The following is a 57,671-nucleotide window of genomic DNA, read 5'->3' as shown; positions in this document are numbered from 1 at the left end:
GGTAAACACGACCAGGAGCAATGAAACGGAATGGCGGTTGACCATTTTCCATTGTACGGATCTGAACACCTGATGTGTGCGTACGTAGCATTAGATCTGGGTTAAAGAAGAACGTATCGTGGTCGGTACGTGCTGGATGATCTTCAGCAATATTTAGCGCATCGAAGTTGTGGAAAGCATCTTCGATTTCAGGGCCAGCTTCAGTTGTAAAACCAAGCTCACCAAAGAAACTTTCAATACGCTCAATGGTACGTGTTACTGGGTGTAAGCCACCATTTTCAATACGACGACCAGGCAGAGAAACATCGATAGTCTCAGCCGCAAGCTTAGCTTCAAGCTCTGCACGTTGTAGGCCATCTTTACGCTCTACAAGGAGTGTTTGCACTGCTTGTTTCGCTTTGTTGATCTCTTGACCAGCTGTACGACGTTCTTCTGGTGGTAATTTACCTAGGGCTTGAAGTTGAAGAGTTAAGTGACCCTTCTTACCTAGGAATTGAACTCGGACTTCGTCCAGAGCGACTAATGAATCAGCCTGCTCAATAGCTGCCGTTGCGTTGGCAATAATCTCGTCTAGATGTTGCATCGTATCCTCATCCACCCACAGGTGGCGTCCTTAAGGGAGATATAAAATCGCGTATTGATACATACTAAAGAAAGCAGCGTCTAAATCCAAATTGAATCGTACTAAAAGCGCAAGTTTGGACGAAAAAAAAACGTCTTTATCAGTTGAACGGCAAAAATTGAGGATTTCAATCAATTAGCGCCTAACAATAAGAAAATCATTACATTGTATGAGCATTCCTATTTATCATTTTTTACGTATCAAACTTTCTCTACTGAGTGTAATTTTATTACGTCTTTTTTGAGGGAATAACAGTGGACATTAAAGATTTCACAGCACTATTAAAAATCTTAAGAGTCACATTACTGCTTTGTATTGCCCTCATAATCATGGCCAATATGGGTATGTTCTCTAGCATGCCTATTATGGTTAAAGAACCGTTAATAACTCAGTTTTATATCGACTATATACATGTGCTGTATTACTTTGCTTTTAATGGTTTATTTGTGGGATTTCTCATCTCTTTATTAATGAGTTTTAAACACACTAAAACACAGACCAAAAACTATATTCAGCAACATTGAGACCCTTTTATTTGTTAAATAAAAACCAAAATTGATAACAAAATATCAATATAGATACGCAATCATTATCGTCGCTTTTTTTATACTTCTGACGATAAATAGTGAAATTAATTATCAAACCTGTTTTAAAATTACATTTTTCAGTGTAAATTATGATCAAAATCAAAGTTAGGAAGTCTCTGATGAACAATAAAGATCTAGCTGCACTATTAAAAATCTCAACAATTGCAATGATCCTTTGCACCGCATTACTTGCTCTTGGTAACTACGGCCTAGCGCATTCAATGCCTATTAACTCAGCTGCAGGATTTAACATTGTTAACCTTGTATTCTTCATTGGTCTTAACGCTCTTTTAGTTCCATTCCTTGCGTTTCTATTTAAAACTCGTGCTCGCGCAAACAAGCAGCGTCGTATGATTAAAGCATAAGTTTTATTTTCTTTAATTTTTAAACCAGCACCTCTTTCTAAAGTGCTGGTTTTTTTATATCTGATAAAAATAAAATACACTGTTGAATTATTTAGCAATATCACATATCATAATCGAACACTGTTTTATTTAATTAGGATATAACATGAAAAAACAAGATAACTATTGGTTAACGTATGCTAAGGCTACTTTTGTCATTGCGACCATCGCAATGATCATTAGTATCGTCAAATTACCGGGCGATTTAATCGTGAAAGGCTATTACAGTATTTGTAGCTTATTTCTTGTCAGTGCAACGATCACTTTAAGTAAAGCTATTCGTGATGAATCTGAATCAAATCGTTTAATCAATCGAATAGAAGAAGCGAAAACAGCTAAATTACTTAATGAGCTCGATGAATAACATAGCTATCAGCCATGACGAATATTTCCTTCAAATACCTCTACTTTCAATATTCGCAATTAAAACAAGTCATAACAACATTGGAAGTAAAGAAGAGTCAGTTGCTTGAGGATGAAAAATGCCTCAAGCAGCAACTTACCGATGCTGATCAACATTTCTTAATGCTTATTAACAATCCACTACCAGAGCCTCACCCTTCTAGACCAAGAATATTAAAAGATAACCCTCAATTAAAACCTAAATGCACAAAGCCTATTCACCATGCTTTATTTGCATTAAGTAAACAGCAACAACAATTAAACAAAGATCTCATCAAACGACAAAAATATAAGGAGAAGACTAAACGTCTTTTAATTCTTTTTAAAAAAGCAATATCTAATGAAGCTTACTTAGATATGGAGCATAGAATGCAAATAGAACAATTGAGTTTACAGTTAGAGCTATTACTTGCAAGCCATCTATAAATCAATAGAGAAGTGAATATTTAGAAGAAATAAGTATGATATACAACGAAAAAAGGAGAGCCAAGGCTCTCCTTTTAACTTAAAAACTAAACTGAGAAATTACAGTGCAGCTTTTGCCTTTTCCACAAGAACAGTGAAAGTAGCTTTGTCGAATACAGCGATATCTGCAAGGATCTTACGATCGATTTCGATAGATGCTTTCTTCAGACCGTTGATTAGACGGCTGTAAGACATACCATTTTGACGTGCAGCAGCGTTGATACGTGCAATCCAAAGTTGACGGAAAGTACGTTTCTTCTGACGACGGTCACGGTAAGCGTATTGACCAGCTTTAGTAACAGCTTGGAAAGCTACGCGGTAAACACGTGAACGTGCACCGTAATAGCCTTTAGCTTGTTTAAGAACTTTCTTGTGACGTGCACGCGCTTGTACACCACGTTTTACGCGAGGCATAGGAGACTCCTAACTAAAATAATAAAATATAAAACTAAAAACGATTAAGCGAACGGAAGCATACGAGCAACTGCAGCCACTTCACACTTAGGAAGGATTGCATTTGGACGAAGCTGACGTTTGTTCTTAGTAGTACGTTTAGTCAGGATGTGACGCTTAGTAGCGTGCTTAAACTTAAAGCCACCAGCTGTTTTTTTGAAGCGCTTAGCTGCGCCACGATTTGTTTTCATCTTTGGCATGAGATGATAACTCCGCATTGTTGATAGTTAATAATCACAGTAATAGGGCGAACAAAAAGCGCTGCTTAAGCAGCGCTTTTAGCTACTTGAATGCCTTTATTACTTCTTCTTTGGGGCAAGCATCATGGTCATTTGACGACCTTCTACTCGATTAGGGAAGCTTTCACAAACCGCGATTTCTTCAAGCTCACTCTTAATACGATTTAGAAGTTCAATACCAATGCCTTGGTGGGCCATTTCACGACCACGGAAACGTAGCGTTACTTTACCCTTGTTGCCCTCTTCTAAAAAGCGAGTCAGGTTGCGTAGTTTTACCTGATAGTCGCCTTCGTCTGTACCAGGTCGGAATTTAACTTCCTTGATCTGGATTTGTTTCTGGTTTTTCTTTTGCTCTTTAGCAGCCTTGCTCTTCTCGAACAGGTACTTGCCATAGTCCATCACACGACAAACTGGTGGCTCGGCATTAGGGCTAATTTCAACTAGATCCACACCAGCGTCTAGAGCAACTTCCATTGCTTCATCAAGTGAAACAACACCAACTGATTCGCCATCAAGGCCAGTCAGGCGAACTTCACGTACGCCACGAATTTCTTCATTTAGACGATGCGCGTTTTGCTTAACTGGTGCTTGGGTTCTTTTTCCGCCTTTAATACCTTATTCCTCCACAATATTGAGCTTACGACTGCTAATTTCTTCTTGCATAAATGCAACAAGTTCATCAATCTTGAATTTACCCAAATCTTTACCCTTGCGAGTACGAACTGCTACAACGCCTGCTTCGACTTCTTTGTCGCCACAAACCAGCATGAAAGGCACTCGCTTCAAAGTATGTTCGCGGATTTTAAAGCCAATCTTCTCATTTCTCAAGTCCGCATTGACTCTAATTCCACATTTTTTCAATTTTTCTACAATTTCTTGCACATATTCTGACTGAGCATCAGTAATATTCATCACTACAGCTTGTTGAGGCGCTAACCATGTTGGGAAGAAGCCTGCATAATCTTCGATAAGAATACCGATGAAACGCTCTAGTGAGCCAAGAATTGCACGGTGAATCATAACCGGTGTGTGACGTTCATTATCTTCACCTACATAAGTAGCGCCTAAACGCTCTGGTAATGCAAAATCTAGCTGAACGGTGCCACACTGCCATGCGCGATCAAGGCAATCGTGAAGAGTGAACTCGATCTTAGGACCGTAGAACGCACCCTCACCTTCTTGAATTTCAAATGGAATTTCCATTGATTCAAGCGCGGTAATTAAGTCTGATTCAGCTTTATCCCACATTGCATCAGAACCTACACGTTTTTCAGGACGTGTTGATAATTTAACAACAATGTTGTCGAAGCCGAATGTCTTGTACGTATCATACACCATTTCGATGCAAGATGTAACTTCTTGTTGTACTTGAGCTTCTGTACAGAAAATATGCGCATCATCTTGGGTGAAACCACGTACACGCATAATGCCGTGAAGTGAACCTGATGGTTCGTTACGGTGACATGAGCCAAACTCAGCCATACGCAATGGAAGATCACGGTATGATTTCAGACCTTGATTAAAGATCTGTACGTGACCTGGGCAGTTCATTGGCTTGATAGCGTATTCACGGTTCTCAGAACTTGTTGTGAACATCGCATCTGCGTACTTATCCCAGTGACCAGAACGTTCCCAAAGCACACGATCCATCATTAGAGGACCTTTAACTTCTTGGTAATCGTATTCATTTAGTTTTTCACGAATGAATACTTCTAGCTCACGGAAGATAGTCCAACCGTTGTGATGCCAGAACACCATACCCGGTGCTTCTTGCTGCATATGGAACAGATCAAGTTGCTTGCCGATTTTACGGTGATCACGCTTAGCCGCTTCTTCTAAACGAGTAAGGTGTGCTTTTAATGCTTTTTTATCGTGGAATGCAGTACCGTAGATACGTTGAAGCATCTTATTGTCGCTATTACCACGCCAGTATGCACCCGCAACGCTTAATAGTTTGAAGTTTTGACAGAAGCCCATGTGAGGTACGTGTGGACCACGACACATATCAATGTATTCTTCGTGGTGGTAAAGACCTGGACGGTCATCACGCGCTACGTTCTCATCAAGAATTTCAATTTTGTAAGTTTCGCCGCGAGCATCAAATGCATCACGTGCTTCTTGCCAGCTTACTTTTTTCTTAACAACCTGGTATTTGGTTTTAGCAAGCTCAACCATGCGCTTCTCAATCACTTCAAGATCTTCTTGAGTTAGTGATTGCTCTAAGTCGATATCGTAGTAGAAACCGTTATCGATTGTAGGACCAATAGCCATTTTTGCATCTGGGTAAAGCTGCTTAATTGCATGGCCTAATAGGTGAGCACATGAGTGACGTACAATCTCTAAACCATCGACTTCATCTTTTGCAGTGATGATTTCAAGGCTTGCGTCGTTTTCAATTAGATCACATGCATCTACGCGTACACCATCAACACGCCCTGCGATCGTTGCTTTAGCAAGACCAGGACCGATTGAAAGTGCCACGTCCATAGTTGATACAGGCGCGTCGAATTGACGTTGACTACCGTCAGGAAGAGTAATTACAGGCATGAATAATGTCCTTTAACAGTGGTGCCACACACCAAGTAGCACATGTTGAATTTATAAAGCTTTCAGAAGCTTTTACGAATAAAAAACGCCTTACTTTCGATACCGCAATACTGAGCGGCACACTAAAAGAAAAGCGAGCCTGTACTATAGCAAACGGATTAAAAGGATTGCAAAGAATCCTCTTAAATTAATAACAATAATTTAGTCAACGAGGGTGTAACTAACAACGTACAGTTTTTCTATCCCAGGATAGATATCTTGAATAACGCTTTTAAGCACATCGAGTGTCATATTTTCTTGTTTAGCATGAAAATCATTTAGTTCAGAAAACAAGATAGGCTCTACCCTATCGATTTGTAAGGTACAAAATTCACGGCCATCTTCAAATGTGGAGACTTTTACTTGTGAACCTGGAACATAATGACTTTCAGACTCATCACGAATAGTGATTGTCTTTTTTCCTGAAAGTATATCGGCTTCAAAACGTTCAAAAAATGTCATGTCTGTTGGTATGATTTTCTGGTTCATATTTTATATCCTTTCCTAAAAGTAATGTGCTGTAGATTACCTGCATTCTCAACGTGAATACATTTTGTTTTGTAAGTATCTTTATCAATTAGTGTCTAATTACTTTTTATTGAATCGCCATCTAAGATTTACGCATATTTTTACGATGTGATTATTTTTTATTTAAAAAAGAAGAACATATATTTTATGCGGTGGTTTATTTTAATACTTTGTTTTTGTTGTTCTTTCTATCGTCTGAATTCTAAGTTTTTAAAAACAGTAACTAAAATCACACTGAGTTCACATTTCTTCACTCGATATATAGTCTAAGATGTTGATAGACAAGTTGTATACATAAGTTTCAGTGCGGAGGATGATTATGTGGCAAGCCATTTCTCACCAACTGTCAGATGTACTAGGTCGACCATTTAAGATTATTGAGCGACAAACGCTTGAAGGGGGCGATGTCAATGAATGCTATTGCGTTAGCGATGGTGAACAACGTTTTTTTCTCAAACTCAATGATAAAGAACAGCTCGTTGTCTTTGAAACTGAATCAGAAAGTTTACGTATTCTTAATGAAGCCAATTGTGTTCAAGTACCTCAGTATATCCATGTTGGTACATGCCGCGATAAATCCTTCCTCACACTGAATTATTTACCAACAAAAAAAGTCGATGATAATGCTGGTTATCAATTAGGTCAGCAATTAGCAAAACTGCATTTATGGGGTGAGCAAGCTGAATACGGTTTTGATTTTGATAATTATGTTGGTTTAACGCCACAACCTAACCGTTGGCATCGCCGGTGGTGTCGTTTTTTTGCAGAGCAACGTATCGCATGGCAATTACAACTATGTGAAGAAAGAGGCATTATATTTGGTAATATTGACATTATTACTAGCAATGTCATTAAACACTTAGTTAACCACCAGCCGAAACCTTCTTTATTACATGGCGATTTATGGCATGGCAATACTGCTCTAACTGTATCTGGCCCAATTATTTTTGATCCCGCCACATACTGGGGGGATCGCGAATGTGATATTGCTATGACAGAACTGTTCGGTGGTTTCCCAAACAGCTTTTATAAGGGTTACAATTCAGTCTATCCTCTTCCCCCCGAGTATCAAGAGCGTAAAGAGCTTTATAACCTTTATCATATTCTTAATCACTGCATACTCTTTGGTGGCGAATATATGGGCCAAGCCGAATACATTATAGCCAAGCTTAATCTATTAGATGAGTAATTAAATTCTATGTATGTGTCGACGTAAGGTATGTATAAGCTTTTGCATATCTTTCGTCGTACATTAGTTTTCATTGATAGCTATTATCACCACAGTAAAATAAGTTTACCTGCAAACGCTTTTGCCAGCGTCTAGGCTATCAATAGTATTTTTAGTTATAGCGAATATTATCAACATAACCTAAATTAAATTTGCTGCTGATAACTGACTGCGAGTGAAGGAGTGCAATAATGAAAAACTATTCAGAACAAAGCGTTACCTGTCCCCATTGTGGACAAATCATACGCATTGAATTAGATGCAAGCGCTGGTAGCCAAGAGTTTTATGATGATTGCTCTGCATGCTGTAATCCAATTCATATCAATATGCAGGTTGATGATCTCCACAAAACCATTAATTTATTTATCGATGCTGATGACGAGCAAATTTTTTAATACTAATTCCATGATCAATTAACTAGACCAGTTACGCTAAGCGGTCTAGTTAATCTCTCGTTTATGATTTTGCTGCCATTACACGCTCAACAGTATCAACTATCGCTTGGGTTTGAGGATCTATTTCAATATTAATCACATCACCAATAACACGACTTTTTAAATTTGTACGCTGTAATGTTTCAGGGATTAAATTCACATTGAAACGATTTTCGACCACATCACCTATGGTGAGGCTTATACCATCAATCCCTATATAGCCTTTAGTGAATACATACTTCATCTGTGCTTGCGGTAAAGTAAACCAGATCTGGTGATTATTTTCTGATGTAACAACATTAGATACTTCTGCTGTACACATAATATGTCCAGACATAGAGTGCCCACCGATTTCATCGCCAAACTTTGCTGCACGCTCAACATTGACGACATCACCTTCTTTTACTAAACCAAGATTAGTGATATTTAGTGTCTCTTGCATCAAATCAAATGACCACAAATCATCATTAATCTCCGCCACTGTCAGACAACAGCCGTTGTGAGCAACCGAAGCCCCTAGCTCTACATTACTTAATAAATTAGCAGGCATACGTATTACGTGAGTTTGAAAATCTTGTTTCTTACTAATCGAAATAATTTCTGCTGTTCCCTGTACAATTCCCGTAAACATAACGCTCCTAACTGAGTTAATAATTAACTTAGGCTGTTAATCAATATCTTGATTTTATAGCTCTTTTTTATAGAAAAACTATCAAATAAGCCAATATTTAAAAATGAGTATTCAATGTCTTACTTTTACTTTTCTTATACAGCATTGATTAACCTTTTCTATGTTATTTACCAATGACAATTAATTGTCAAAAAAACAACTTGGCAATGAAATCCATATCCCTTCTGGGAATAAAGTTATAAAGTGTATTCTTACAGCAATAAGATAACGAATACAAAATAATATAGGTATATTATGACTATTGATGTCGCTAATGATGCCATGCCAATAAACACTAAAAAAAACCATTCTTGTACAACATTACGTATTACGCTAATAACGTTAATTACGATCTTATCGTGTTATTATCTTTGGGTTTTATATAAAGCAGTAACCCCGAACGTAAGTATTGCGTATAAGGCGTATTACATTAAAACTCAGACTCTCTTTTGGCAGCCTAAAGAGCCTAACCTTGCTCTAAAGATTCCATCAGCGCTAGAACTTTCAACAAAAGTTCCCTATTTATCACGCGCAGGATGGAATGAAGACGCTGATAATGGTGCTCGATTACTAACAAGTACTGGCGGGTTTTATTTCACGCTTCCGCATAAGGTAAAGCAAAAGGTTAAAGTCAGTATCACATTAGCATCTTCACTATCCTCACCATTGCACTTTTCAGTAAACCAATGGCATGGCGTTTTTGCACCAACAAAACAATCTAATGTGTTTGATGCCATTATCCCAGCATCTGCATTTAAGTCTGGCGATACATTACAAACATTGCAGATAAAGGCATTAACACCGTTGGCATTTAAGTTGGTGGACTTTGCCTTTTTATCTAAAAACGATAGTCATCAAGCAACAAAACCAACAATCGCGTCACCTTTTAATGATCAATAACTAAGGTAAATAATATGAATAATAACCTTAAAAATACAGACTATACCCTGTCACTTATCGTTCCTGTATATAACGAAGAAGTCGCTATTGAGCCATTTATTAACGAAATCAATAATAAGCTTTCCTCCATCCGCTCACATATTGATATTGTTTTCATTAATGATGGTAGTAAAGATAAAACACAGTCTGTAATTGAAGCTCAAATAGCCAAAGATGATTCAATTAGCTTAATTAACTTCGCTCGTAATTTTGGCAAGGAAGCAGCCATGACCGCAGGCCTTAATTACGTAAAAGGTGATGCTGCTGTGATTTTAGATGTTGATTTACAAGACCCACCAGAACTGATCCTTGAATTTGTCCAATTATGGCAAACAGGGGAATACGATACAGTTTATGGTGTTCGTGTTGACCGTTCACAAGATACTTTGTTAAAGCGTGTGACTGCAGGCGGTTTCTATCGTTTCTTCAACTTTTTATCTGCAGAAACAATCTTACCCGAAAATGTCGGTGATTTTCGTCTCATTGACCGATGTGTTATTGAAGCAGTAAAACAATTACCTGAACGTAACCGCTTTATGAAAGGTTTATTGGCTTGGTCTTCATTCCGCTCAATCGGCGTCGATTTTCAGCGTCCTGAGCGAAATGTTGGTGATACTAAATTCAACTATTGGAAGTTATGGAACTTCGCAATGGATGGTATTACAAGTTTTACTGCTTGGCCTCTACGTGTATGGGGGTTTGTTGGTTTTGGTATCTCGTGTTTATCTTTTACCTTTTTAATGTATGTATTAGTCAGTACTGTTTTCTTTGGTATTCATACACCAGGGTACGCATCAACCATTTCCGTTGTTCTGTTCCTTGGGGGGATTCAATTAATTTCATTAGGCGTAATTGGTGGCTATATCAGCCGCATTTATACCGAACTAAAGCAGCGCCCTATTTACCTTGTTGAAGGTGTCTATGGGAAATATAGTGAAAAAAACACACAACCTCTTGTTACAGAGACAGAAAAAGAGTTAGAAACCATCAATGAATGAGTCATTTTTAAAGCACTTTTGGCAATTAAATCGATTTGCAATTATTGGCTTACTTGCAACAGCCGTACACTTGTCTGTTGTTAGACTATATTTTTTCCAAATCCAAGATCCATCAGAATACAGTGCCAACGTGATCGGTTTTAGTATTGCTTTTTTAGTGTCTTACTTTGGACATCGCCACTTTACGTTTGGACAGAAAGGATCATTTTTAAAATTTTTGGCCGTATCATTGATGGGCTTTTTTATTAACAATTTAATCCTTGCTTCATTGTTGAAATCTGCAATGTTCTCAGGTTGGCTGGCGGTCACAATATCAACCCTTTGCGTACCTGTAATTACCTTCATCTTGGCTAAATTTTGGGTGTTTAAATGACTACATTAAGCTTACCTTCAATCAAAATTAGTCAACAAGAATGGCTGACCATTATATTTGCCGTTATTGTGAGTCGCACCGTTATCTACTGTTTAGGTTTATGGGGAGTAGCCGAGTTTGCTTCTGGACATTATGCTGAACAGCCTTTATTGCAAACCATTTGTCGCTTTGACTGTGTCTGGTTTTATCGGATCATCGAAAATGGCTATGATTTAGTGCCACAATGGCTAAGTCAAAAGAATGCGGCTAACTGGGCATTTATGCCTCTACAGCCCTTTATTGGTTGGATCTTTTCAAAATTTTTCTTTTTTGAAAACCCAATTAACAATGCCCGCTTAGGTTTAGTCATAGCCTCAAACTTAGCGTTTTTATTCAGCCTGCCGATTATTTTAATGGCGTTAAAGCAGCTTAATTTCAGCAAAGCAACGCAGTCTGCTGCTATCTGGTTATTGTGCTTTTCACCTTATACTGTGTATTCAACTGCAGGCTATACCGAACCGCTCTTCATTGTTTTCGTGACTGGTGTATTCCTGTTTAGTTATCGCCAACAATGGGGATGGGTCGCAATTTTAGGTCTATTAGCCGCTATTACCCGTAACCTTGGCGTGTTCTTGGTTTTTCCTGTACTCATTATTGCGATTCAACACTACGGTATAAATAGCTTTGTTCGCTTAAAAACCCCGGCACTGAAAGCAATTTCAGCCATATGGGTGATCCCTTTCGGCTTTTTCACCTATATGGCTTATCTCTACTTTCATGTAGGTGATGCGCTGGCTTTTGGGCACATCCAAATTGCATGGGGACGTCAATTAACCAATCCGTTTCACTGGCTCCTCTATGGTTTTGAAACAGGCGGCCCTAAGCTTTACTTAGCCATCATGGCGATACTCGCGTTTATACTAAATATCTATTTGGTCGCGCGTAAATACTACGCTGAAGCCATATTTATGTTCATTTGTTTGATATTACCGCTGTCATCAAATTTAAATGCGATGCCTCGTTATGCGTTTGGGTTGTATCCAACCTTTTTTGGCTTACTTTTACTTATTGAACGTTATCCGAATATTAAAACACCAATGCTATGTGTCTTTAGTGCAGCAAGTACTTTTATCGCGATTGGCTTTTACAGCCATATGATGTTTACGGTTTAACTTTCTCGATAAAACAGCAGCTTAATGAGTAAACACTATCTACTAAGCTGCTGTTATTCCCACCCCAAAGCAATAATTATGTAAATTGCCAATATTCTGTTTTGGTTATACGCCTTTTGTTTATATAATCCTGAAAAATCATTGGCAGTACAAAATAGAATGCCATAGAAGCATTTTAATACTTGACTCCTCCCCTTTATATTCCTCTTTTTGGAGCCAAAAATAGTGCATAACTATAAAAAAGAAACCGCGCAGCTTATAAAGCTTGCCGTGCCTGTGCTCATTGCCTCTGTTGCACAAACATCGATGGGCTTTGTTGACACAGTGATGGCGGGTAGTGTCAGTGCGACTGACATGGCAGCCGTTGCTGTTGCTGCAAGTATTTGGTTACCTTCTATCTTATTTGGTGTTGGTTTACTTATGGCACTTGTGCCCGTGGTGGCACAACTTAGCGGCTCAGGTAAAAAAGAACGTATTCCGTTTGAAGTTCAACATGGCTTCTACCTTGCGATCTTAATATCCATCCCAACCATGTTGATATTGTATAACGCGGGTTCTTTAATACATTACATGAATGTAGAGCCTGTATTAGCAGAAAAAACGGTCGGTTACTTATATGCCGTACTTTTTGCTGTACCTGCTTTTTTGTTCTTCCAGACCCTAAAGAGTTTTTCTGAAGGTTTATCTTTTACCATTCCAGGCATGGTGATCGGCTTTTTAGGCTTACTGGCCAATATCCCACTAAACTGGGTTTTCGTTTACGGAAAGTTTGGAGCGCCTGAATTAGGCGGGATCGGCTGTGGTGTGGCAACAGCTATCGTCTATTGGTTCATGTTTTTTGCGTTACTTGCCTATGTATTAATTAATAAACGGTTAAAGAGTGTTGGGGTATTTAGCACATTTTATCGCCCTCAATTAAAAGCGCTTTCACGTTTATTTAAACTAGGCTTTCCCGTTGCAGCTTCGCTATTCTTTGAAGTTTCACTGTTTGCTGTTATTGCCTTACTGATTTCACCATTAGGCCCAAATAAAGTGGCGTCGCATCAGATAGCGATGAACTTCTCATCACTGGTGTATATGCTGCCAATGAGTATTGGTGCAGCGGTGAGCATTCGTGTTGGCCACAAAATGGGACAACAAGATATTGATGGTGCACGTATTGCAAGCCATTGCGGTTTAATTGTCGGTACGGCTTTAGCTATTTGTACCGCTATGATGACGGTTATTTTCCGCGAAGACATTGCCGAGCTCTATACTCATAATCCACAAGTCATCGTGCTTGCTGGGCAATTATTACTACTTGCAGCGATCTATCAATGCAGTGATGCCGTTCAGGTTGTTGCTGCAGGTGCGTTACGTGGTTATAAAGATATGCGTGCCATTTTCTTTTGTACATTCATCGCTTACTGGCTAATAGGACTACCATCAGGTTACGTCTTAGGCCTAACAAACTGGATTGTACCAGCAATGGGCCCGCAAGGTTTTTGGATTGGTTTTATTCTCGGCTTAACTGCGGCAGCCATTATGCTTGGTTGGCGAATACACCATGTGCATAAACTTGATGCTGAAAAGCAACTTGAAATGTCATACCGATAACACAAAAAGGCGATCATCAGATCGCCTTTTTTGATCTAATATTGATAATAATCAGTATGATGAATATTCACTTAATGCTTTAAGAGACGCCTATGCCTGTATCTATCTCTATTTTCCCACATAGACTGTCTCTGATTCTTTTCATTTCAATAATGCTGATAGGCTGTAAGCAAAATGACAATGAAGACGCCTTTGATACCTATCATCAGCGTCTGGCTAATGTACTCGATATAGACAAAACCACCTTTCCTGAAACGCCCTTACAACTTTTACCCGCGAAACGAGAGCTTATTCAGCCTTTAGCGGATATTAGAATTGGTCTACTTGATGCCTATGAATTACGGCAATGTGGCTTATTCCAATTGATTGCAGAGCGAAATTCGATTTTGGGTAAAGTTCAAGATAAAACCCGCGGTCTCCGCTATGAACTTTTACTATTAGATGGGCTACAGTATTGTTTAGAAACACTGCCTAAAGACTCTGATTTATTAACCGAGCTAGCACCTATTTATCAGCAAAAGAAACAGCAGCTCCCATTGGTTTTTTGGAACACGCTTTTTACTGGAGAAGAATGGCGTAAACAGTTAACGCTAGGCCATCATCTACTTGAAAGTAATCAAACCACTCAATTTAACGCTAGCCTAAGCGCATTTAGCTATATCAATAATTTACTTTCAAATAGCATCAAACGCTCAAATAACATCACTGCACCTTATTCTAACAAGGATAAATATCAGGCTCTTTTTGAGCACCAACAACAAATTTATAATAGCCGATATATTGGTGATCTTTTCTATTCAATGCAGCGCACCACAACATTGCTGAACACAATTACAGAACAACTTACTCAGTCACAAGATGCAATTTTGTGTGGCAAAAATATGAATCAGCAAAAAGCACAATATCTTCGTAATGTTTTCTATAAGTTTTATGTTCCAACTATCCAGCCTTATTTATCAACACTTGATTCACAATATCGACAAATACAGCCCGTTTTACAGCAGATACTTCAACAATTGATTCAACCGAATATTCACCTCTCCTCACCGATGCAAACCTATATAGCATTCTATGTTGATGGCGATCTGTATCAGCAATTTCATGAAGCCACATTAGCGCACGTTAAATTCTGGCAACGTCTGTTTAAACAATGTAAATTCAAAGTTGGACAATAACTTTATTCTAATTTGATAGAATAACTTTGCTTCAAAAATTTGAGCTTTAAACTAAAATTTAAACTCAGCTTCTACAGTCGCGAAGACAATAAATTTGTATATATTTTCGCTAAGGGATATAGGAGATACGCATGAAGAAAACCAAGAATGAAGCAAAACTTCTCAAAAAAGCATTAGAAATAGGCTTTGCATTCGCGAAAAAACAAGGTTTTGGCGATTTAGACCGCAGTGTTGGCTCTACCGACCGTGTTGAGTGTATTTATCGCTTACTGGTTGATTGTAAACAAATCACTCCTCTTGCCGTGGATCAAGAGGACGGCGTTCATATGAAACATAAGCTGGTTTTATGGATCAGCCGCTTACTTCCGCCCGATCACGAACTTTTAAACTAACCTATCTACTTGAGTAGCGCACATTCTGTTGCGCTACACATTACATTTAATTGGCAATGCCCTACTTAAAAATATGACTTCGACTATTTCATCACCATAATTTTATTAAAACTGGCTATTGTGCAAGCAAACGCACTGAATTTACTAAAAAATCCAACTTTAATACTTGCCTCGTTACAAGTGACTCGCTAATATGCTTGTCGTTCAGTAGAACATATTACGAGCGTAGCTCAGCTGGTTAGAGCGCTACCTTGACATGGTAGAGGTCGGTGGTTCGAGTCCACTCGTTCGTACCAATTTATGATTAAAACCAGAAATCATAAATATACAATTTGCGTCTGTAGCTCAGCTGGTTAGAGTACTACCTTGACATGGTAGGGGTCGGTGGTTCGAGTCCACTCAGACGCACCATTTATATGTGCATACTTATTTAAGTAAACGCTATAGAAAATTGGAACCGTAGCTCAGTTGGTTAGAGTACCGCCTTGACATGGCGGGGGTCGGCGATTCGAGTTCGCCCGGTTCCACCAATTTTCATTCATTCGTTGTTTTAAGATGCCATATAGATAACATATTTGGATCCGTAGCTCAGTTGGTTAGAGTATCGCCTTGACATGGCGGGGGTCGGCGATTCGAGTTCGCCCGGATCCACCAAATTTCACAAAAAAGCCAAGCGTTATGCTTGGCTTTTTTGTATCTCTATCAAACAAATCTTAAATTCCTACTTTATCAATAAGAATTAATGTGAATTTATCTTCATTACCCTTTTTCACTATCTTCGATTTAAAAATCAAAAAACAATCAATGTGACCAAAAATCACGAATTACTGAGCACCTTTTATTTTGCAATTAAGTCAGACTCACGTAGCCGTACTATAAATCAATAAATCTCATGACTTTCTCAACATAAACTACTTTGAGTTATTGTCCCAATCTAATTTATTTTTCTCTTTACGGTCGTTATCGACTTTGAAATTCGCTGTATCATAATCTAAGGACGCCACTCGAAATCTATAATCTTTTTCGATTTCAATGAGTTCCTCATTCGTAATTGGGTCTAGCTTTTCATTACAGAACCGACACTTTTTTGCCTCTAACTGAACTCTTTCTGCACATGTCGGACACTTTCGTAATTTATCTATTTGCGCTTGTTGTAACTTAATATTATTCCTTTTTCCAGCATTAGAAAAATAACCTAAAACTAAAAATAAAATGATAAAAAATAAAATCCAAAACATACCTCACTCCTTAATAATTGATTGTTTTTAAAATTAGAAATAACTCTTTACAGCTTCTCTAACTTTCTATCTTTTAGGTAACGCTTAAATGGCGGCCAAACCATAACAACGATTGTGACAAGAGTAATAAAACCCGACAGAATCCAATAAACAGACGTCATCTGATCGTCGCTAAGAGCCATAATTGTTGCAATCGAACTCGCTGGCACTAACAGTGCAGCCACAAGGGAAACCAGTAAAAGAACCGTATTTGTAGATTCTTCTCTCTCCTGTTTCCAAAGCGCATGATTGTGCTCTAATTCAATAAACGTTTTATCTTCAATCGACGACAAATCAGCTTGCTCGCAAAAGTACTGGTAAAGCCTTTCAGCAAAGGGATATGTCGAAATATGAGTTATTTTGTATTGCCTTCTGAAATTAGAAATACGCTCATATAACTCGCCACGCTGCTTATTACTACAAAGCATCATTTCATCTTTAAAGCGATTTAATATCGTTCTTTGATAAATAACAGCGGCAAATAAATCGAGGTAATAGTGATTATTAGATAGATTCCACTTCAAGGACGATTCTTCAGGCGTTTGGTCCACAAAAACTAAACGATTTAGATTAAATTGACAGCGCCAATCTGCCCAATAATCGAATTGTGAATCGACCAATCTCTGCTTCTCTGTTTTAGAAAGTTTATACCTTGGATCATTACAATTAATGCCTGCACTCAACTCACTAACGCAAATAGACTTATCGTCTTCAAATCCATTTATTTGCTTAATCCAAGTACAATTAACCAGTTCATGTCCGAATGTATCTTCTTCATAATGACTGTCTTGCTCTAGGGGAATATCTAGCAACTCACTAATATGCTGTTTTAAGCCTTGGATCTTATCTTCAGCACTAAGCCATTGGCTTACTTTATGTTTTTCAGTTCTTGGCTCCCACTGAAAAACGGTTTTATTTAGATTAGAAATATCAGATTCAGTAAATGTTAATGGTGAGTCAAAATGAATATACAGCAAGCTCACCTCACCTAAAGCAAGTAACTGTAGCTGAGTAATATTAATAACTTTTTCATCATCTTCATTTTTACTGGGTAGTGACAACGAAAATAGTGGCTTAGTATCACTGTCCTGACTTATCACGTACCTTCCAGACTCAATTGGCCTTAATAAATCAGCACAAGAACGCGAATAAAACCTTCTTTTATCCTTAATTTCATCAACCGTCAGATCTTCTGTCCAATGTTGCCACTTTTCATCGCTGACAATTTTTGCGAATGCTTGCTTAGAGATAAAGAGGGGGAAAAAACCCCACCCTTGCCATTTATATTCCGTCATTAATCTACCACTACTTCCTGTTTGGGTAAGGATTTACTAACCCGTGTAATCGAATATCGCTCTGCAAGTTCTCGTAACTGTTCAATTTCCTTACTCGGTAGTGTCTTCTCTACATATTTCGCAATCGTTGGATACTCTCTTTCATCCCTTGGCGTTAACATATATGCGTCACACATCTCCACATATTTACGCAACTTAGCAGCGTCATCTTGCAAATTTTTTTCTCTAAGAAAATAGCGAATTGTCAGCCCAGATAAACTTGAAAACTTGCCCCATGCTTTTAAACCTAATGGTTTAGCGGCTAAATCATCAGTTCCACACATTAGAATACCTTGTTGTCTTGACTCTACGTCTTTAGACAACCACTCAACATTCGCTTTAGTAATGTTGATAATAGGCAAGCCAAATTCATCAAGCGCAATCTCACCTTCACCAAATAATAGTTTTTGTTTTTTCTCTTGTTCCTGATTGAACTCACCCAGTTTTCGTACAATGTTAGGATCTTTTAATGCTGTAATCGTCGCTAAGATTTCCTTTAAATCATATTCGATACACGTCTTACCAAAAGCGACCATCGCTCTCTCTGGCTTATTCCGACCCACTAAAAATAACCTTGTTTGCAGGTATCCTGAGGAATAACCCACGATATCACCAAATGCGAGTGCTTCATCTGTAATACCAAGGTCTCGTTTAGATTCAATTAGCGAGAGATCCATCCCTTTCAAGTTAACTAGCTGTGACTCTTCTAAAATATGGCTTGATATTATTTTTCCTGTGAATTCCTTACTTCGTAAGCTATCCAGCTCTGTATAAGGTAGTTGGTATGCCTCTCGCGGCAACAATTGTTCTGATACCGCACAATAACGAAAAGCACGCTGAACAATTCTGACAGGCACACCATGTTCAAGGGTTTCTTCACCAAGATCCGTCAGCAGTAATTTACCTTCATCCATTTCGACAAATGAACGGCCAGCCATTTCACTGATATGTTTTGTCACCAACTTCTCAGCAAGACCGGTTAAGACCACAATTGAATTAATAGAGCTAATACCTTGTTCTATTAACTTGAAGATCATTAAGTCAATATCACTGAGCTCCTCTCGGCTACGCTCTTTGACTAAAATTTTCACGTTGAGTATTGGTAATAAATTATCACGAACGTAAAACAGCGTTTCATCTGGCTTTATTTGAGAATTCAAAACCTCAGCGTAGCTTTTTGACATATTGAAATAAGGGTTAGTTGTTTTCTTTTTTTTAGCCATTTTCACTCACCAACGTTTTCTTAGCAGATCGAGTATTTGAGTTTTTACGGTTATTTGATGCGGTATTATTTTTTGGTCTTTGAACCGTTTTTGCATCAGGAAGGAAGCGCGAAGCTTGCAGCAATGCGCCTTTCTTATGACACTGACTTTTTAGCAATACCATTGCTTTTTTAAACTCAACATCATGGGCATTCTGTCTGTCAGCACCTTTGGTCAGCGTCTGGGAATCACCAATCATTACCAATTGTTTCTTAGCACGTGTTTGCGCCACATTCAGACGTCTCCAGTCTGATAAAAAGCCCACTTTGCCCTGTCGATTTGAACGCGTAAAAGTGAAAATAATCAGATCGCGCTCTTGCCCTTGGAAGCTATCTACTGATGCAACTAACTCATTTAGAGGCATGGTTAACTCAGACAATTGCCCTCGTTTCTGCTCTCTTCTTATTGCTTTTTGAATCGCCTTTACGTGATTAGCGTAAGGAACAATAATCCCAATCTCGCGATTTTCAGCAAGCTCAGGCATCTCTTTTATTGAAGACTTAAGCAGCGCGATAACAAGCTCAGTTTCACAGACATTGTCTTGTACAACAGCGCGTCCATCTTCAGACGTTGCTTTTTCAGCCTTATCTTGAAGCCAAGTAGTATCAATCCAGATCATTGGCTGAGGACAATAAGAAAGTAATGGTTGCTTCTTATCCATCCCTACACCCGCAAAATACTTACCTTCATAGAATGCTTCAGAAACAAAATCACTGATCATAGATGGACATCGGAATTGCGTGTCTAACATAATTTTGCGGTCTTCAGGGGCGCCATTCCAAAGGTGTTCAAACCAGCTAAGACGATAGAGATCTTTATAATCACCAAAATCTTTAGCTTCGACTTCTTCTAGAACTTCATCACTCACAACAGGTGGAAGTTGTTTGTGATCACCAACAAGAATTGCCTTATTAGCACGTGATAACGGAACGATTAAATTATGAAGTTGGATTTGTCCTGATTCATCGACAATAACAACATCAAAATCGAGTTCCCTAAACAACGCCTTCGTATTGATACCAATACAGGTAGCCCCAACCACATTTACATTTTCCATTAAAATCTTATATAAGGCTTGCTGACGTTCCGTTTTTAATTTATTGAACCATTCGGTAAGGTTGGTATGAATACTGGAAACCTTTACTAGTAGCTCATCAAGACTTTCCATCTCGAATTTAGTCACTTTTTTTCCACTGCTTCCTGGAATATTAATATCATCAACCAGTGAGGTGACTTGTTCGAAATAGCCTTCAATCTGACAATGAATACTGTCCATAAGGCTGTGAGCTTGAGTAATTTTCGATTCAGTTTCCTCAATAGTATTGCCAAGCTGAAAACGCTGACCTTTTAACTCACTCGTCTTGAGATTAACTTTATTGATCCGATAATTAATTAAACTTATTTTTTTGTTATTGAGCCAACGCGACACAGATTTAAATATTGGCCATTCTTTTTGTTGAGTCTCAATGATTTGTTTACTTAGTTGCTCTAAGGTATTATTTTTTAAAACAATATCTCGCTCAACTTCAACCAAGTTATCTTTAAGTTCTAATAACGTGTTGGTATGGTGAGTATGATCACTTTGAGCCAGTTCTGCAGCGTCTAGTTGTTCAATGATCTCATCTTTACTAACGAGTAACCCCTTTATATGCGCCAATTGCTGCTCAAGCACTTTCAGCGTTTCATCTGCTGAACTGAACATCCGCTCCTGTAACTTCGCTGCTTTGTTGTCTAATGTAATATCTTCAAGGCATGAGCTGATCTTATTCTCATTACCGATACGAAGACATTCAAAATCATCCTCTTCAGCAAGGCGCTCTAAAACGTTATCAACGGCTTTATTATTTTGCGACGTAACAAGTACCCGTTTACCTTGTGCAGCAAAGTACTTCACCCATTGAAGAATAACTGTGGTTTTTCCCGTCCCAGGAGGCCCTAGAACAAGGGTATAGTCATCACTACCCGCTCCACTATCAATCGCTTTAACTTGAGAAGGCGTTGGTGGGAACTTGCTTGGAGGAACAGGGACTTTTACTGGCGTTAATGGGGAGTGGTCATACATGCCTGCAGCCAAAGATAGTAGCCAAGGGTTTTTAGATGTTTCTGACTCCAGCGAATCAACCACTGCATTACGCACCTTCTTCAAGGTTGGTAATGCCGCAACATTCAATAACGCTTGCTCTGGTATTTGCGAATCTAATGCTTGTTTTTCAATACTGACATGGATAATAGGTTCATTCTCAACAGGGTTAAGATCTGCTATCTCCATTAAGATATCTGTCGGTTCACGCATCTCATTGAGCATTTCCAACAATGTTGGCTGTGTCTCAACAAGGCGAGAATAGTCAAACTCATCAAATTTCAATTCATAATGAAGTCGGTAAGTCGTCCTTTCACTTCGCGCAGTGATAGACGTCGCTTGAAAAGGCATACATTGCTGGGCGGCTATCCTTTCAAGTTCGTACTCCGAGTCAATAAAACAGCGAAGTACTTCAACCATTTCTTGCTCTTCAAAAGACAACGACTCTTGTGTTATATCATTCTGCTCTCGCTCTTCTCCTTCAACATTCCAAGGTGACTTAATAATATCCAAAAGCTCTGAAGCGTATTCTCCTGAGCTGTACCTATAGTCAGTCTTTTCTAAGCCAACACCGAACTCTCGGCCAGATAAAAGCCGTACACCACCAAACTCTAAAAGTACGCCCTTTTCAAGCATACGTTGGCGATCTTGGTTGTTTGCATAATAAATACGACCTAACCACAAGCGAGGATTATCATCACTTTTGGCAACACTCATGGTTACTTTGTACTTACCTACAAGCAAGGTAACAAATATGGAATCATTCCTTTTAAATGAGGTGACCCATCCTTTTTGAGCCGATCTTATTTGTTTAATAACCGCTTCTTGAGACTCACCATTATCAGGCCAATTTTTATCAAGATAATTTTTCTCCACTTTATAAAGTAAAGGCAAAATTGATGGGTATTTAGCGGTTTTTTCCTCTGGCCAAAAAGGAACGGTTTGATTGTGTGCCAACATAGTCATTACCTTTTGCTATTTAATTGTTTTGATACGTCTTGTAGCGCTTTAACAATGGTAAATACCTGCTTACTGCGCTTTCGTACGTCAAATTCCAAACCCTGCATTAAGGTATCTTTGAATTTCTGAGGAATGAGTGGCGGTAATTCAAGGTTCAATTCATCCCAACCAGAACCATCAAAATTAGGTTGAAGTAGAATCGGTGAACCCGTTAATAAAAAATGAATTAACTGAGAAAATGAGAAAATATCAGAAGCATGTGTAAGCCCTGTCTGCCTTACAAATTCCTGTTCGGGCGAGCGATAATGTGCAGTTCCCTCTTCCATCTGGCGTTTTTGGTTAGATAAACCAAAATCGATAAAACTCACATCTCTGACATTGGCGTTTTTATCACAATGAATGATGATGTTTTCCGGTTTCAAATCCCTGTGGGTGACGTTGTAACGATGAAGTTCAACTAACTTCCATCCCACTTTTTCCGCTATTTTAATTCGCTGAGCGAACTCACGGCGATTTGTTGGTGCTGAACGGATAAATTCATTAAGAGGAATCCCCTCTATCCAGTCCATCAATAAAAAATGCTTATTTCCTTCTTGCCAATACTGATGACATTTTGCAGCAATGCCAAAAGGTAAACGGTTTAACGCAATGATTTCATTTTTAATTTCTTTTATTGCTCTCGCTTCCGCTACCTCAATTTCTTTAAGCCCGTAATACAAGCCAAGTTGAGGAAGCTTGACACGATAAAAAGCCCGTTTAGTTGCATGGCATTGATAAATTACTTTATCTCTAGGGTACTGTTGTGCATAACCACTTGTTGTCATTTCCATGTCTTTAAGACCTCTAACACTTGTTCAATGGTTGGGCGATATTTTGGTGTCACATGAAGAATTCGCTGCCAGAATTCAGCATGTTTTGGTGATACATCCAGCTGTTGACATAACTGCTTCCAAAATACAGGGCGGCGTCCTTTGGTTACCAATTCCTTGGCAGATTGTTCAAAAGGTAATTCGCCAGTTAATGAAAACAATATAATTAAGCCAAAACTGAAAATATCGGCCGCAAAAGTCAGTGATTGACCAGGCTCATTCACTTCTGGCGCTTGATATTTTTGCTCAAACGTTCGGCGTGCATTAAGCGGTAACGTTGCCACCATTTCTTGTTGGCAAAGCTCAAAGTTAATCAAAATAGGGTTACTGTCGTCACCAACACGAATATTCGATAAGTTAATCGCACGGTGAATGATCTCTGGTTCGCCAACAGACTGAATTTGTTTCATTGTCTCAGCGATAGCAATAAGAACATTCAGCCGTACTTCTTTCGCTGGCTGCGTTTGTAACCATTGTGCCAACGTTGTCGTAGGGGCTTTTTCAACAAACACATAAAACTTATCGTCAACCAACTCCTTATCCTGATAACGTTGCACGCCTTCAACTCGGCTCAACCTTTTCAGTACTAACGCTTCTCGACCTAAACTTTGAAGTTCACTTTGGCGATGAACCGCACTCAAATGGTCTAGATCAAAACACTTGGCCCATACCTGTTCATTAAATAAATGGGCGTTATATACGGTGAAATAATCGGTCGATTCAGCTTGTATCGGTGTTAATTCCAGCTCGTAGTCACCTACCGTAATAGCTCCCTGTGCAGGTTGCGTTGGCAACGTAGTCAAATCTTTTACTAACTGATTAATCTCAGAATCTGTCAGTCTTTTCTTCAACTTTTTGCCAAACCTTGCACGGCAGAACTGAAATAGCAGCTCGCTTAATTGCGTTGATTTAGCCACCATCACCTCACCAGCCTGCATGAATGGCGCAGGTGTCGATTGCCCATCAAACACACATTCAACATCAGCATGATGCGAAGTAAAAATCACAAGACCGGCGTTCTTTAACTCAGGCGTTAAGCCTTTTAATTGAGGCAAGTCGCCAAATCGCCTTAACGATTCGCGTAATTTTGTGGCTGGGTTTGATAAATAGCTTGTGCCAAGATCGTTTTCCACCAGCAAGCTATTACGCTTATTCGTTCCCATATCAATGGTAATAGCGCCATGGTGATCTTTTAATTCCAGCGGAATAACCCCGAATGGGTACACCAATAACCCATCAAACAGCCGGGACGAATTTTCATTTAAAATCGGCGGGCACGAGACAATGCGAAACCCTTCAAACATTGGTTGTTTAAATAGTTCTGTCGCTATCTCAGCAAGGCCTCTTCGTTCATGTAAGCGATCTTCTTGTGGCCCAACAAAAGGGTTATAAGGCCAGTGATGATTAACAAATGATTGAGCATTTGCCATTGGGAAAACAAGTGCCGACCAATCTTGATCACACACTGCTGGCAGTAATTTACGATGTAACTGACCACCACTCAGTGTTTCTGAACTCAGCGCTAATGAGCGCATAAGTGAGCTGTCTAACCCGTCACTGGTCACTATAAATTTAGCGTGATGATCGGGGGTGAATACTGTGTGCTGAATATCTGGAGAATATTCACTGCCGACAACAGACAAAGGATGGATCTCATCCCCCACCTCTTTGATCTGCTCAACCTGTTTTTCTACTCTGTACAGCCTTATATTGCCCACTAAATGAAGTTCAAAACAGGCCTGTTGTTGCGTGATAATACCTAGCGTCGATTGAACGTTGTTTGCTTGAAACAAATCATGCAGTTCCGCAATCACTTGCTCAGCATTAAAAGGTTCATTCGTTTGGTTAACTGTCAGCCAACTGCTTAATAAATCGAGACCTTTGTGAACATCAGAACCCGATACCATGTCCGCAATTAACGCTTGACGTCCAGACTGGTGTATCCACGTAAAATCCCCTACGTTGTCTTTACCCGAGACATTTTTAAACTGCAATTCCATTGTCGTTTTCTAGCCATTTTTATATTTATCTTTATCCCAAAAGCTCACAGCTTTCAGGGTATTGTTTTTGGTATTCTTCGATCCGTTTTTTGGTCTCTCTGTATTCTTCCAAACCACATAAGCTGATGCTTAAATGGTCAGACTGAAGCCCCTTTTCTGGCGCAACAGCAAAGCCTTGCCCAGCCTTAATTGCTGCTTTATCAGTCAGTACATATCTATCGTGGATAAACTGATTTGGTACTCGTACATAACTGATTTTTATTGCTGTATCGAGCAAGTGTTTATATTCACGGTCAAACACCCCCGAAAGATTGCTGCACTCCATCGTAGTAACAAGCGTTACTTTCTTTATTTCACCTAACATCGCTTTTTTTAAAATGGCTTTAAATAACGCGTTGTTTGGTAGCTTAAAATAGGGATCGGCAATAATAAGCTCTCGGCCAACATGTATTAATGGCTCGACCACCGACACAATGTCTTCAATACTTTTATCAATCCAACGTGTTGGCGGCATTGCCCATATTTCCGCTCCCTCGATGATTTGCTCATAATTAATGTAAGCCGCCCCGTCTTTTTCAGAAACAACGGCATTAAAACGTCGTAACGATTGTTGTGACCCAATCCATTGCAGCCAATTCTCATAGCCCTTTTGGGTTGTTAAACAAGCGCGATCTGTAGGTAACACAATTAATGGATGCGCCTTTTCCCTCTGTAACTTATTAAGAAAATTCGTCACCGATTTTTGTTTTGTCGGCGAGATGCTAGAAGCCTTAACACTTTTGTAAGCCTCTCTGACCCATTCTTTGGTAGGCGCAATAACATAACGCCCGCTTTCAAACCCAAACGCACTTTTTAACAGACCGTAATAATGAAATTCAGACATACAGTGAGGATCGAGTGCTATCTCTTTATACATCAGAACAACTCCTCATCCCTTTCATCAAAGAAGCCGTTAGGCCAATCTGTTTCAAGATCGCCATCATCAGTTAATAATGTTCTATGCGCGATAACGCCAGACTCAGCAGTTTCGAGATAAATAATCGAGATATCTTCTTTTTTAACCGGCGTTAAATGTTTAGCCAATGTGCCCTCAGTGGTTTCACGCACACGACGGAGTAAACGTAAAATTAAATGTTCGCTGTGGGTTTCAATTAAAAACTGATTTTTCTCATCAACTTGGGTTAATAAATCCCCCAGCCCAACTTGTGCTTTGGGATGGATATGTAACTCGGGTTGCTCAACGCAAATTAACCCTTTATTCGCGTAAGCGGCTGCAACAATTAAAGGAAATACCTGAGAAACACCGGCACCAATATCAGCGGCTGACACTTCAATATCATTATGGAGATCCCAAAGCGTAATATTTTTTTTACGGTAAGCCATGGTGGCAATATAAGGCGCAGGCAACGCTTCATCGCGCCCGCTGTCAATTAACTCCTGCGTTGCCTCGCTGAAACTATCGGGATCATGGATATATTCAATCTGGCCTTGTTCACATTTACGAACCAGCGCATAGCCTAAATCCAACTGATCTTTACCTGCCAACCAATGGTTTATTTTTGATAACAACGTTTGCTCAGCATGAAAAACAAGATCCCAACTGGCTTTTCCGTTATACCAGTCCCTTTGCTTAATATTGGTGTCTGCATCAAAGGTCGAATCAGGAATATGGCGCAGTGGGCCAATGGTTAAGCTGTCTTGCAGCAACTCCTGTAAGTTATCTAAACTGGCAACAAAAATATCACTGAATATTTCTTCTATACGTTTGGTATTTAATGCATCATCCGCTTCAATACTGGTTGTTAGCACTTTGCCAAGCTGAGGAAGTACTCCCCCCATCGATTTGTACTGAAATAACGCATGTTGCTGTATTTGTTGAAGGTGTCGACTGTACATGGTTTCTGCTTCTGAGGTGGCAGACGCCAAAACGAAATCATGAAATTCTCCACAAAGCCCCAACTGACTCGTTTCTTGCTCACTGGGGTTTAATGAAACATCACCTTGATCCTTATTGTGACTTGCAAAGTCTGGATGAAATACACCACCAGCCTCTGTTGACGCGACCCACTCATCTTGCTGATCGGTAATTAACAATGGATGGAGATAATTCACGACATGGACCTGCGCGTTCGGTGAATATTCCGTATTGACCGACTCAGCAATAAACTCGTCGTCTAACCACACAGCCTGACGGCACACAAAGGCGGTATTCGCAGCCTGCGACCAAGCAATTTCGATTTCGACAGCAATATTATTGGCCCACTCTATCGGGCTACTCATCGATAACAGCTTACGTTGTGTGCCTAATGGATCGTTATTTTCTCTTTCTTTACAATCATCAATAAAAAACAAACTATCGTCATAGCTATGACCAGCCATGACTTCAGGTTTTTGATATTCCACCTTGATCGTAATATTTTTAGATAAATCTTTGCCATGAACGAGATGTTGAAAACCACCGACATACTTGTTATTCATCGCTTCAAGGCGCTGTGGGTTGCACTGGCCTTTTTCGACTATCTGTTGCAGGTAGAATAGCGCCATCAGTACCGTACTTTTCCCCACACTATTAGGGCCAAAAAGCAAAGTAACAGGGGCAAACTCAATGGTTTGAGTTTGTTTAAAAGAGCGGAAATTGGTTAGTGATAACTTTGTAATCTTCATCATTCATTATTTTTCGTTATTGATTATTCGATTTTTGCCTATATAAAAACAGTCACTTACATAAAAAGCTAACACCTGCTTAGATATAATCACAGTTTGAACATCACAATTTATAAATAATTTTAATTTTAAAGTTTCGCAATGTTATGCAAAGCAAACATTTGAAATTAATTGCAAAAAATAACTTGCCACTTCCAGCCTTTGTTCTAAAAATTTCACTGCCTAGCAGCAACACTTCCATCGTCACCAGAGTCAACCTATATAAAGCACCTCCCCCTGTTGTTCTTAGATACTTTCAATAAACACGCCAAGTTGTAATCAATTGTTTTTACAAGAAATAGATGAAAATCACCCTGTATAAAAAGTAAAGTAATTTACTAATAGTAAATATTTTTACAGTCATAACAGCGAAGAAAAGTATGGGGATAGAAATCGACTAGAGTACGTATTTACAAAGCAATAATAGAAAAATGTGCGATTAATGAGATAGCGACAGATGCAAATATGCCTTAAGACATATCTCGTTCTTTGGAGGTTATGATTGAATGAAAAGTGGAAAATGAAGGGTTAGCGATTAAGAGATGATGGGCGCAGCATAGTTGAAACTGTAAACATTAAATAAAAGAGACACCCGAAGGTGCCTCTAAAATTTATAGTTGGCCTGAAAAGGCCTTTTGCGTGAGAGCAGATAAGTTGTTTTGAGCCTCTACTAACTGCACTTTATAGTTATCCATTACTTTTTGACTTTGATGAAGAACTTTGACAAAACGCTGTTGTTGATCGGTAGGCGGACAGATTATAGGGAACTCTTCAATATGGTTCTTGTTTAGTTGTCGCTTATCTATTCCACCAACACATACGGCTCTTATATGGTCTCGATACTCTTTCGTAGTAAGTATAAATTCAATAAACTCATGTACGTTATCTGGTTTAAGCCTAACCAAATACACATGCCCATTGATATTCGCCTCGTCATCTTTTCCATAATAAATAGCAGCTCGTCCCAAACTACTGTTTTCAGTATTTATACGACCCGTTTTAGTTATCAATATATCTTTATTCTTCAAACTACTTTTGGACATCTTTGTATGTGTTTCGTCATCAAGGTAAACGATGTCGTCTAAGTCTATACGCTTTTTCCACACGTTTTGGCTTCTTAAAAACGCAATGCCCTTTTCTACATAGACATCACTCCCCCCTTTAGGGGTTGTGCCATTCAGAATTTTCTCTGATAAAGTCGATAAAGAGACTTGTTCCCACCCTTTCGGATTCGTCACCGGATCACCAAACATATCTAAAAACACGCTGCGTAAAAACTCATCGGCAAGTTCTATCGCTTGCTTACGCTTTTGGCGAATCGCATCCGCTTTATCCAAAATAGCTGCAATGCGTTTTTGTTCTTCTAGTGGTGGTAGTGGGAGCGAAATCTGTTTCAAGTGAGTTGAACCAAAGTTGGGTTGAGCGGATCCCGTTACCAACTTTTCCATATCTCTTCTAAATTCAACAGTCTTCAAATAATAAAACAAATACCTAATATCTAATTTATTAGAATCTAATGATTGAAAGCGAATCATACTAGTATTCATACAGAGAGGAAGATGTTTTTCTTCCACCCACGCGAGCTTCCCCCAAGTAGCACCAGAAGAAGCCATAACGAGATCTCCTACTTTAGTTAAGAAGTGAGAGTACTTTTTTTCTACCTCGTCAGGATCCAGATATTTATCAGAATTCTCTGTTACCAAAACCTCATCAACAATATTTTTAACATTGATAAGCTTGATACCTTCGTTCCTGAACTGCCATTTTCTAACGCCGGGTCCTTCTTGGAAGAAGGCCACATCAGATAATTTTACTAACGGCCAACTCATAACATCGACTCCAACTCATTAAGATCAGCCAAAATCTCATTTTCTAACGCTTTCAATTTGCCAAGGATCACTTTTGGGTCTTCGTAGCTTTCTTGCTCGTACACCACTTCTTTATAGCGCTTGATCGACAAGTCGTATTTGTTCGACGTAATGTCGTCTTTTGCTACCAAGAAGGCTTTTTGGGTTTTGTCCGCCCATTGTTCGGTAGACTCACCTGCCATCACTGCCGCTTGGTAAGCTTTGTATTGCTTAACCAGATCAGGCAGGTCGTTATCTTTGATTGGGGTACGCTTATCATCGAGCGATTTACCATCGGCTTGTACATCGTAGAACCACACATTATTGGTGCTACCGCCTTTGGTAAAAATAAGAATCGCGGTAGAAACGCCTGCGTATGGTTTAAACACCCCACTTGGTAATGAAATCACCGCTTCTAACTGGTTGTCTTCTATTAGGTGTTTCCGCAGGGTTTGGTGCGCTTTTGAACTACCGAATAACACACCATCAGGTACGATGGTGGCGGTGCGGCCACCTACTTTCAACATGCGTTGAATAAGTGCCACAAACAGTAATTCAGTCTTTTTGGTTTTCACCACTTTTAGAATTGCGGGATCAACGTCTTCTTCATCTAAGCTGCCTTTAAATGGCGGGTTCGCTAAGATGATATCGAAACCGTTTTTCGCTTCATCAGGAAAGCGCTCAATAAAGCTTTGGCTCAATGTGTCTTGATAGTGAATATCAGGCTGTTTCACCCCGTGCATTACCAAGTTCATTGCTGCTACACGTAACATGGTTGAGTCAAAATCAAAACCGTGGAACATGTCGTAATCGATATGTGTGCGCTTTTCGAGCAAGTCACCTGCGTATAAATAATTGAATACTGGGTTACCATGCACGTCTAATACTGGCTTACCTTCTTTATCAAACGCTTGTTCTTTTTCGGTGCCTTCTGGTGAAGAGTACTTTTCCAGTAAGTATTCATAAGTCGATGATAAGAAACCGCCCGTACCACAAGCAGGATCACAAATACGGTGAGTTTCTTCCACGTCTAACATTTCGATCATCGCACGAATAATATGGCGTGGAGTACGGAACTGACCATTAATGCCTGCGGTAGTCAATTTAGACAATAAGTATTCGTATAAATCGCCTTTTACGTCTTTGTTTTCTAACGGCAGTTCACTGACTAATTCTACCGCTTTGACTAATAATGATGGCTTTTGGATCATCAGTTGCGCATCTTTCATAAAATCCGCAAACAGGGTGTCATCAGATGTGAGATCTTTGAAGTTCGGGAAGACTTCATCTTTTACGAGTGGGTATAACTTTTCTGCACCAAGGTGACGGAAGTTTTCCCAGCGAATGTGTTGTTTGTCGTCTGCAAAGCGGCGGTTAAAAGGCTTACCAGTACGAGCACTGCGTTTTTCATCATTACGCTCATTCATGTCTAACATACGGGCGTACATTAAATAGGTAATTTGCTCAACAACGGTTAATGGGTTGGTAATACCGCCAGTCCAAAACTCTTCCCATAACTTGTCAATTTGGCTTTTTAATGTGCCTGATGTGATCATTTTTATTCTCTTTGATTATTGCGCCAGCCCTTCAAAGTGAGGCCAGTGCGTTTTTATTGTTGTTATGCACGTTAACGCTTTCTCGTGTAAAAAGAGTTTCGCGCTAAAGCGGCTGTTATCAAGCCACTTATAATCATGCGTGGTAGTTTACTCGGTTGTTTCTTGATACCAAATGCTAATTTACGACTTTCTCGACACTTGTTTGTTTATCCCCCAAATGGACACTGAAGCGACGCACAAATTGTTCAACCACGTCGGCTTGTGCTGGGTTTGGGAACACGCCATCTAGCCCTGCATCATCAATTTGATTAAACGGCGCATCGTAGAGCTGTTCAATATCAACGCTACCGTAGCGACAAAGGTGGTTTTTTAGCATACCGATAAAACGCTGCTGCCTTGCGTTTAAATGGGTATGCACGTTTTGCACAAAAGCCGTGAACTCATTTTCTATTTGCTTTGCATCCATACCGACAATCGTGCGCAGGATTTGATCTAGCCCTGAGGTTGATTCAGGGAAGAACTCTTTAAGGGTTCGTAAGTCAACATTCGGGTTTTGGGTCAGTACCAAGGCGCTTAATGTCGCTAAGTCGGCTTCTGTTACCGCTTGCCCACCACGGATTTTTTGCAACACGTCGTTAGTGTCAAACAGTGGCGTTAAGGTCTTTTCTACCTCTTGGCGGTAGATTTCATAATCAACCGTGATGATGTCTGTTTTTATCTCTTCTGTTTGATAACGGCTTTCATCTTCACGCACATCAATCACAGGAATTTGGGTTGATGCAGGTACTACCCCTTTATCACGTAAGTGAATCACACTGCGCAAGTTATGGCGACAGGCCTCAACGGCAAAGTAATCGGCATCACTTAAGTAGTTCTGTTGTTGTATCTGTTTGATGGTGGTTGCTTTGCTTCGCACTTCATTGAGGTGCATAGACAAGCTAGTCACCTTATCTAAAATAGGTTGCGCTTCAATATCAACCTTACTTGGCTGTTGTAATTTCGTCAGTTGCAGTTGAAGAAATTGCAGATCTAAACGAAGGGCTTCGCTTTCGCCTGTGGTTTTCTTCCATTGCATCAACGGCGCCATTTCATCAAACAACAACGTTTTGGTATCTGGCGCCATTTGCATTAAGCGTTTTTCTTCGCTCAATTGGGCTTTCAGCTTCCACTTTTCACGCACAGCAATGGTTTTATCATTAAGCGAATCGATATCCGCTTTGATCTGGTGAACAGCATCAGCAAAAATCTCCATTTCTGCTTTCTTTAGTGCTTCAACAGCCAAGTTGAGTTTGGCTTCAAACACTTTTTGCGGCAGAGATTTGCTTTGCGAACCTTCATCTTCTTCTGGGTTCATTTTGAAGTAATCAAAGTTGTCCCAATGGTCAAAAATTAAGAAGTGCTTTTTATCTAAACCAGGACCGTAGAGATTTGCACACAAGCGCGTACCACGACCCACCATTTGCCAAAATTTCACTTTCGATTTAATCGGTTTCGCAAACACCAGGTTGACACATTCAGGGACATCAATACCGGTATCTAGCATATCGACAGATACCGCGATGGTAATGTCATCGTCGTTCCCTTCTGCGCTTTTGAAGTTGTCGATTAACTCTTCAGCCCGTTCGTATTTAGAGTGGATCACGCGGCAGAAATTACCGCCCAAATCTGGGTACATTTCGCTAAATAGTTCAGCCAATAACTCTGCATGGGCAATGCTGCGGGCAAAGATGATCGATTTACCCGGCAGTTGGTTATCTTTATCTTTTAAGCCTTTTTCCATTAAGTTACGAATAATGGCTCGGTTGGTGTCTTTATTGAATATCGCTTTATCAATTTGCTTAGAATCGAAATCCAAGGTATTGGGATCAATGCCCTGATCTTCTAGCTCTGCAATTTGCTCATCCGTCAGTTCGCTTGCTTTGATCCCTTCACGTAAAAATTGCGTGGTATGGGTAACCACCTTAAACGGGACAAGGTTCTTCTCTTCAATCGCTTGTTCTAATGGGTAGTTTGCTGTGGGCAGTTTATAGTCACAGCCAAACAGTTGACTGGTAGAGCGTGAGATCATCTCAACTGGCGTTGCTGTTAGCCCCACTTGTAGCGCATCAAAGTATTTAAATAACTCGCCATATTTGTTGTAGATAGAGCGATGAGATTCATCGGCAATGATCAGATTAAAGTGACCGACATCGAACTCTTCATAGTTTTGGATCATGCCCGGGTAAGTCGCGATTACGATACGTGCATTGGAAGCCGCATCTTTTTTACTTTTCCCTTTGATGAAAAGTGGCTCTTTGGTGTGTTCATTAAACGCATGACCCGCCTGTTTACGTAACTCTTTTCGGTCGCATAAAAACAGAACACGCTTCGCCCATCCCGCATCAAGCAGACGTTTTGCCAATGCTATAGATACACGGGTTTTACCTGTCCCTGTTGCTTGTACCACTAACGCTTTGCGGTGTTTGTCTGAAAAGCGTTCACAGACACGACTGATGCTTTCCATTTGATACATACGCCCTGCAACCTTGGTGTCGATAGGCGTGGTATTAAGATCTTGTTTAAGAGTACGTTGTTGGATCAGGTATTGAAGGCTGTCTTTAGCGTAGTAACCGAAGATAGCGCGTGGTGCATAGCCTTGAGCGTCATCCCAAATATAAATTTCATAGCCGTTGGTGTAGAAAATCACAGGACGTTGGCTGTAACGTTTTTCTAGCGCATCAGCATACAATTTTGCTTGTTCGCGTCCTGCTTTGGCATCTTTCTGTGTACGCTTGGCTTCAATAACCGCTAACGGTTTACCATTGTCGTCCCAAAGCACGTAGTCACAATAACCTATGCCTGTTTGCGTTGGTTGCCCATCAACCTCAAATTCTTTGGATACTTGCTCTGTACTCTCTTCATCAAGTGCAACATCCCAGCCACAGCTACGAAGGTCTGCATCAATGATTCGCTTGCGAGTCTCTTGTTCATTAAAATCAAAGCTGCTCTTCATGGCTAGCGTATTGCTACGCAGTTTATCCGCTTTGGCTTGATCTACTTGTGCTTTAAGCTGCGCCGCTTCTTTCTGAGCCTGTAATTGAGCCAGCTTGGTTTCTTCCAGCTCTTTCAATGCCTGTTTTAAGATCTCATCATGCTGTTTAAGCTTTTGTTGTAATTGCTTATTCTTGCGCTTAAATTCGCCTTTGGATTCATCTTCTCTTTGGCTATTTTCAGGTGTGGTAAACGATGGGCAATCTTTTAGTTTACCCTCGCCATATGCCATAAATAGCCAGCAGCCAATGAAATAAGATTCTTTTAGCAACCAAATGGCATCGTGTTGGCTAACTTCGCCTTCATGAGCGGCTTTGTTTCCGCCTCGACGAACAGCGTGAAACTTATCAACAATGGTTTTATCAACGATAGATGTGAATGAACCGCTCACCAACTTATCATGCATAGAGGCGTTAGGTGCAACAGGAAGGTGAAGCTCGCGGTATAAGTAGCCTACGATTTTTTCAACGTAGCAGCGCAGTTTAACCAGTGCACTTTGCGGATCACTCACGGCATAGGTTTCAGCAAATGCGCCAAGCTCTGCCAACTCTGGCCACTGATTACGTAAATGTTCGAAATTCATGGACGTTTTCACCTTAGTTGCTCTCCTTTGATACCTATGCCTATCGCAACGTTTATGCCATTCGCTTTTCTTTGTTTCATCAAGCATCTAAATCGTACGTTTTAAGCCAATTATTCAATGTTTGATGATTTTTTAAACCTAATGATTTAGCAGCCTTAGATTTGTTTCCACTGGCAAAATCCATGGCAGAGATAATCGCATCTTTTTTAATATTATCAATATATTGCTGTAAATCGCCCGGAATAAGAAACTTATCTTCAGCGGACGGTGTATTATCTAAGCTTAATGTTGCTTTTTCGATATCCGCACGGCTTAGCTCTTTATTTTCAGACCATAGCGTAGCACGGTTCAATGTATTCCAAAGCTCACGAATATTACCCGGCCAGTGATGTGAAACGGTAAAATTTATTGCAGCATCGGAAATGTTTTTACTTTCAAACAGCGGATGCTTTTCCATCTGTTGATTGATGTCTGCCATGAACGTGGTAATGATGTCGGGAATATCTTCAGCGCGCTGCCTTAATGGCGGTAATGTGATAACGCCAACTGCGAGGCGATAAAATAAATCTTCACGAAACGTTTCATCAGACACCATACGAAATAAATCACGATGCGTGGCTGCGATTATCCGTACATCGATGGTGCGGGTAACGGTATCACCCACACGCGTGATCTCTTGTTGTTGTAACGCTCGTAATAGTTTGACTTGCACCACTAAAGGAAGCTCACCGACTTCATCTAAAAACAGTGTGCCGCCGTTTGCTTGCTCAAACAGTCCTTCATGATCACGCTCAGCTCCCGTGAAGGCTCCCTTTCTGTGACCAAATAAAATTGAATCGACGAGGTTTTCAGGTAGCGCACCGCAGTTGACGGCTTTAAATGGCTTTTGCTGTCGGAGGCTGGCTTGATGAATAGACTTTGCAAGTACCTCTTTCCCCGTTCCGCTTTCACCTAATAATAATGCTGGTAGATCCGAATACGCTAAACGTTGCGCTTTTTTGACGGTTTCCTGCATTACGGCTGATTTGGCGGTTATTGAGCTAAAAGCACCCTCATTTTTAGGGTGTTTGGATACCAGTTGTGAAATCGCAGTAGATGAAGATTTCGCATACTCAGAGGCAAAATCTACCGGGATATCGACATTATTGATTTCCCCTTTTGGCGATGTTTGAACGAACTGACATTTAGCATTACCCTTGCCCAGCAGCACTGATACAACTGTCATGGCAGGGGTACCTGATGTCAGATTGATATACACCTGAGTCGCATCTGAGGAAACGTCACTCAATTGCTTTTGCATGACTTTCGTTATTGATAAATAATCAATCGGTGAAGTTAATCTGACACGTTTTATCTCTACTGATGTTTTAGAACGCCCAGCACATGCTAACTTTCTTTTTAACCAGTCCTTGTAGTCAAACCATTCGTCATCCCATGTACTCGCAAGAATAACGACGCTATCAAGCATCGGCCCTCTAAGAGCGAGGGTTGCAATGGAAGCTGGTTTATCTAGCTTCATTTGATCTAAATCTGTTCTACCAAGCCAGCTAAGCAGAGTTGCCATTTTAACGTCCGTGATTTTAGTTTTGTTTATTTTAATCAATCTGATGCGGTAAAGGTGTGAGGTAATCTACAGTGTCTTAACCGAGCAGTTGCATAATACATAATATGTCAATGAAACTAATATTGTTTTTATTGCTCGGGTTCTTTGTCGGGGAATGATTATTTCACCTTGACCATTACATCTTTGTTTTTTGTCTAACATGAATGCTGATGTAACCCCTTATTTTATAAGTACGTGACAACAAAACGTTTATCTATTAGGATTTGAGAGTTAGTCGGGGGGCATTACGCTGAGATCACAATTTAAGTGGGACCCGTTGAACCTGAACCAGTTAACACTGGCGGAGGGAACTAAATAAACAATATTCGTATTGTTTAGCCAAGTTATCACTGGATCTCATCACTTCACATCAACCGATCCTTTCAGACTTGGCAACGGTTCCTAACGCGTAATTAGGAATCTGTTATGTCATCACACACCAATAATACATCCCATGTTACAACGCCTATCGTTTTAACTATTGCTGGCTCTGACAGTAGTGGTGGCGCGGGTATTCAAGCCGATATCAAAGCTATTTCAGCAACTGGTGGCTATGCTTGTTCGGTGATCACTGCAATTACGGCGCAAAACACCCAAGGTGTTAGTGGTATTCTTCCTATTCCTCTTGTGATGATAGAACAACAGTTAGATGCTGTTTTTACCGATCTCAACATTCAGGCCGTTAAAATAGGCATGCTTGCCGATAGTGACATCATCACGCTGGTTGCGAACAAAATAAAAGAGTACAAGCCACGCTATCTTGTGATTGATCCCGTTATGGTTGCCACCAGTGGTGACTTATTATTACAACAGTCAGCCATTAGTACATTAAAGCAAAAACTACTTCCATTAGCTGATCTCATCACGCCTAATTTACCTGAAGCCGCTGCGCTGACAAACAGCGAGATCCCACACAATCATACAGATATGTTGGGATTAGTCAGCAAACTGCGTGACATACAAACAAAAGCCATACTGCTTAAAGGTGGGCACCTAGAAAGTGATTCAGAAAGTAATGATTTATTGATATTAAGTGACGATATTATCGAGCTAAAAACAAAACGTATTGATACCCACAATACCCATGGTACTGGCTGTACCCTCTCTTCAGCTATTGCTTCTTACCTTGCTCAAGGTTATTCGATCGAACAAGCAACACAACGTGGCAAAGAATATATTACCTCTGCCATTTCAGCGGCTGATCTACTCAATATCGGTAGTGGTCATGGTCCTGTTAATCATTTTTTTACACAGGATCAAAATAGCTAACAAGACATGAAACATCACGCGACATGATATAAAAAAGCGGTGATTTAACTCACCGCTTTGATTTATATAGTAAATATTATGTGATTACAGTTTTGTCCAAGCATCTTGCCAATAAGCACTGCTTGCTGGGGCATAAGAAGCACTTGAGCACCAACCTGAATTAGGCCACGGTTTACATTGGTATAACTGCTCATCGCTAGCACGAACAATATCCCCTTGTTGGTAAACTGTGCCCGCTTGATACGTTGGATATTCTCCCGGCGCAGGTGGCGTCACTTCTGGTTTGACTGAGGTACACCCTTCGGTTGCAATTTGTTTCCAAACACCCCACTCACCCGTTGTTCCCGGCTCTTCACCTTTTGTCCACCAACCTGCTAGCCATACCACACCATTGTGGCTGACTTCATCTCCTGCCACATAAATACTTTGTGCACTCCATGTGTTTTCGCACACTGCGCTACCTTCAACCGTCACAACACGTTGCGCTTCTGTGGTTTGTTGTGCGCTGTCAGTAATACGGTAATTCAAGGTGTAGTTACCAGCTAGGCTCGTATTGACTTCACCTTCGATAATAATATTGGCCGTTATGTCACCATCTTCTGCATCTTTTGCGGTAATACCTGTTTTTGCATCAAAGGTATCACCGAGTTGAATAGTCGTATCGCTAATCCCTTCTAACACAGGTTTTGCACTAAACACTTCAACTTTACGCACAACAACAGATTCACTTAAAGCACTGTCATAAGCTTTGTAAGTTAGCGTGTAATGACCCACTTTATTGGTATCAACACTACCTTCAACCACGATAGAGGCAGTGACATCACCATCGTAATCATCTGTCGCTGTTACTCCTGCAAGTGGCGCAAATAAATCACCATGTGCAACAACAATATCGTCAACACCTGTGATAACGGGTGCTTTTCCTGCCTCCGTTGTCACAATACTTGCTTTTAACGACGCTTTTGCCGGCACTATATCCATTGTATTTAATACTTCACCACCACAGCTAACTTCTGCGCGGTATGGTTTCAGTGCACTTTCAATATTGATGTGAAAACGGTTCATGTGACCATCTTGCAAACGACGGTTATACAGGTTAAACGTTTTGGTGCCACCGTTTTGCGTCAACACATCCAACTGACATGTTGAAGCCGTGAAGTTATCAAGGTAAACATTACCGTATGCACCATGCAGAGCTGGGTAGATGTAGCTTGGTAGTGTTTTCTGTGGATCGTAATACCCTACCAAGGTTGTTACCTGTACGCCTTGCTTGTATGGGATAAGATCAATATTACCGCCCAGTGTTGAGTTTTCTTCTAATACCCACTGTCCATTGGCGTAAGTGAACGCATATTTTTTGTCACGCTCTAATGTAAAACTTTGATCATTATAATGAATATTGGTATTCCATAGCGATGTCACTTGAACAAGTGCTGTTTTACCTTCAAACGCTATATCGCTTGGCAGGTGAACATTACCAATCCATGCGTGGTTTTTCACTAAGACATAAACAAGATCATTTTTTTCAAATAGCTCATAAAACTTGTGACTTTCTGGACCAAATTCATCAGGCCCTAAGCTTTCATTCGGACTAACAACAACAGAGATCGCTAAATCATCAACCACTGAATGCGTCCATGGCTTCATCACTTGTTCTACATGATCCCACTTGCTATAACCTGTTGGGGACTCTGGATCAAAATTCGCTTTATTTTCTACGAAATCTTGAAACACACTCAGCTCATACGGTGCATGTAATGTGTATGCATTGTATTTAGGGTAAAGCGGTTGACCGCCAGACATGGTACCAAAACCAAAACTGTGTCCTTCAAAAGGTGCAACACATTCCCCTTCGTAGCATGACTCTTGATTCGTCACCCCTTTAGTGAAATTAGGAATAAAGATATTTTTATAAACATCCCACCCCCATGTAGAGTTCACTTCAGTAGAACTTTTGTGAATTGCTCCCGTAAAGCCACCAGGATAATGTGCACCGACTCCTAATTCGTGACCTACTTCATGACTAAATTCGTTACCCGTTGAACTCACGACAGAAGCTACACCTGCGTAAGAGCCCAACATACCGTGTGCAATTAAACCATCAGTATAATTACCAATTGAGTTATTCACAGTCACTTGCGTTGCATGGTATGGCGCTTCAATGTTCCACTGACTTGCAGGACGTACTTTTGATGAATTCACACCATAGTTAGCACTGTTAATACCTGAAGAGATCAGTTCACGTGCAATACGGTAATGTGAATCACTGCCGTAACCGTCTGCATCACTAGGATCAACACCTTGAAGTAAGCGACCATCAGGCAAAATGATCTCTTTAAGATGTACTGATTCATAAGGGTTAACAATCAATTTACTGATCTGAAGACTTTGGAAATACTGACGGTGTAATTCTGGATCATCGATAAAGATAAATTGATCTCTTGGCTCTGTTAATAAACCAATATCGATTGCATTTAAGATCATACTGGTATTAGCACCGATCTTAATATCTGAAACCGTCCCTTCTTTCTTATTTCCACTGGTGAAAGTTAAGCTTAAACCCAGTTTAACGGCTTCTGCTGGAAGTACGGCAGAGTAAGCTTTATCGCTATATGAAATTCGGCTGATTGCCATATCCGACTCACCATACCAAACACCATCAATATTCTGATAGGTAAATTGGTTACCACGGCTGATCGTATCTCTGCCTTGTGTATATTCAATTTGAGAGTTGTAGCCAGCATCTGAAATAAAGGTGATCTTCTTATTATTAAAGCTTTTATCATCAGGCAAAATAAAATGCCCCGCCCAATGACCATCTCCAGTTTTAACTAAAACTGTATCGTGCTGATCAAGTAGTGCTTTAAAATGTGTTGTACCCGCTTCGCCAGAGATGTCATGAAGATCGCTATTGCTAGTAATAGTTAGAGAGAACTGCGATGGCTTCGTTATCTCAACATACTTGTCAAGCTTACCCGCCACTTGTGGCAACTGTTGTGGTTGACGCATCACCGTGTGATAAACCACGTCGTTTTGTTTATTTTTAGCAGTCACAGTAACCACTTCGTCTTGCTCTAGCATATCTGCATGAGGCTCAAACAGCACCAGTGTACGACGAAGAGAAACAAGATGTGGTTGGCGATCATTTTCAATCTTATTGCTCGTTTGCATGATCACGCTTTGAGCAACACTAACACTACCTTGCAGTGTGCCTTGAGTGTCTGATGGCAACGCTTTTTTATTAAAATAAAGTGTTTCTGGTACTGTGGATCCGATTGTTTCTGCTTGTCCATATTGCGCCATAAGCAATACTGGCAATAGGCTGACTAAATACTTCTTTTTCATTATTTTCGCACAATGTTAATAATATGTATTTGGCGAAATATAAACAATAACAATACAATTTAGAATTAATTTATCTATTTGATTTGTAATAATTTATTATTAGATCAACCGTCAAAAACACCACGTGATAAACACTGTTTTCTTGACGCTTTCGATTACGGATGAACAACAATTTCACGTTTATCACATACTCCATTAATACAAGCAGTGATACGCACCTTACCCGAGTAATCCACTAATTTAATTTCATTACCAGTAAATGGTTGGTTATTAACATACCAATCAACCTTTACGTTTTCATCTAGCGTTTGTAGCGGTAATACGTCTAATTGATCTTTATAGTAATGCTGTCCTGTCACTATTTGCTTAATATACGGCACAACTCGTGCGTTCCTTTTCTCTAGCTCACCTTGTCCTTTAGGCGTTGCAATACCTCCTCGTTGTTGTTGCCAATTTGCTAGACGTTTCGGCCACGTTGTTTGAGCCGTATCCAAACTTGGAAGTAAAAAACGTCCATCAGTTTCCAACGTGGGTGGCGTAATTCCTCTTACGGTATAGGCTTTTCTTTGCGAAACACATTGTGCACGAGGCGTAATTTGCTTATCACGCCCACTCGGCCAACAAATGGTCTTTGTCACAACGTCTTTAGGTTTTATTCGTTGGTGTTGATCGCGGGGTAACTGATCAAAGGCATCAAACATAATAGGTGCGGCTTGTGTCGCGCCTAAATAACCCACAACAGGGCTAGAGTCTGGACGACCTATCCACACGCCAACTGTAAAATCTGGGCTAACGCCTATCGACCAAAAATCACGATAACCATAGCTGGTTCCTGTTTTCCAAGCAATTTGACGTCTTATCGATGGTACGACTCTATCTGGCGCGCTTATTTCACTCAGTGTTTTAAAAATAATCCAACTTGAAGCCGGTGAAAGGAGCGGTTTACTCACAACGGATTTGGCATTTTGTAGCAGTTGTAAAGGCTGATATTGCCCATTCGTTGCCAGTGTTCGGTACATAGCTGCCAGTGTAATTAAATTGGTTCCTGTCCCGCCTAATCCCACCGCTAAATTTGATTTTTTATGCTGTAATTGAATCCCAGCTTGTTGCAGTTTTTGATCAAAAACCTCTGGTGTTTCTTTATTAAAAACTTGTATTAAAGGAATGTTCAGTGACTGCTTTAATGCTTCACTCATACTCACTGCGCCTTGAAATTTGCCATTTAAGTTTTGTGGCTTATAGCCTGAAAACGATGACGGAATATCACTGAGTAAACTTTGAGAATGAATGATCCCAAGATCAAGAGCCGTACCATAAATGAATGGTTTTAACGTTGAACCTGGTGATCGAACCGCTTGCACCATATCAACATAAGAAAATCGGCTAACATCATTAAAATCCGCCGAGCCTTGATAGGCAATAACACTGGCAGACGCATTATCAACCACAACGATAGCCGCAGAGTTTTTAGCTGGTAAGCGTTGAGAAACCGTCGTGAGCAGTCGCTGAATTCGCTTTTGAATATCCGCTCGAATAGTGGTTTGAATCACCGCTTGGTGCGGATAACCTTGCTGTAGCATACGGCTCAATAATGGCGCTTGCAGTGGTTGAAAATAAGGGGCAACAACGACAGGTTCCTGTTGCAAAAAGTTCGCACTGTATTGATCGAGCTTGTTATAACGCACTAATCGTTCAAGCACTTTATTACGCATCGCTTTTGCACGTTCAGGGAAACGGTCTGGGCGATATAACGATGGTTTTTGCGGTAATACCACCAGTAATGCCGCTTCTGACTTTGTGAGCAATTGCGCAGACTTTCCAAAGTAACGTTGCGCCGCAGCCTCAACCCCTTCGATATTGCCGCCAAACGGGGCAAGATTTAAATATAAGGTTAAGATCTGCTCTTTACTAAAAAACCACTCTAATTGAAGCGCTCGAAATAACTGGGTTAGTTTGCCTGATAACGAACGTGAATGCGGTGAGATTAAACGGGCAACTTGCATGGTTAATGTTGAGCCACCAGAGACCACATGCCCATTAACCCCCCATTGCCATGCAGCCCGAAAGATCGAAAAAGGGTTAAACCCGGGATGGAAATAGAACCATCGATCTTCATAGGTTAATAACGCTTGTCGATAAAAAGGATCAACTTGATCCGGTGATGTTAGTTGCGTTCGACGCACCCCTTGCATATCTGCAAATGCTCGCAGTACCTCTCCCTCTTGGCTTTTAATAACAACCGCAGAGCCATTCGGATAAAGTGGCGGTAATGGAAATACGTAATTCAGCACCACACCACAAGTAGCTAATAATACAATGGTTATACAACAAGCCCGCATCCACGTTTTATAACGTGATGCAGGCTGTTGCGCAAAATAATTACTTTTCAATGGTTACCATGTCTTGCTTAGGCCAGTACACAGCATGTTGTGATGGCTGGTACATCGACTCCATGTAAATTGGCGGAATAGTAAAGGTTCCCGGTACTTCAGCACGAAGTAAATACGCAAATGAATAGGTTTTATCCTTATCAAATGACTGAGAAATTACATAACGGTCATTACGATATTCACTATGCTCTGGTGAACTTAATGTCACACCTTTGGGTGCTAATGCTGCTACATCAAGCCCTTGATTAAGTGCAGGGTTTTCTAACACAAAACCTGCTGGGATCATCTTAGACAGTAACCCTTCATTAACTCGCTGGTTGAGATTAACATTCAATACAACCAATAACCGCTGACCAACTTTTACTGTATTTCCAGTAAATGGCTTGCCGTCTAATTGATAAACAGAGCGTGAAAGCGTATTCACTTTCAATGTATTCAACGGATTATCACTATTTGATACCGCTTTATTGCGTTGCTGGTATCCCTCACCCTGTAACTTAACGTACAGCGGCTTGGTATTATGGTTGGTAATTGTTAATCCTTCCGTTAATGGTACTGAAAATGGACCCGTATGTTGCTGATCATGACCATTAATTGTCACATCAAACGGCTGATCTTTATTCAATGTTTGGGTCAATATCGCAGCTTGTAACAATGCACCGCGCTCTTGGGTGCTCAACCACAATTTATCGCCCGACTCTGCAACAAGTTGTTCTAACAACTGCTTTTGAATTTCCGCCGCTTTATGAGCCAAAATACTATTCGACTTTAGTTGCTGCAAAATCAATACAGACAAGGCGCTATCACGCAGGTTAGATCCATAATCTTGAAAATAGCTGCTGTAACGTTTAACCGTATGGTAATTATTTAACAGTGCTAATGCCTTATCACTATCGCCCACATTGGCATAACTTGCCGCAAGCTGTAATTCACTTAGTCCAGATGGGAAGAGTTTAAGACCTAAATTATCAATATCGCTCCACTGGAGCAGTCCTTGTTGAGACAACACATATGCCGCATAGGTTAATGCACTATCCGCATTTTGTTGGTTATACGCCCATTGCTTCATGCGTGTTGGGTTCTTCACATATTCGAGGATCTCGTCTTGCGCTCGTTTCAGCATGGCTTTCGGTACTATATTTGGAAATTTTTTATCAGCACGTAGCAAAAAGTCCGTCACATAAACAGTTAACCAAGGCTGATCGTTAACACGACTGCTATAGCCATCACTTGGCCATAACGAAAAACCACCTTGTGATGTTTGCATTGGTTTCAAGTTCATTATCGCTTGATAAATCATATCCCTATCAGATGGCATCGCTTCAGCATTCGGTGCTTTTCCTTGCGCTTTCAATCGCTGCTCAAACGCGGCTTTTTTAAAGCGGGTTAATTCTGGTAAATCATATAAATACGGTAATGCTTTACTGGTTATTTGCTCTGCACAGCCATACGGATATTGATAAAGATCTCTTGCTTGCTCTATCACGCTTAGCATCGGTGTTTGGCTGATATAAGCAAAGCCTAATTGATCTGGAATCGTATCAAGCCCTTGCCACAATGATGATGTCACTGTCAGCTTTTGTTGCGGCTCTAACAGATCCGAATGCATCTTATAAACCCACGGCATTACTGACTTGATCGGTGTTGTCCATGAACGATCAATATGGATCTGATTGTTGCTGTTTTGTGACAGCGAGTGTGCTTGCAGTTTGAACTCTGCACGGTTAACAACTATTGGTGAGTCAACCGTAAACGGGACGTTGTAACTTATATGCTCGCCATCTTGTAATGTCACCTTAGCAGGCAGTAGTGAAATCGCTAAGTTCACGCCTTTGTTAGCGCTCAATGCCAGTGATAACGTCTGCGCTGTTCCACTAATATTGTGAATATCTACCGTAACACTCGATTTGTCTCCCGCTACGAGAAAACGAGGAATACTTAATTCAGCGACAACGGGAGCTGCAATTTTATTACTTGATACACTTCGACCCACTTGCGAATCGTTAAATGTCGTAATAATTAACTGCCCTTCACCATTGTAATCAGGGATAGCTAATTTCACGTTCGCCTTGCCGTTGTTAACCTTTATCGATTTGGACATCAAAATAACGGTTTTACTTTCAACGAGATCGTCGTTTTTATTATCAGTACGCGTAACGCTATCGCTGCCGAAACGAGATTGAGCAAAGGGATTGGGACGCAAATCATAAAGACGTGAATACAGATCAACCACATCCGCGCTATAACGACGCTGTGCAAAGAAGTAGTTAAACGGATCTTGTGGTTTAAAACGGCTGAGGTTAATAATGCCTTTATCCACCAGCGAAACCGTTACCCAAGTATTATCATTTTGTTGCTTCTCAATACCAGCAACAGTAATTGGGATATCTAAGGTCGTTAACGGACGAATAATTGGCGGCATTGTCGCTTTGATTGAGAGTTTTCGCGCCTCACGATTAAGCTTAACTGGCTTAATGCCAAAATAACGTTTCGGCGCATTATCAACATTACCTGTTAACGTGGCAGTTAAATAAATATCGTGACGATTTAACCCCTGTGGCAGTGGGATCTCAATATCTTGTTTGCCTTTCGTTATCTTAGTGCGCTGCGACCAAATCACTTTATCTGTTTCTAGCGTCACTAATATGCTACCTGCAATTGGTGCGGTGATCGCTGAACGGATATTTTCACCTACGTGATAACGTGATTGATCAAAAGCAATATCAAGATGTTCAGGCTTAGCTTTTATTTGCTGATAACCATCATACCAACCTGCATAGAATTGATATTCAGTAACGGTTTTACTTGCTTGATCAGTCACTGTAATGCGGTACTGACCCCATTTAGTCGCAAAAGCTAATCGATGACTTTTTCCTGCTTCAACATGAATCGTTTGCGAAGAGATCGCTTTCCAACGCGCTTGTTTCTTACGCTGCCAACCAACACCTTGCTCATATAACCAATAATAAGGCCCCTGATCGTAATCCACTTTTACGGTCAAATTACCAGCAAGACGATGTTGACCATCATGGCTTAATAGTGCGATATCAAATTGAGGATTAGCATCATAACCGACACTTTTTTGCAGCGGCTTTACTCCAGCTATTGGACTATCTTTCCACACCGTGTAACGTAAATCCCGTTGTACAGCGGCCCCACCCGTTTCTAATAAACTGAAATTAACGACCGCATTAACTGGTGATTGAATTTTAGCAGCAGAAGGTGTCGGTAAAACTATCTCTGCTTTCCCTTCTGCTGATAATGTTTGCTTATCTAATTGCTGATAACGGCTAGCCAATGAAAATCGCTTACCGACTCGATAATCACTGTATTTACCGCTAAAGCTCGACGTTGAGTTATACATAACCTCGGCAGTAACTTTATTACCTGCCGCTGGGCTACCAAATAGATAGCGCCCATTTAGTTCAACCTTGGTTTGACTGCCCGCCATAACAAGCTTTGCAGGATCGGAAAAGGTTAAATCCATTCGCTCAGGAACAAACTCTTCCAATTCGAAAAAATATTGGCTGATCGGCTTTTGCGCTTCAGGATCGAGCCTTACTTCAACGGTATAGCGCCCCGTACGCCAACTAGATGTCGTGTTCAGTTGCTTAGAATAAAAACTCGCTGCTTGCGGAGAGAGTTGCTCAGATAACACAACATCATTACGTGGATCTAATACCGTTAATGTGATCGGCTGATCTTTAATCGCCAGACCGTCTTGATCACGCAGCAAAATATTTAACGGTAATGATTCACCCGGCTTAACCAAATCACGGTTGCTGTAAATAAACGCTTCATAAGGTTGATAAGCTCGCCCTCCTACTTTGCTATCCGATAAATCTAAGGGCGCTTCACGCAGAGGTAAAATACCGATCTCTTGTTGTGACTTATGTTGTAATGAAGGAGCGAGTTGGCGTTCTGCTGTTGTTTTATTGGTACGAGCAATAACGATATCGGTGTTTTTCGCCACAATATCAAAGTTAGCTTCACCTTTATGGTCGATGGGTACTGTTCTAAACAGTTTATGATCGCGATAAATATCAACGCTACCTGAAGTAACAGCGTCACCCGTTGATAAACGTGACACAGAAAAACTCGCTTGATGGGTATTTAACCGTGCTTGAATGCCAATATCAGTCAATAACACATGTTTGACTTTTAGCTCATCAAACGCGCCAGGTGCCTTTAACACCACAACATACCAACCTGACGGCAAATGATGTGAAAGAGGGATACGTGCTGCAGTTTGTTGATTTAACTTGCTTGGTGGCAGTGTAAAACGATCAGCATAAACACTTTCATAAGCGTGTTGTAAACGCTCTAAACCATAAGGGCTTAGGTTATCTAACAGGTAACTGTCATTTAAAAAGGTGTCGGGATCAGTTATATGTAAAATTTCAACATCAACTTTATCAAGATTCATAAAGTTAATTGGAATTGATTGGTGGTGAGATTGCGGAACTAAAGGGCCATTACCAATCACTTCCACCATGGGTGGCTGACGAATGGGATCTTTCTCTTGATTAGCGTAAGCGGTGCCAAACAACATAAAACTAAAAAATAACGCTATTAAATATAATCCCGCTACCGATCGTTCTGATCCCATTATTCGCATCACTTTCCCCTTTAAGAACCACTCAACTCTATGCACTGCATACGGTGTAATTCTATACAGAAAAGCAGATATATTCATCCGAACATCGCTATATGTTTTCTAAAACATTCTAAATTTTCTAATAAAATTAATAATATATTTCGCCATTTCTTCATGGCTAGCTGTATACACAGGCAATTGTCCTTTTTATCTTGGTGTCATTATCCGTTATAATCACTGCCACTTATTTAAAGATATTACCTACAGGTGTAGCGACAATATGGCTAATCAACCTAATTTTACTGATGAAGAATATAAAGCATTCGCGGAATTAATGGACTCATACAATCGTACGTTCGCCGTATCTATCACGACATTAGTATTAGCCGTAATTGGTTTTATTATTGCAGAAGTTCAGGTTGGTTATTTAATGACTAACAATATTCGTTGGCTGTTCGGCTTACTGGTTATACTCCCTCTTGCTGTTACCTCTATTGGAACAAAATACGACTTTAACCACCTGACTTTTAGTATGCCTAAAACTATCTTATATAGCGTACTCAATGTCATTGCTCTCATTACAATTATCGCGATCGTGGTTATGCTTAATCGCTGAGTCCATATTGATAAATATCGTACAGACAAAAATCTCCTTGCTGATAATTAGCTTTGAGCAAGCGGTTTTTTACACCTTTAACCGTTAGATCTTATCAATCTTACACGTTGTTAGTACATTCATTAATTGTGATTTTGTCACTGAGGAAAAGTGAGTTTGGGATCAAGTGATTCATAAATTCAACCAAAGTAAAAATGCCACGCGTTACGATTCCTCATTGAACATTTTGGTTACGATGCATCACAACAAACGCTTAAACTGCCCATTTTTAGCTTTGAAACCTAATTTGTTAAACAAAGCTTTAGACCGAAAGTTACCCTCATCAATATCCGCATACAATTTTTCAATGCCCAAAGATTTAGCATGAAAAAATAATAAACTAAGAGCTTCCGACATATACCCTTGTCGCCAGTACGATGAATTTAGTAAGCATCCGACCTCACAAGAATCACCTTTATCACTAAAGCTATGTAAGCCGCAGGTTCCAATAACTTTGTTTGTCGTTTGCTCCATAACCGCCCATTCCAATGATTCACCTGACTTCTCTAGCCGGACGACGCTTTCTAGCATCTGAACTATCAGATCTTTTGATGTGAAAACGGGGTCTGAAGCAAATTCCATTGTTTGAATATCGCCATAAATTTCAAACAAATCATCAGAATCATTCGGTTGAATTGACCTTAAAACAATTCTATTTCCTTGTAAATCAGGCTTCATTTATCTTCTCTCCTTGATCGTATAACGCCCGCTTAGATGTGAGCAACGAAATACCAAAGCCGCGCATAGTGAAAATGCTATGCGTTGTTAATCCCTCTTAAACAATTTTTTCTGTTCTCAACCTACGCAAAAATAGATTACTCCTGTCATTCAAATCAAGCTGAAGCTCCAATATTCCTTTCGACTCACTTAACTTCTGAAAACCAACTAAACTATACATTTCTTTAGCCTTATTATTGCTAAACACACAACACTTGATGTACGGAACGCGAAGTGATGTAGCCTCTTTCACTATGTGTTTAAATGCCCGATAGCCTAATAAACTGCCTTGCTCTGACTTTGTAATTTGTAGCGAATGTATAAATAAACACTTTTCATTAGCTTCAATTGAAAATCCAGCAACAATAATATCGCCACTTTTAATTACCCAATTATCTTTAGCCCTATAATGGCGCTTTATACCCTCGGCATTCCAAGGTAAGCCAAGCTCGGATTGTAGTTGATACATATTTTGATAGATCAAATCGTATAGCGATTCAAAATCAGAATCATCAGCTTTATTAATTGTAAACACGTAACCCCTTCTAATCACTTATGCCAATGTATTAATAGGCATTCTTATCACGCAAAAAAGACCTATGAGTTTATCTTTATCATACGCGATATAATCATTATTATTGACGTTGAATTCTCAAGAAATTCAACGAACGTTGACATTCACACAAGCCAACGCGATTTGATGAATACTTCTCAAATTTATGAAATTAACCAGCAAACTCGCGCAAGCAATATGTCGATTAATTATCATGATGAAGAAATAGGTGGTTATATTCATCGTGAAAACGAAGAAAAAAAACCACAATAATTTTTTAAGTTCAACTTCATATAAAAAGGAGAAAGTATTTAATTACTTTCTCCTTTTTATTTGTCATGTTTAATTAAATCATAATCACGCCATACAGAATAATTACGCATTTTTACTCCCGCAATCCATGCAATATTAGTGTGCATCAAGCTAAAAAAATTATATGACGAATATCACGTTTTATATTTCATTCAACTGCAAGAATATTCGTTCAATGCCTATAACTTAACGATAATTAATGAAAAAGATAACATTACTTTCCGCACTTATTACTTCAGCGATTAGTGTACCAGCATTTGCCTGCACTACGATTTTAGTGGGTAACCAAGCAACAACTGATGGATCTTTTATTGTCGCACGTAATGAAGACTATCAAGCCACTAATGCAAAACAGTTTATCTACCACCCCGCTGAAGCAAAACAAAAAGCTGATTTCAAATCTAACGCCAATGACTTTACTTACCCTGCAGCAAAAAATGCACTGGAATACACGTCATTGTCAGATTTTGACACCCATGGTACCAGTATGGGTGAAGCTGGATTTAACTCTGCTGGGGTTGGTATGTCTGCAACCGAAACCATTTATAACGGTACTCAAGCACTCGCGGCGGATCCGTATGTAACCAAGACTGGTATTGGTGAAGATGCGATTGAAAATGTCATTTTGCCACGTGTAAAAACAGCCAAAGAAGGCGTTGAACTGTTAGGTAAGATCATTGAAAAACAAGGCGCATCTGAAGGCTTTGGCGTTGCCTTCGTTGATAAAACCGGTATTTGGTATTTAGAAACCGGCAGTGGTCACCAATGGATGGCACAAAAAATCCCAGCTGATAAATATTTCGTTTCAGCTAACCAAGGTCGATTAACTACCTATAAACTACATAATCCCGATTATTTAGCTTCTCCTACGCTAGTTAGCTTTGCCGAACAACATGCTTTATATACTCCAGTTACAGGAGAGGCTTTCAATTTCCACAAAGCTTACTCGCAAGATACCAAGAATGATCAAACGTACAATTACCCCCGTGTTTGGACGTTACAACACATGTATACAAAAGGCTTAAATACCAAGATAACGCAAGGTGAGAGTTTCCCTGTCTTTTTAAAACCAAGCCATAAATTATCGGTTGCAGATGTTGAACAAGGGCTACGAAATCACTACCAAGGTACGTCACACGACCCATACGCGAATAGCAATCCGAAAGAACCATACCGACCAATATCTGTATTTAGAACCCAAGAATCACACATATTGCAAGTTCGTCCTAATCTGCCTATCGCTATCGGTGAAACCGAATACATGGCGTATGGGATGACAGCACTTAGCGTTTATATTCCTTATTATCAAGGCATGACAGAAGTGCCTAAAGCATTAACGATTGGTACAGATAAAGCAGACAATCTATCTGCTAACTGGCAATTCCGTAAGTTACAAACCATTGCCATGACCAACTGGAATGAGTTCTCACCCATTGTTCAAAAAGCCTATCAACAATTTGAGCAACAAACAGCCGTTAAACAACAAGAGCTTGAAAAGCAGTACCTTGCGATATACAAAACGCAACCTAAAAAAGCACAAGCATTAATTAATCAATTTGAACAAAAAACAGTTGATAACGCATTGGCATTAACCAATAAATTAACCAATACCTTATTGACCAAAATGACCCACAACACCGATATGCTGTATCACTTTGAAGGCGCTTAAGTTGCTAACACATCAGCATTAGTAATAAACGAGAGATAGCCCAAGGTTATAAAATTAAAGGTTATTTCTCGTTTTATCTTTTAATGTCGCACTTTGAAACAATATTTATTCCTATTCTTTTTCCGTATCTTATATCATTTGCTCATTCTGTTAAGAGCACTCTCGACAATGCGTCCACTACTCACCTTTCTTAGCCTTATTTTTGTTGTCTTAGTTCCTCATTTTGCATTGGCAACAACCAGTGAGCAGCAAGCTCAGATCACCTTAGGTCGCTATTTATTTAATGATGTTCGCTTGTCAAAGCTCGGCAATCGCAGTTGTGCCCTTTGTCATGCCGTCGATCTAGGTTGGACCAATCGATTTAGCAAAGTGCCAGATATCCATGGCAATCCAACAACGCTAAACACGCCAGCATTACTCAATGTTGCCCACTATGATCAATTCATGCAAAGTCGTGAAGGATTACAGACATTAGAACAAGCTATTTTGTTACCTTTATTTGGCACAGCCCCAACAGAAATGGGGATGACAGAGCCGTTATTACTGCAACGCTTACAACAAGCGTCTGATATCTACACCCCACTATTTGAAGCCAGTTATCAATCAGCAGATTTCACAACCCAAAAAGTCATTAACGCATTAGCGAAGTATGTAGAAACAATTCAAAGTGTTGATACCCCCTATCACCGTTATTTATCCGGTGATACTGATGCGCTAAATAAAGAGCAACAGCTAGGATTAGCTCTGTTCAATAGTGATCGCCTAAAATGCTCCCAGTGCCATGGTGGTGAGCTATTAAATACCCCTAAAAACAACGCCGATCCACTTTATGTCAGCACAGGTTTGTACGGCATAAAAAATAAAGATGGCAAATACTTATACCCTGAAAATGAACGTGGCAAAGCCAGTTTTAGCCATAAAGAAACTGACGACGGAAAATACCGTATCCCTTCATTGATCAATGTGAGCGAAACAGCACCTTGGGGACATGATGGCAGCGTACAATCACTCGAGCAGTATATTGAACATTATGCCGCCGGTGGACGAATACTGACGATAGGTAAAAATGCAGGAGATGGTCGTTATCATCTCAATAAAGACAACAAGATCTCAGGTTTTAGTTTATCGAATAAAGAGAAAAAAGCGCTCGTTGCCTTTCTCAATAGCTTAGCCATAACTCGACTACCAACACAGCAACACCAAGATCCTTTTTGCCAGTTAGTCCCATTAAAAAATAAAAAAGACAGCCCGAACTGTCTTCCACCTTTTAAAGTGAAGTCATGAAGACCATAAACAAGACCATGAAAAAGACGATTAAGTTAATGACATTAAGCGCCTTACTAAGCCAATCAATGGCCGTAAGCGCAAACACCGACATTAACCCTGAACATAAAGGGCGGAATGATTATTTTGCCAAAAGTTATCAGCCACTATGTAACTTGCCAACAAAACACATTGCGACAGCTTCAACACTTGAAGAGGCCAGCCAACAAGAATTTATTTTAGATAAAGAATTAGGCTTATCCACCCAACTAAATTCCCAAGGTGAAGCTTATATTCAATTGGCGATCAAAGAATGGAATGAAAAGTTTATCGTCGGTGTCACACCAAAAACCCACGTATCGATGGCGGGAGCTGATATTCAAGGCGCAGATATTGTTAACTTGCAATGTGCCGAGCCATCACAATACCTGACCCACTTAAACACCCACGAATGGGGAAGCTATACCCTGAAACTGACAGGTAAGCCAAACCAGTTGGTGAAAGTACAAATCATCACAACAGATAAGTAGAAACAAGCCTGAGCAATCATTGCTTAGGCTTATTGTTTCAAACTTATAAACCTGTGTTGCGGTGGTATTCTTGCTCAGCAAATTCTTTGCCTTTTTGTGCCGCCGCCGCACAAGACTCTGGCGCAATATCACCACGCTCCGTCACATATTGCTTAAGCTCCGCCGCTTTCTCTGTGCGATTAAAAAACTCATGATAGCCAATGTTTTTACATAGTTCCCATGACGATACACCCGCTGCATTTTTTAATGTGTAGCTATTTGATGGCGTTCCAGCGCAACCCACTAGCCCAAATGCAATCAGTGAAAATAACACCTGCTTTTTCATCAAAAATCCTTTATTTCAACTTTATCTCAATGATTTGACATACAATATCACATCATCTCTTACTTATGTTTTAGTATAAACATGATACTGATTCAAAGCCTCATTATTGATTAGACGTGAATAGGATAATTTCCTAATATACGCATGGTTCAAATACGTTTATGATCGTTGCTAATATAACCTTCATCGCTAGAGCTATTTTTAGGATTCACCATGAGCAATTTTAATCTTTATACCGCCCTTTTACCTTGTTTCGATTGCCGTCAACAAAAAGCAGAAGCAAGCTTAGGTTGGCTAACCCCTGCTATGCATGAAGCGGTTCTTGCGCAAGTAAATACCATTATTACAGCGAGCAATGATTACCCTGATGATCTTGTTACCACTATCACCTGTTCTGTTGATGAAGCTAAGTATTACCTATTGTTAAATGCCTTCGCTTATTCAGAAGAAGAAATGCAAACAACAGGTGTAGATCCAGACGACCTTGTTGAAATTGAAAAAGAAATCAAAGCAAACAAGAATGCTGATGGCATGATTGAGCTTGAGCATGACATTGCGCTACAAGGCTGCACTGCTTGCTGCCCTGACGCATAATTCCATACTATTTACTATGGTGTACGCGATGTATGCCATAGTCATATTCCCCCCTCTCGCCTCAACATACCGCCTAAACCTTGAAATTGTGCTGACTAGCCCCATTTTATTAATACGACAATTAATAATAAGAGCAAAAGTAAGATGAACAGCCCTATTTTAGATGACTTAAATTGGCGTTATACCACCAAGAGTTACGATCCTAATAAAACCATCTCAACAGAAAATATTGCCATCATTTCAGAAGCACTACGCTTATCAGCATCATCAATCAACTCGCAGCCATGGCGCTTTATTATTTTAGAATCAGATGATGCTAAACAACGATTTAGCAATACCTTTGAGACTAAGTTTTTAGCCAATAAACCTCACGCAACTAACGCCAGTCATATCATTTTATTTACTCACAACCCTCATTATTCGATTGAAGATTTTGAAGCCGTGATTGATAAAAATATTCTTGATGGCCGCATTAAACCAGAGAAAAAAGATGATGCTGTGAGCAAATTTAGCTTTGCAGACTTATACACCGAGCCGAGTGGCTACAATGCTAATTGGACAAAAGCACAACTGTATCTGGCTTTCGGTAATATTCTGCACGTTCTTGCACGATTAAAAATAGATTCAACACCTCTTGAAGGTATTGACGTAAAGCGTGTTGAGAAAGAATTCAGCCAAGAGTTAGATGGATTTTCATGCCCTGTCGCACTCGCGATTGGCTACCATGATGAGTCTGATTTTAACGCTCGCTTACCTAAATCTCGTATGCCATTAGAAACCGTTGTTCATAAAATCTAACAGCATGTGGAATGATAAAGTGATAGGTGAAACTTAAATAATAAGCCAACACACTAATGACATTCTTCAACCAGTCGATGGTTGAGAATCTAGTAACTATAAAAAAGCCACTGATTAATTAGTGGTTTTTTCTTTTAAAACTTGGCGGAGAGACAGGCTTTGAACTCTCGATACAATATAAAACCATTGTAACCACCAAACGTTACGCATAGTAAATGTGCCACGCGTGCGAATCACGCTTTAGCTATTTGTTATGTCAATTATTTCAGCGCAATGTAGACGCTAACTTTACTAGCACTTTCGTAGTGCTCAAAATCTGTTGTATAAGCTCTTTCATGCGCACAATTAGAAGAAGCAAAGTACGACCAAACTGACTGCCACGCGGCGATAACAGCAGCAGGAAACTCACCTTCGGATTCAAACTTAAGGTAAGAGCCAGGAAGAACAGATACCGATGACAGCGCAACATTTGAAGAAGATATTTCGTTTGACCCCATCAAAACATCAAAGTAGCCATCAACATCTGACTCGTAATTGCAGTAGACACTATAAGCCCTTGCCCCCGATTGATAGTTGATGACTAAGTTCGAGTCAACGTATGCAACATGTTTTGGGATATTCGCCGTTTCAGGATTCATCTCAATTTCATTGCGAGTTCTTAGAACTAAACCTTCGATTTCAAAACCTTTTACTTCAACAACTTCCATTTTTTACTCCATTTATATAGCGTTAGCATAACGGGCGTCCTCACCGAATAAAACGATACGTATAAAAGCCCAACCCTTTTGCCCCTACTGCCAACATGTCATGCAATTAACGGGAATATTTCGACCCAAATAACCGACGTTCAATAATAAGGATAATAGCTTTCTCGCTTCATAATTAAAGAGGATTTTATTATAAACAAGGGCATTAATATTATTGGTTCACACCAAGGATAATGCTCGAATTCTTTTTGGCATCACCCTTCATGCTATTTCCAATATTTACTTATATAAGGTAGCTTGGGCTTGTCCAACACTTCGGATAGGTGTCGGCTACGCGACACATATCCTTATTTGTTAGGTGCGTAGCCAAAGTTGGTAAAAGTCGGTTTCATCGTGCTTGGGATTCTTGCGCACGAACTCCCAACCATGGCGCTTGTAGAATGTGAGAGCTCTATGGTTAGTTCGGCTTACTAAAAGTACAGCACGCAAACAACCCGCTGTACTCAATACGCTTACAATATAATCCTGCAATTTTGCAGCGAGTCCTGAACCACGAAAATTCGGTTTTAAGTAAATGAGATGCACATAGCCAGTCTCCGGCTCGGGTGAAAAGCTACGAAACTCTAACTGCCCTGCAAACTGACCATCCACAAATATATGGATATAGAACCATCCTGATGTTGCTAGCCGGTCTAATACTCGTTCACGATAACCACTGATGAAGTCGTCGAAACCATCGTAATGCCCAAAACTACAAAAGTATGCATCTTTTCTCGCAGCTACGCACAATTCGAAATCATCAATGTTTATCTGCTGAAAAGCAATTTCCATACTTACCTTTTCCTTCAAGCACCTAACGCCCGCCTTAACAGGCGGAAAATAGCAGGCTAAAATTAGCGACGAAGGAGCGCAAAGCCTGCTGTTTTTGCGTCCTTGTTTAAGCTTTTGTTATATGCACTCTACTTGCAGGCCAAACATTCTGAGTCATCAATTGTTGAATACTCTGCATGCCAATAGTGTGAGTCTTTAATTTCACGATAAACTAAATTACCGCAATCATATTCTTTAGCAAACCGATTGTTAAGAATAATTAGCGACTCACACTTAGGTGGCCAAGAAGAATTTTCAGCAATTTGATTACCTTTTATCAATTCTTCTTCAAGAAGCAAATTGAGCTCTTTGGATTTAAACATACATTACCACCCAAATACTGAAGTCTTTAACCTACTAATTAAGGTTGCAGGTCTTATATTATCTATATCTTCACTTTGGAAGTTGTATTTAGATTTACTTTCACCTGCAACAGGGACTATAACTTTAGTAGCGTGGACAGATAAATCATTAACAATTTCTCCGCTTTTAAGCTTTACATCTACTTTGTAGTAATCCCAATGTAAGTTCCTACCGCAGTTACCTTGTAAGTGGTTTGGGATAATTATAGATGTCTCGGTTTCCAAGCGACTTCCTTGTGCATATAACAGTATATTAATAAGCATTCTTACTTTTACGCTTTATTAATACAGCAAATATTCAACATTCTAATAAATAAAAACATTTATTTTCATTACCTTAATCGCAAAAATTAGCATCCACCCGATATG

At 39.9% G+C, this 57,671-nt stretch carries 49 protein-coding genes, 4 tRNA genes and 1 riboswitch (1 of these 54 running past the window's edge); of the genes, 24 read left to right on the top strand and 29 right to left on the bottom strand.

Features of this window, described 5'->3' with window-relative positions; translation table 11 throughout:
* Positions 1 to 583 carry the 5' portion of a phenylalanine--tRNA ligase subunit alpha gene (gene pheS, locus C9J41_RS15405; protein ID WP_005367402.1) on the bottom strand. Its footprint begins 401 nt before the window's first position, so the window shows 583 of its 984 coding nt (coding positions 1–583); its start codon is at positions 581 to 583; its stop codon lies beyond the left edge, outside the window.
* A 745-nt stretch (positions 584 to 1,328) separates the two neighbouring features.
* Here pheS and C9J41_RS15395 point away from each other — a divergent pair.
* The 3 genes from C9J41_RS15395 to C9J41_RS15385 all read left to right on the top strand — a co-directional run bounded on the left by C9J41_RS15395 (position 1,329) and on the right by C9J41_RS15385 (position 2,441).
* Entirely contained in the window at positions 1,329 to 1,574 is a 246-nt protein-coding gene (locus C9J41_RS15395; RefSeq protein ID WP_107205855.1) for a phenylalanyl-tRNA synthetase subunit alpha, read from the top strand.
* 145 nt (positions 1,575 to 1,719) lie between these two features.
* On the top strand, positions 1,720 to 1,977 hold the full coding sequence (locus C9J41_RS15390) for a YiaA/YiaB family inner membrane protein (RefSeq protein ID WP_107205854.1): 258 nt from the start codon (positions 1,720 to 1,722) through the stop codon (positions 1,975 to 1,977).
* Positions 1,978 to 2,078: 101 nt separating this feature from the next.
* Positions 2,079 to 2,441 carry a hypothetical protein gene (locus C9J41_RS15385; RefSeq protein WP_146144298.1) on the top strand — a complete coding sequence of 121 codons (363 nt, stop codon included), beginning with the start codon at positions 2,079 to 2,081 and terminating at the stop codon, positions 2,439 to 2,441.
* A gap of 99 nt (positions 2,442 to 2,540) precedes the next feature.
* Here C9J41_RS15385 and rplT read toward each other — a convergent pair whose 3' ends face one another.
* The 5 genes from rplT to yqfB form a co-directional block, all read right to left on the bottom strand.
* Positions 2,541 to 2,894: a 50S ribosomal protein L20 gene (gene rplT / locus C9J41_RS15380; RefSeq protein ID WP_005367388.1), complete on the bottom strand. Its 354-nt coding sequence runs from the start codon at positions 2,892 to 2,894 to the stop codon at positions 2,541 to 2,543.
* 44 nt (positions 2,895 to 2,938) lie between these two features.
* Positions 2,939 to 3,133 carry a 50S ribosomal protein L35 gene (rpmI, locus tag C9J41_RS15375; RefSeq protein ID WP_005367387.1) on the bottom strand — a complete coding sequence of 65 codons (195 nt, stop codon included), beginning with the start codon at positions 3,131 to 3,133 and terminating at the stop codon, positions 2,939 to 2,941.
* 99 nt (positions 3,134 to 3,232) lie between these two features.
* Positions 3,233 to 3,784 carry a translation initiation factor IF-3 gene (gene infC / locus C9J41_RS15370; RefSeq protein WP_107205852.1) on the bottom strand — a complete coding sequence of 184 codons (552 nt, stop codon included), beginning with the start codon at positions 3,782 to 3,784 and terminating at the stop codon, positions 3,233 to 3,235.
* Between the two features lie 3 nt (positions 3,785 to 3,787).
* On the bottom strand, positions 3,788 to 5,719 hold the full coding sequence (gene thrS / locus C9J41_RS15365; RefSeq protein WP_005367384.1) for a threonine--tRNA ligase: 1,932 nt from the start codon (positions 5,717 to 5,719) through the stop codon (positions 3,788 to 3,790).
* Between the two features lie 201 nt (positions 5,720 to 5,920).
* Positions 5,921 to 6,247, bottom strand: coding sequence for a N(4)-acetylcytidine aminohydrolase (gene yqfB / locus C9J41_RS15355; RefSeq protein ID WP_107205850.1), 327 nt, complete (start codon positions 6,245 to 6,247; stop codon positions 5,921 to 5,923).
* Positions 6,248 to 6,605: 358 nt separating this feature from the next.
* Here yqfB and C9J41_RS15350 point away from each other — a divergent pair, with 358 nt between their 5' ends.
* Both C9J41_RS15350 and C9J41_RS15345 read left to right on the top strand, forming a co-directional pair.
* On the top strand, positions 6,606 to 7,475 hold the full coding sequence (locus C9J41_RS15350; RefSeq protein WP_107294753.1) for a fructosamine kinase family protein: 870 nt from the start codon (positions 6,606 to 6,608) through the stop codon (positions 7,473 to 7,475).
* A gap of 230 nt (positions 7,476 to 7,705) precedes the next feature.
* A complete protein-coding gene (locus C9J41_RS15345) occupies positions 7,706 to 7,909 on the top strand; it encodes a CPXCG motif-containing cysteine-rich protein (RefSeq protein ID WP_107245335.1) in 204 nt (67 codons plus the stop codon).
* A 61-nt stretch (positions 7,910 to 7,970) separates the two neighbouring features.
* Here C9J41_RS15345 and C9J41_RS15340 read toward each other — a convergent pair whose 3' ends face one another.
* On the bottom strand, positions 7,971 to 8,579 hold the full coding sequence (locus tag C9J41_RS15340) for a riboflavin synthase subunit alpha (protein ID WP_107205847.1): 609 nt from the start codon (positions 8,577 to 8,579) through the stop codon (positions 7,971 to 7,973).
* A gap of 294 nt (positions 8,580 to 8,873) precedes the next feature.
* On the opposite strand from C9J41_RS15340, the gene C9J41_RS15335 reads away from it, so the two are divergent.
* From C9J41_RS15335 to C9J41_RS15285, 11 genes are all read left to right on the top strand, one after another.
* Positions 8,874 to 9,518: a riboflavin synthase subunit alpha gene (locus C9J41_RS15335; RefSeq protein WP_107294752.1), complete on the top strand. Its 645-nt coding sequence runs from the start codon at positions 8,874 to 8,876 to the stop codon at positions 9,516 to 9,518.
* Positions 9,519 to 9,532: 14 nt separating this feature from the next.
* Entirely contained in the window at positions 9,533 to 10,555 is a 1,023-nt protein-coding gene (locus C9J41_RS15330) for a glycosyltransferase family 2 protein (protein WP_107205846.1), read from the top strand.
* Positions 10,548 to 10,928 carry a GtrA family protein gene (locus C9J41_RS15325; protein WP_005367375.1) on the top strand — a complete coding sequence of 127 codons (381 nt, stop codon included), beginning with the start codon at positions 10,548 to 10,550 and terminating at the stop codon, positions 10,926 to 10,928. The genes C9J41_RS15330 and C9J41_RS15325 overlap by 8 nt, the downstream gene beginning before the upstream one ends.
* Entirely contained in the window at positions 10,925 to 12,079 is a 1,155-nt protein-coding gene (locus C9J41_RS15320; RefSeq protein ID WP_107294751.1) for a hypothetical protein, read from the top strand. Before C9J41_RS15325 ends, C9J41_RS15320 begins: the two co-directional genes overlap by 4 nt.
* A gap of 225 nt (positions 12,080 to 12,304) precedes the next feature.
* Entirely contained in the window at positions 12,305 to 13,675 is a 1,371-nt protein-coding gene (locus C9J41_RS15315; protein WP_107205844.1) for an MATE family efflux transporter, read from the top strand.
* Between the two features lie 92 nt (positions 13,676 to 13,767).
* Entirely contained in the window at positions 13,768 to 14,850 is a 1,083-nt protein-coding gene (locus tag C9J41_RS15310; protein ID WP_233220416.1) for a DUF3080 domain-containing protein, read from the top strand.
* A 131-nt stretch (positions 14,851 to 14,981) separates the two neighbouring features.
* Positions 14,982 to 15,242, top strand: coding sequence for a DUF5062 family protein (locus tag C9J41_RS15305; RefSeq protein ID WP_005367367.1), 261 nt, complete (start codon positions 14,982 to 14,984; stop codon positions 15,240 to 15,242).
* A 219-nt stretch (positions 15,243 to 15,461) separates the two neighbouring features.
* Positions 15,462 to 15,538 (top strand) — tRNA-Val (locus C9J41_RS15300).
* Positions 15,539 to 15,576: 38 nt separating this feature from the next.
* Positions 15,577 to 15,653, top strand: a tRNA-Val gene (locus C9J41_RS15295).
* Positions 15,654 to 15,695: 42 nt separating this feature from the next.
* A tRNA-Val gene (locus tag C9J41_RS15290) sits at positions 15,696 to 15,772 on the top strand.
* A gap of 47 nt (positions 15,773 to 15,819) precedes the next feature.
* Positions 15,820 to 15,896: transfer RNA gene (locus C9J41_RS15285), tRNA-Val, on the top strand.
* A gap of 257 nt (positions 15,897 to 16,153) precedes the next feature.
* Here the strand turns inward: C9J41_RS15285 and C9J41_RS15280 are convergent.
* The 12 genes from C9J41_RS15280 to C9J41_RS15225 all read right to left on the bottom strand — a co-directional run bounded on the left by C9J41_RS15280 (position 16,154) and on the right by C9J41_RS15225 (position 36,307).
* Positions 16,154 to 16,480: a hypothetical protein gene (locus C9J41_RS15280; RefSeq protein WP_107290363.1), complete on the bottom strand. Its 327-nt coding sequence runs from the start codon at positions 16,478 to 16,480 to the stop codon at positions 16,154 to 16,156.
* 47 nt (positions 16,481 to 16,527) lie between these two features.
* Positions 16,528 to 17,814 carry a hypothetical protein gene (locus C9J41_RS15275; RefSeq protein WP_107294750.1) on the bottom strand — a complete coding sequence of 429 codons (1,287 nt, stop codon included), beginning with the start codon at positions 17,812 to 17,814 and terminating at the stop codon, positions 16,528 to 16,530.
* Complete coding sequence (locus tag C9J41_RS15270; RefSeq protein WP_107294749.1) at positions 17,814 to 19,076, bottom strand: hypothetical protein; 1,263 nt, start codon at positions 19,074 to 19,076, stop codon at positions 17,814 to 17,816. Before C9J41_RS15270 ends, C9J41_RS15275 begins: the two co-directional genes overlap by 1 nt.
* Positions 19,069 to 22,155 (bottom strand): AAA domain-containing protein, encoded by a 3,087-nt coding sequence (locus tag C9J41_RS15265; RefSeq protein ID WP_158259683.1) that lies wholly within the window; start codon positions 22,153 to 22,155, stop codon positions 19,069 to 19,071. The genes C9J41_RS15270 and C9J41_RS15265 overlap by 8 nt, the downstream gene beginning before the upstream one ends.
* 5 nt (positions 22,156 to 22,160) lie before the next feature.
* Complete coding sequence (locus C9J41_RS15260) at positions 22,161 to 22,985, bottom strand: protein kinase (RefSeq protein ID WP_107290367.1); 825 nt, start codon at positions 22,983 to 22,985, stop codon at positions 22,161 to 22,163.
* On the bottom strand, positions 22,976 to 25,024 hold the full coding sequence (locus tag C9J41_RS15255; protein WP_107294747.1) for a protein kinase family protein: 2,049 nt from the start codon (positions 25,022 to 25,024) through the stop codon (positions 22,976 to 22,978). The genes C9J41_RS15260 and C9J41_RS15255 overlap by 10 nt, the downstream gene beginning before the upstream one ends.
* A gap of 31 nt (positions 25,025 to 25,055) precedes the next feature.
* On the bottom strand, positions 25,056 to 25,940 hold the full coding sequence (locus tag C9J41_RS15250) for a hypothetical protein (RefSeq protein ID WP_107245352.1): 885 nt from the start codon (positions 25,938 to 25,940) through the stop codon (positions 25,056 to 25,058).
* Entirely contained in the window at positions 25,940 to 27,691 is a 1,752-nt protein-coding gene (locus C9J41_RS15245; RefSeq protein ID WP_107294746.1) for a DUF3696 domain-containing protein, read from the bottom strand. Before C9J41_RS15245 ends, C9J41_RS15250 begins: the two co-directional genes overlap by 1 nt.
* 647 nt (positions 27,692 to 28,338) lie before the next feature.
* Complete coding sequence (locus tag C9J41_RS15240) at positions 28,339 to 29,556, bottom strand: restriction endonuclease subunit S (protein ID WP_107294745.1); 1,218 nt, start codon at positions 29,554 to 29,556, stop codon at positions 28,339 to 28,341.
* Entirely contained in the window at positions 29,553 to 31,130 is a 1,578-nt protein-coding gene (locus C9J41_RS15235) for a class I SAM-dependent DNA methyltransferase (protein WP_107294744.1), read from the bottom strand. Before C9J41_RS15235 ends, C9J41_RS15240 begins: the two co-directional genes overlap by 4 nt.
* Before the next feature lie 175 nt (positions 31,131 to 31,305).
* Positions 31,306 to 34,743 carry a DEAD/DEAH box helicase family protein gene (locus C9J41_RS15230; RefSeq protein WP_107294743.1) on the bottom strand — a complete coding sequence of 1,146 codons (3,438 nt, stop codon included), beginning with the start codon at positions 34,741 to 34,743 and terminating at the stop codon, positions 31,306 to 31,308.
* Between the two features lie 79 nt (positions 34,744 to 34,822).
* Positions 34,823 to 36,307 carry a sigma-54-dependent Fis family transcriptional regulator gene (locus tag C9J41_RS15225; RefSeq protein WP_107294742.1) on the bottom strand — a complete coding sequence of 495 codons (1,485 nt, stop codon included), beginning with the start codon at positions 36,305 to 36,307 and terminating at the stop codon, positions 34,823 to 34,825.
* A gap of 265 nt (positions 36,308 to 36,572) precedes the next feature.
* Positions 36,573 to 36,673, top strand: a riboswitch (TPP riboswitch).
* Between the two features lie 99 nt (positions 36,674 to 36,772).
* On the opposite strand from C9J41_RS15225, the gene thiD reads away from it, so the two are divergent.
* A complete protein-coding gene (gene thiD, locus C9J41_RS15220) occupies positions 36,773 to 37,615 on the top strand; it encodes a bifunctional hydroxymethylpyrimidine kinase/phosphomethylpyrimidine kinase (protein WP_107294741.1) in 843 nt (280 codons plus the stop codon).
* An 84-nt stretch (positions 37,616 to 37,699) separates the two neighbouring features.
* On the opposite strand, the gene C9J41_RS15215 is transcribed toward thiD, so the two are convergent.
* From C9J41_RS15215 to C9J41_RS15205, 3 genes are all read right to left on the bottom strand, one after another.
* Positions 37,700 to 40,960 carry a M66 family metalloprotease gene (locus tag C9J41_RS15215; RefSeq protein ID WP_107294740.1) on the bottom strand — a complete coding sequence of 1,087 codons (3,261 nt, stop codon included), beginning with the start codon at positions 40,958 to 40,960 and terminating at the stop codon, positions 37,700 to 37,702.
* Between the two features lie 155 nt (positions 40,961 to 41,115).
* Positions 41,116 to 43,350 carry a penicillin-binding protein 1C gene (gene pbpC / locus C9J41_RS15210; protein ID WP_107294739.1) on the bottom strand — a complete coding sequence of 745 codons (2,235 nt, stop codon included), beginning with the start codon at positions 43,348 to 43,350 and terminating at the stop codon, positions 41,116 to 41,118.
* On the bottom strand, positions 43,340 to 47,968 hold the full coding sequence (locus C9J41_RS15205; protein ID WP_107294738.1) for an alpha-2-macroglobulin: 4,629 nt from the start codon (positions 47,966 to 47,968) through the stop codon (positions 43,340 to 43,342). The genes pbpC and C9J41_RS15205 overlap by 11 nt, the downstream gene beginning before the upstream one ends.
* A 259-nt stretch (positions 47,969 to 48,227) precedes the next feature.
* Here C9J41_RS15205 and C9J41_RS15200 point away from each other — a divergent pair, with 259 nt between their 5' ends.
* Positions 48,228 to 48,563: a hypothetical protein gene (locus tag C9J41_RS15200; protein WP_107294737.1), complete on the top strand. Its 336-nt coding sequence runs from the start codon at positions 48,228 to 48,230 to the stop codon at positions 48,561 to 48,563.
* A gap of 240 nt (positions 48,564 to 48,803) precedes the next feature.
* Here C9J41_RS15200 and C9J41_RS15195 read toward each other — a convergent pair whose 3' ends face one another.
* A complete protein-coding gene (locus tag C9J41_RS15195; RefSeq protein WP_107294736.1) occupies positions 48,804 to 49,280 on the bottom strand; it encodes a GNAT family N-acetyltransferase in 477 nt (158 codons plus the stop codon).
* 97 nt (positions 49,281 to 49,377) lie between these two features.
* The gene (locus tag C9J41_RS15190; RefSeq protein ID WP_107245370.1) at positions 49,378 to 49,854 is read right to left on the bottom strand and encodes a GNAT family N-acetyltransferase; all 477 of its coding nucleotides are present in this window, start codon (positions 49,852 to 49,854) and stop codon (positions 49,378 to 49,380) included.
* Positions 49,855 to 50,019: 165 nt separating this feature from the next.
* Here C9J41_RS15190 and C9J41_RS22120 point away from each other — a divergent pair, with 165 nt between their 5' ends.
* The 4 genes from C9J41_RS22120 to C9J41_RS15175 all read left to right on the top strand — a co-directional run bounded on the left by C9J41_RS22120 (position 50,020) and on the right by C9J41_RS15175 (position 53,646).
* Complete coding sequence (locus C9J41_RS22120) at positions 50,020 to 50,145, top strand: hypothetical protein (protein ID WP_255418319.1); 126 nt, start codon at positions 50,020 to 50,022, stop codon at positions 50,143 to 50,145.
* Positions 50,146 to 50,383: 238 nt separating this feature from the next.
* Complete coding sequence (locus C9J41_RS15185) at positions 50,384 to 51,853, top strand: C69 family dipeptidase (RefSeq protein ID WP_107205825.1); 1,470 nt, start codon at positions 50,384 to 50,386, stop codon at positions 51,851 to 51,853.
* Positions 51,854 to 52,021: 168 nt separating this feature from the next.
* Positions 52,022 to 53,137, top strand: a complete 1,116-nt coding sequence (locus tag C9J41_RS15180) for a cytochrome-c peroxidase (protein WP_107292870.1) — start codon at positions 52,022 to 52,024, stop codon at positions 53,135 to 53,137.
* Positions 53,134 to 53,646, top strand: coding sequence for a hypothetical protein (locus C9J41_RS15175; RefSeq protein WP_107205823.1), 513 nt, complete (start codon positions 53,134 to 53,136; stop codon positions 53,644 to 53,646). Before C9J41_RS15180 ends, C9J41_RS15175 begins: the two co-directional genes overlap by 4 nt.
* Before the next feature lie 43 nt (positions 53,647 to 53,689).
* On the opposite strand, the gene C9J41_RS15170 is transcribed toward C9J41_RS15175, so the two are convergent.
* Positions 53,690 to 53,971: a hypothetical protein gene (locus tag C9J41_RS15170; protein ID WP_005367305.1), complete on the bottom strand. Its 282-nt coding sequence runs from the start codon at positions 53,969 to 53,971 to the stop codon at positions 53,690 to 53,692.
* 213 nt (positions 53,972 to 54,184) lie between these two features.
* On the opposite strand from C9J41_RS15170, the gene C9J41_RS15165 reads away from it, so the two are divergent.
* Positions 54,185 to 54,565 carry a hypothetical protein gene (locus tag C9J41_RS15165; protein WP_005367304.1) on the top strand — a complete coding sequence of 127 codons (381 nt, stop codon included), beginning with the start codon at positions 54,185 to 54,187 and terminating at the stop codon, positions 54,563 to 54,565.
* Between the two features lie 144 nt (positions 54,566 to 54,709).
* Positions 54,710 to 55,363, top strand: coding sequence for a nitroreductase family protein (locus C9J41_RS15160; protein ID WP_107205822.1), 654 nt, complete (start codon positions 54,710 to 54,712; stop codon positions 55,361 to 55,363).
* 260 nt (positions 55,364 to 55,623) lie between these two features.
* Here C9J41_RS15160 and C9J41_RS15155 read toward each other — a convergent pair whose 3' ends face one another.
* The 4 genes from C9J41_RS15155 to C9J41_RS15140 all read right to left on the bottom strand — a co-directional run bounded on the left by C9J41_RS15155 (position 55,624) and on the right by C9J41_RS15140 (position 57,527).
* Positions 55,624 to 56,070, bottom strand: a complete 447-nt coding sequence (locus tag C9J41_RS15155; RefSeq protein WP_107205821.1) for a GyrI-like domain-containing protein — start codon at positions 56,068 to 56,070, stop codon at positions 55,624 to 55,626.
* Positions 56,071 to 56,424: 354 nt separating this feature from the next.
* Positions 56,425 to 56,901, bottom strand: coding sequence for an N-acetyltransferase (locus C9J41_RS15150; protein ID WP_107205820.1), 477 nt, complete (start codon positions 56,899 to 56,901; stop codon positions 56,425 to 56,427).
* A gap of 128 nt (positions 56,902 to 57,029) precedes the next feature.
* On the bottom strand, positions 57,030 to 57,263 hold the full coding sequence (locus tag C9J41_RS15145; protein WP_107205819.1) for a hypothetical protein: 234 nt from the start codon (positions 57,261 to 57,263) through the stop codon (positions 57,030 to 57,032).
* A 3-nt stretch (positions 57,264 to 57,266) separates the two neighbouring features.
* A complete protein-coding gene (locus tag C9J41_RS15140; protein ID WP_146144053.1) occupies positions 57,267 to 57,527 on the bottom strand; it encodes a hypothetical protein in 261 nt (86 codons plus the stop codon).
* Between the last annotated feature and the right edge of the window lie 144 nt (positions 57,528 to 57,671).

Source organism: Photobacterium sp. GB-50, from assembly GCF_003026755.1.
In the GTDB taxonomy this organism is placed as follows: Bacteria; Pseudomonadota; Gammaproteobacteria; order Enterobacterales; family Vibrionaceae; genus Photobacterium.
This window is presented reverse-complemented; position numbering and strand designations above follow the sequence as displayed.

Excerpts from the sequence above, each read along its gene's own strand:
- C9J41_RS15250 (WP_107245352.1), bottom strand. The coding sequence starts at position 25,940 with ATGTATAAAGAGATAGCACTCGATCCTCACTGTATGTCTGAATTTCAT.
- C9J41_RS15340 (WP_107205847.1), bottom strand. The coding sequence starts at position 8,579 with ATGTTTACGGGAATTGTACAGGGAACAGCAGAAATTATTTCGATTAGT.
- C9J41_RS15240 (WP_107294745.1), bottom strand. The coding sequence starts at position 29,556 with ATGAGTTGGCCGTTAGTAAAATTATCTGATGTGGCCTTCTTCCAAGAA.
- C9J41_RS15205 (WP_107294738.1), bottom strand. The coding sequence starts at position 47,968 with ATGCGAATAATGGGATCAGAACGATCGGTAGCGGGATTATATTTAATA.
- C9J41_RS15245 (WP_107294746.1), bottom strand. The coding sequence starts at position 27,691 with ATGATGAAGATTACAAAGTTATCACTAACCAATTTCCGCTCTTTTAAA.
- C9J41_RS15255 (WP_107294747.1), bottom strand. The coding sequence starts at position 25,024 with ATGGAATTGCAGTTTAAAAATGTCTCGGGTAAAGACAACGTAGGGGAT.
- C9J41_RS15175 (WP_107205823.1), top strand. The coding sequence starts at position 53,134 with ATGAAGACCATAAACAAGACCATGAAAAAGACGATTAAGTTAATGACA.
- C9J41_RS15345 (WP_107245335.1), top strand. The coding sequence starts at position 7,706 with ATGAAAAACTATTCAGAACAAAGCGTTACCTGTCCCCATTGTGGACAA.
- C9J41_RS15350 (WP_107294753.1), top strand. The coding sequence starts at position 6,606 with ATGTGGCAAGCCATTTCTCACCAACTGTCAGATGTACTAGGTCGACCA.
- C9J41_RS15215 (WP_107294740.1), bottom strand. The coding sequence starts at position 40,960 with ATGAAAAAGAAGTATTTAGTCAGCCTATTGCCAGTATTGCTTATGGCG.
- C9J41_RS15390 (WP_107205854.1), top strand. The coding sequence starts at position 1,720 with ATGAAAAAACAAGATAACTATTGGTTAACGTATGCTAAGGCTACTTTT.
- rpmI (WP_005367387.1), bottom strand. The coding sequence starts at position 3,133 with ATGCCAAAGATGAAAACAAATCGTGGCGCAGCTAAGCGCTTCAAAAAA.
- C9J41_RS15280 (WP_107290363.1), bottom strand. The coding sequence starts at position 16,480 with ATGTTTTGGATTTTATTTTTTATCATTTTATTTTTAGTTTTAGGTTAT.
- C9J41_RS15305 (WP_005367367.1), top strand. The coding sequence starts at position 14,982 with ATGAAGAAAACCAAGAATGAAGCAAAACTTCTCAAAAAAGCATTAGAA.
- C9J41_RS15260 (WP_107290367.1), bottom strand. The coding sequence starts at position 22,985 with ATGGAAATGACAACAAGTGGTTATGCACAACAGTACCCTAGAGATAAA.
- C9J41_RS15230 (WP_107294743.1), bottom strand. The coding sequence starts at position 34,743 with ATGAATTTCGAACATTTACGTAATCAGTGGCCAGAGTTGGCAGAGCTT.
- C9J41_RS22120 (WP_255418319.1), top strand. The coding sequence starts at position 50,020 with ATGAATACTTCTCAAATTTATGAAATTAACCAGCAAACTCGCGCAAGC.
- C9J41_RS15235 (WP_107294744.1), bottom strand. The coding sequence starts at position 31,130 with ATGATCACATCAGGCACATTAAAAAGCCAAATTGACAAGTTATGGGAA.
- C9J41_RS15145 (WP_107205819.1), bottom strand. The coding sequence starts at position 57,263 with ATGTTTAAATCCAAAGAGCTCAATTTGCTTCTTGAAGAAGAATTGATA.
- yqfB (WP_107205850.1), bottom strand. The coding sequence starts at position 6,247 with ATGAACCAGAAAATCATACCAACAGACATGACATTTTTTGAACGTTTT.
- C9J41_RS15265 (WP_158259683.1), bottom strand. The coding sequence starts at position 22,155 with ATGTTGGCACACAATCAAACCGTTCCTTTTTGGCCAGAGGAAAAAACC.
- C9J41_RS15275 (WP_107294750.1), bottom strand. The coding sequence starts at position 17,814 with ATGACGGAATATAAATGGCAAGGGTGGGGTTTTTTCCCCCTCTTTATC.
- C9J41_RS15395 (WP_107205855.1), top strand. The coding sequence starts at position 1,329 with ATGAACAATAAAGATCTAGCTGCACTATTAAAAATCTCAACAATTGCA.
- C9J41_RS15170 (WP_005367305.1), bottom strand. The coding sequence starts at position 53,971 with ATGAAAAAGCAGGTGTTATTTTCACTGATTGCATTTGGGCTAGTGGGT.
- C9J41_RS15195 (WP_107294736.1), bottom strand. The coding sequence starts at position 49,280 with ATGAAGCCTGATTTACAAGGAAATAGAATTGTTTTAAGGTCAATTCAA.
- C9J41_RS15150 (WP_107205820.1), bottom strand. The coding sequence starts at position 56,901 with ATGGAAATTGCTTTTCAGCAGATAAACATTGATGATTTCGAATTGTGC.
- C9J41_RS15155 (WP_107205821.1), bottom strand. The coding sequence starts at position 56,070 with ATGGAAGTTGTTGAAGTAAAAGGTTTTGAAATCGAAGGTTTAGTTCTA.
- thrS (WP_005367384.1), bottom strand. The coding sequence starts at position 5,719 with ATGCCTGTAATTACTCTTCCTGACGGTAGTCAACGTCAATTCGACGCG.
- C9J41_RS15320 (WP_107294751.1), top strand. The coding sequence starts at position 10,925 with ATGACTACATTAAGCTTACCTTCAATCAAAATTAGTCAACAAGAATGG.
- C9J41_RS15225 (WP_107294742.1), bottom strand. The coding sequence starts at position 36,307 with ATGGCAACTCTGCTTAGCTGGCTTGGTAGAACAGATTTAGATCAAATG.
- C9J41_RS15185 (WP_107205825.1), top strand. The coding sequence starts at position 50,384 with ATGAAAAAGATAACATTACTTTCCGCACTTATTACTTCAGCGATTAGT.
- C9J41_RS15200 (WP_107294737.1), top strand. The coding sequence starts at position 48,228 with ATGGCTAATCAACCTAATTTTACTGATGAAGAATATAAAGCATTCGCG.
- C9J41_RS15180 (WP_107292870.1), top strand. The coding sequence starts at position 52,022 with ATGCGTCCACTACTCACCTTTCTTAGCCTTATTTTTGTTGTCTTAGTT.
- C9J41_RS15310 (WP_233220416.1), top strand. The coding sequence starts at position 13,768 with ATGCCTGTATCTATCTCTATTTTCCCACATAGACTGTCTCTGATTCTT.
- C9J41_RS15160 (WP_107205822.1), top strand. The coding sequence starts at position 54,710 with ATGAACAGCCCTATTTTAGATGACTTAAATTGGCGTTATACCACCAAG.
- C9J41_RS15325 (WP_005367375.1), top strand. The coding sequence starts at position 10,548 with ATGAATGAGTCATTTTTAAAGCACTTTTGGCAATTAAATCGATTTGCA.
- rplT (WP_005367388.1), bottom strand. The coding sequence starts at position 2,894 with ATGCCTCGCGTAAAACGTGGTGTACAAGCGCGTGCACGTCACAAGAAA.
- C9J41_RS15330 (WP_107205846.1), top strand. The coding sequence starts at position 9,533 with ATGAATAATAACCTTAAAAATACAGACTATACCCTGTCACTTATCGTT.
- C9J41_RS15165 (WP_005367304.1), top strand. The coding sequence starts at position 54,185 with ATGAGCAATTTTAATCTTTATACCGCCCTTTTACCTTGTTTCGATTGC.
- C9J41_RS15335 (WP_107294752.1), top strand. The coding sequence starts at position 8,874 with ATGACTATTGATGTCGCTAATGATGCCATGCCAATAAACACTAAAAAA.
- C9J41_RS15270 (WP_107294749.1), bottom strand. The coding sequence starts at position 19,076 with ATGGCTAAAAAAAAGAAAACAACTAACCCTTATTTCAATATGTCAAAA.
- thiD (WP_107294741.1), top strand. The coding sequence starts at position 36,773 with ATGTCATCACACACCAATAATACATCCCATGTTACAACGCCTATCGTT.